The 56,853-nt window shown below is 61.1% G+C and carries 53 protein-coding genes and 1 pseudogene (1 of these 54 only partly in view); 28 read left to right on the top strand and 26 right to left on the bottom strand.

The features are described from left to right. The 5 genes from D8U61_RS12210 to D8U61_RS12190 form a co-directional block, all read right to left on the bottom strand. Positions 1-85 carry the beginning of a phosphatidylserine/phosphatidylglycerophosphate/cardiolipin synthase family protein gene (locus D8U61_RS12210; RefSeq protein ID WP_130927011.1) on the bottom strand. 1,073 nt of this gene lie to the left of the window's left edge, so 85 of the gene's 1,158 nt are visible here — the first part of the coding sequence; the start codon lies at positions 83-85; the stop codon falls past the left edge of the window. 1 nt (position 86) lies between these two features. Further along, a complete protein-coding gene (locus D8U61_RS12205) occupies positions 87-677 on the bottom strand; it encodes a YceI family protein (RefSeq protein WP_130927010.1) in 591 nt (196 codons plus the stop codon). Positions 678-847: 170 nt separating this feature from the next. Then, entirely contained in the window at positions 848-1,144 is a 297-nt protein-coding gene (locus tag D8U61_RS12200; RefSeq protein WP_130927009.1) for an amidase, read from the bottom strand. Beyond that, on the bottom strand, positions 1,141-2,220 hold the full coding sequence (locus D8U61_RS12195; RefSeq protein WP_125925271.1) for a serine hydrolase: 1,080 nt from the start codon (positions 2,218-2,220) through the stop codon (positions 1,141-1,143). The genes D8U61_RS12200 and D8U61_RS12195 overlap by 4 nt, the downstream gene beginning before the upstream one ends. 181 nt (positions 2,221-2,401) lie before the next feature. Beyond that, a complete protein-coding gene (locus D8U61_RS12190; RefSeq protein ID WP_130927008.1) occupies positions 2,402-3,280 on the bottom strand; it encodes an acyl-CoA dehydrogenase family protein in 879 nt (292 codons plus the stop codon). A gap of 153 nt (positions 3,281-3,433) precedes the next feature. Here D8U61_RS12190 and olsB point away from each other — a divergent pair, with 153 nt between their 5' ends. Both olsB and D8U61_RS12180 read left to right on the top strand, forming a co-directional pair. After that, entirely contained in the window at positions 3,434-4,189 is a 756-nt protein-coding gene (gene olsB / locus D8U61_RS12185; protein ID WP_016771324.1) for an L-ornithine N(alpha)-acyltransferase, read from the top strand. Further along, positions 4,189-4,983, top strand: coding sequence for a lysophospholipid acyltransferase family protein (locus D8U61_RS12180; RefSeq protein WP_130887064.1), 795 nt, complete (start codon positions 4,189-4,191; stop codon positions 4,981-4,983). Before olsB ends, D8U61_RS12180 begins: the two co-directional genes overlap by 1 nt. A gap of 105 nt (positions 4,984-5,088) precedes the next feature. On the opposite strand, the gene D8U61_RS12170 is transcribed toward D8U61_RS12180, so the two are convergent. Then, the gene (locus D8U61_RS12170) at positions 5,089-5,673 is read right to left on the bottom strand and encodes an ACP phosphodiesterase (protein ID WP_125925269.1); all 585 of its coding nucleotides are present in this window, start codon (positions 5,671-5,673) and stop codon (positions 5,089-5,091) included. Positions 5,674-5,841: 168 nt separating this feature from the next. On the opposite strand from D8U61_RS12170, the gene D8U61_RS12165 reads away from it, so the two are divergent. Genes D8U61_RS12165 through D8U61_RS12155 form a run of 3 tightly spaced genes read left to right on the top strand, consistent with a single transcriptional unit; the run spans position 5,842 to position 8,428 of the window. After that, entirely contained in the window at positions 5,842-6,144 is a 303-nt protein-coding gene (locus tag D8U61_RS12165) for a metalloregulator ArsR/SmtB family transcription factor (RefSeq protein ID WP_016771327.1), read from the top strand. A gap of 34 nt (positions 6,145-6,178) precedes the next feature. Continuing rightward, positions 6,179-7,345: an MFS transporter gene (locus tag D8U61_RS12160; RefSeq protein WP_130927007.1), complete on the top strand. Its 1,167-nt coding sequence runs from the start codon at positions 6,179-6,181 to the stop codon at positions 7,343-7,345. Positions 7,346-7,378: 33 nt separating this feature from the next. Further along, positions 7,379-8,428, top strand: coding sequence for an alkene reductase (locus D8U61_RS12155; protein ID WP_016771329.1), 1,050 nt, complete (start codon positions 7,379-7,381; stop codon positions 8,426-8,428). Positions 8,429-8,911: 483 nt separating this feature from the next. On the opposite strand, the gene emhR is transcribed toward D8U61_RS12155, so the two are convergent. Then, complete coding sequence (emhR, locus tag D8U61_RS12150; protein ID WP_130927006.1) at positions 8,912-9,544, bottom strand: efflux system transcriptional repressor EmhR; 633 nt, start codon at positions 9,542-9,544, stop codon at positions 8,912-8,914. 266 nt (positions 9,545-9,810) lie between these two features. On the opposite strand from emhR, the gene emhA reads away from it, so the two are divergent. The 5 genes from emhA (at position 9,811) to D8U61_RS12125 (ending at position 18,388) form a co-directional block, all read left to right on the top strand. Beyond that, positions 9,811-10,968, top strand: coding sequence for an efflux RND transporter periplasmic adaptor subunit EmhA (gene emhA / locus D8U61_RS12145; RefSeq protein WP_024011947.1), 1,158 nt, complete (start codon positions 9,811-9,813; stop codon positions 10,966-10,968). 3 nt (positions 10,969-10,971) lie between these two features. Further along, positions 10,972-14,136: an efflux RND transporter permease subunit EmhB gene (gene emhB, locus D8U61_RS12140; RefSeq protein ID WP_130927005.1), complete on the top strand. Its 3,165-nt coding sequence runs from the start codon at positions 10,972-10,974 to the stop codon at positions 14,134-14,136. Beyond that, positions 14,133-15,593, top strand: a complete 1,461-nt coding sequence (gene emhC / locus D8U61_RS12135) for an efflux RND transporter outer membrane subunit EmhC (RefSeq protein WP_016771333.1) — start codon at positions 14,133-14,135, stop codon at positions 15,591-15,593. Before emhB ends, emhC begins: the two co-directional genes overlap by 4 nt. 442 nt (positions 15,594-16,035) lie before the next feature. After that, entirely contained in the window at positions 16,036-17,295 is a 1,260-nt protein-coding gene (locus D8U61_RS12130) for an OprD family porin (protein ID WP_130927004.1), read from the top strand. A gap of 292 nt (positions 17,296-17,587) precedes the next feature. Continuing rightward, positions 17,588-18,388 (top strand): methyltransferase domain-containing protein, encoded by an 801-nt coding sequence (locus D8U61_RS12125; protein ID WP_130927003.1) that lies wholly within the window; start codon positions 17,588-17,590, stop codon positions 18,386-18,388. Positions 18,389-18,520: 132 nt separating this feature from the next. On the opposite strand, the gene pcaC is transcribed toward D8U61_RS12125, so the two are convergent. The 11 genes from pcaC to pcaR all read right to left on the bottom strand — a co-directional run bounded on the left by pcaC (position 18,521) and on the right by pcaR (position 29,599). Beyond that, positions 18,521-18,913, bottom strand: a complete 393-nt coding sequence (gene pcaC, locus D8U61_RS12120) for a 4-carboxymuconolactone decarboxylase (RefSeq protein WP_024011942.1) — start codon at positions 18,911-18,913, stop codon at positions 18,521-18,523. Positions 18,914-18,923: 10 nt separating this feature from the next. After that, the gene (gene pcaD / locus D8U61_RS12115) at positions 18,924-19,715 is read right to left on the bottom strand and encodes a 3-oxoadipate enol-lactonase (protein WP_130927002.1); all 792 of its coding nucleotides are present in this window, start codon (positions 19,713-19,715) and stop codon (positions 18,924-18,926) included. Between the two features lie 11 nt (positions 19,716-19,726). Then, entirely contained in the window at positions 19,727-21,091 is a 1,365-nt protein-coding gene (locus D8U61_RS12110) for a 3-carboxy-cis,cis-muconate cycloisomerase (protein WP_130927001.1), read from the bottom strand. Between the two features lie 45 nt (positions 21,092-21,136). Next, entirely contained in the window at positions 21,137-22,432 is a 1,296-nt protein-coding gene (locus tag D8U61_RS12105; RefSeq protein WP_110645961.1) for an MFS family transporter, read from the bottom strand. 262 nt (positions 22,433-22,694) lie between these two features. Beyond that, the gene (gene pcaG, locus D8U61_RS12100; protein ID WP_071174625.1) at positions 22,695-23,261 is read right to left on the bottom strand and encodes a protocatechuate 3,4-dioxygenase subunit alpha; all 567 of its coding nucleotides are present in this window, start codon (positions 23,259-23,261) and stop codon (positions 22,695-22,697) included. A gap of 1 nt (position 23,262) precedes the next feature. After that, positions 23,263-23,967, bottom strand: coding sequence for a protocatechuate 3,4-dioxygenase subunit beta (pcaH, locus tag D8U61_RS12095; RefSeq protein ID WP_016771339.1), 705 nt, complete (start codon positions 23,965-23,967; stop codon positions 23,263-23,265). A gap of 36 nt (positions 23,968-24,003) precedes the next feature. Further along, positions 24,004-25,209, bottom strand: a complete 1,206-nt coding sequence (gene pcaF / locus D8U61_RS12090) for a 3-oxoadipyl-CoA thiolase (RefSeq protein ID WP_177433330.1) — start codon at positions 25,207-25,209, stop codon at positions 24,004-24,006. Then, a complete protein-coding gene (locus D8U61_RS12085) occupies positions 25,206-25,985 on the bottom strand; it encodes a CoA-transferase subunit beta (RefSeq protein WP_016771341.1) in 780 nt (259 codons plus the stop codon). Before D8U61_RS12085 ends, pcaF begins: the two co-directional genes overlap by 4 nt. Next, positions 25,985-26,842, bottom strand: a complete 858-nt coding sequence (locus D8U61_RS12080) for a CoA transferase subunit A (protein ID WP_130887070.1) — start codon at positions 26,840-26,842, stop codon at positions 25,985-25,987. The genes D8U61_RS12085 and D8U61_RS12080 overlap by 1 nt, the downstream gene beginning before the upstream one ends. Before the next feature lie 274 nt (positions 26,843-27,116). Beyond that, on the bottom strand, positions 27,117-28,463 hold the full coding sequence (locus D8U61_RS12075; RefSeq protein WP_130926999.1) for an MFS transporter: 1,347 nt from the start codon (positions 28,461-28,463) through the stop codon (positions 27,117-27,119). A gap of 293 nt (positions 28,464-28,756) precedes the next feature. Beyond that, positions 28,757-29,599, bottom strand: a complete 843-nt coding sequence (gene pcaR / locus D8U61_RS12070; protein WP_016771343.1) for a pca regulon transcriptional regulator PcaR — start codon at positions 29,597-29,599, stop codon at positions 28,757-28,759. A 630-nt stretch (positions 29,600-30,229) separates the two neighbouring features. Between pcaR and D8U61_RS12065 the strand changes: the two genes are divergently transcribed. Continuing rightward, positions 30,230-30,430 carry a hypothetical protein gene (locus D8U61_RS12065; RefSeq protein WP_008080067.1) on the top strand — a complete coding sequence of 67 codons (201 nt, stop codon included), beginning with the start codon at positions 30,230-30,232 and terminating at the stop codon, positions 30,428-30,430. Between the two features lie 156 nt (positions 30,431-30,586). On the opposite strand, the gene D8U61_RS27800 is transcribed toward D8U61_RS12065, so the two are convergent. Further along, complete coding sequence (locus D8U61_RS27800) at positions 30,587-30,748, bottom strand: hypothetical protein (protein WP_177433329.1); 162 nt, start codon at positions 30,746-30,748, stop codon at positions 30,587-30,589. A 59-nt stretch (positions 30,749-30,807) separates the two neighbouring features. Between D8U61_RS27800 and D8U61_RS12060 the strand changes: the two genes are divergently transcribed. Beyond that, positions 30,808-32,283: an inorganic phosphate transporter gene (locus D8U61_RS12060; protein ID WP_016771345.1), complete on the top strand. Its 1,476-nt coding sequence runs from the start codon at positions 30,808-30,810 to the stop codon at positions 32,281-32,283. A 731-nt stretch (positions 32,284-33,014) separates the two neighbouring features. Here D8U61_RS12060 and ccoM read toward each other — a convergent pair. The 3 genes from ccoM to D8U61_RS12055 all read right to left on the bottom strand — a co-directional run bounded on the left by ccoM (position 33,015) and on the right by D8U61_RS12055 (position 33,880). Beyond that, positions 33,015-33,128, bottom strand: a complete 114-nt coding sequence (ccoM, locus tag D8U61_RS28220) for a cytochrome c oxidase subunit CcoM (protein WP_016771346.1) — start codon at positions 33,126-33,128, stop codon at positions 33,015-33,017. Between the two features lie 154 nt (positions 33,129-33,282). Next, positions 33,283-33,444 carry a hypothetical protein gene (locus D8U61_RS27795; protein WP_016771347.1) on the bottom strand — a complete coding sequence of 54 codons (162 nt, stop codon included), beginning with the start codon at positions 33,442-33,444 and terminating at the stop codon, positions 33,283-33,285. 94 nt (positions 33,445-33,538) lie between these two features. Next, complete coding sequence (locus D8U61_RS12055; protein ID WP_024011931.1) at positions 33,539-33,880, bottom strand: hypothetical protein; 342 nt, start codon at positions 33,878-33,880, stop codon at positions 33,539-33,541. A gap of 252 nt (positions 33,881-34,132) precedes the next feature. On the opposite strand from D8U61_RS12055, the gene rapA reads away from it, so the two are divergent. Continuing rightward, positions 34,133-36,979, top strand: coding sequence for an RNA polymerase-associated protein RapA (gene rapA, locus D8U61_RS12050; protein ID WP_130926998.1), 2,847 nt, complete (start codon positions 34,133-34,135; stop codon positions 36,977-36,979). A gap of 110 nt (positions 36,980-37,089) precedes the next feature. Here the strand turns inward: rapA and D8U61_RS12045 are convergent, their stop codons facing one another. After that, positions 37,090-38,439 carry an MFS transporter gene (locus tag D8U61_RS12045; RefSeq protein ID WP_073475856.1) on the bottom strand — a complete coding sequence of 450 codons (1,350 nt, stop codon included), beginning with the start codon at positions 38,437-38,439 and terminating at the stop codon, positions 37,090-37,092. Between the two features lie 301 nt (positions 38,440-38,740). Here D8U61_RS12045 and D8U61_RS12040 point away from each other — a divergent pair, with 301 nt between their 5' ends. Continuing rightward, on the top strand, positions 38,741-39,109 hold the full coding sequence (locus D8U61_RS12040) for a YkgJ family cysteine cluster protein (protein WP_130926997.1): 369 nt from the start codon (positions 38,741-38,743) through the stop codon (positions 39,107-39,109). A gap of 150 nt (positions 39,110-39,259) precedes the next feature. Continuing rightward, a pseudogene (locus D8U61_RS12035) lies at positions 39,260-41,543 on the top strand (EAL domain-containing protein). Here D8U61_RS12035 and D8U61_RS12030 read toward each other — a convergent pair. After that, the gene (locus D8U61_RS12030) at positions 41,434-42,330 is read right to left on the bottom strand and encodes an NAD(P)-dependent oxidoreductase (protein ID WP_177433328.1); all 897 of its coding nucleotides are present in this window, start codon (positions 42,328-42,330) and stop codon (positions 41,434-41,436) included. The pseudogene D8U61_RS12035 and the gene D8U61_RS12030 overlap by 110 nt on opposite strands. A gap of 196 nt (positions 42,331-42,526) precedes the next feature. On the opposite strand from D8U61_RS12030, the gene D8U61_RS12025 reads away from it, so the two are divergent. After that, a complete protein-coding gene (locus D8U61_RS12025; protein ID WP_130926995.1) occupies positions 42,527-44,725 on the top strand; it encodes a hypothetical protein in 2,199 nt (732 codons plus the stop codon). 284 nt (positions 44,726-45,009) lie between these two features. On the opposite strand, the gene D8U61_RS12015 is transcribed toward D8U61_RS12025, so the two are convergent. Further along, positions 45,010-45,315: a DUF2288 domain-containing protein gene (locus D8U61_RS12015; RefSeq protein WP_016771353.1), complete on the bottom strand. Its 306-nt coding sequence runs from the start codon at positions 45,313-45,315 to the stop codon at positions 45,010-45,012. 351 nt (positions 45,316-45,666) lie between these two features. Here D8U61_RS12015 and D8U61_RS12010 point away from each other — a divergent pair, with 351 nt between their 5' ends. From D8U61_RS12010 to D8U61_RS11965, 9 genes are all read left to right on the top strand, one after another. Further along, a complete protein-coding gene (locus D8U61_RS12010) occupies positions 45,667-46,794 on the top strand; it encodes a branched-chain amino acid ABC transporter substrate-binding protein (protein WP_016771354.1) in 1,128 nt (375 codons plus the stop codon). Positions 46,795-47,023: 229 nt separating this feature from the next. Then, positions 47,024-47,947 (top strand): high-affinity branched-chain amino acid ABC transporter permease LivH, encoded by a 924-nt coding sequence (gene livH / locus D8U61_RS12005; RefSeq protein WP_016771355.1) that lies wholly within the window; start codon positions 47,024-47,026, stop codon positions 47,945-47,947. Continuing rightward, complete coding sequence (locus D8U61_RS12000) at positions 47,944-49,200, top strand: high-affinity branched-chain amino acid ABC transporter permease LivM (RefSeq protein ID WP_130926993.1); 1,257 nt, start codon at positions 47,944-47,946, stop codon at positions 49,198-49,200. The genes livH and D8U61_RS12000 overlap by 4 nt, the downstream gene beginning before the upstream one ends. Beyond that, a complete protein-coding gene (gene livG / locus D8U61_RS11995; RefSeq protein WP_016771357.1) occupies positions 49,197-49,964 on the top strand; it encodes a high-affinity branched-chain amino acid ABC transporter ATP-binding protein LivG in 768 nt (255 codons plus the stop codon). The genes D8U61_RS12000 and livG overlap by 4 nt, the downstream gene beginning before the upstream one ends. Next, positions 49,965-50,666 carry an ABC transporter ATP-binding protein gene (locus tag D8U61_RS11990; protein ID WP_003222380.1) on the top strand — a complete coding sequence of 234 codons (702 nt, stop codon included), beginning with the start codon at positions 49,965-49,967 and terminating at the stop codon, positions 50,664-50,666. It begins immediately after the preceding gene. A 291-nt stretch (positions 50,667-50,957) separates the two neighbouring features. Further along, the gene (locus D8U61_RS11980) at positions 50,958-51,263 is read left to right on the top strand and encodes a DUF2282 domain-containing protein (RefSeq protein ID WP_016771358.1); all 306 of its coding nucleotides are present in this window, start codon (positions 50,958-50,960) and stop codon (positions 51,261-51,263) included. A 25-nt stretch (positions 51,264-51,288) separates the two neighbouring features. Further along, complete coding sequence (locus tag D8U61_RS11975; RefSeq protein WP_130926992.1) at positions 51,289-52,176, top strand: DUF692 domain-containing protein; 888 nt, start codon at positions 51,289-51,291, stop codon at positions 52,174-52,176. Continuing rightward, complete coding sequence (locus D8U61_RS11970; protein WP_130926991.1) at positions 52,173-52,931, top strand: DNA-binding domain-containing protein; 759 nt, start codon at positions 52,173-52,175, stop codon at positions 52,929-52,931. Before D8U61_RS11975 ends, D8U61_RS11970 begins: the two co-directional genes overlap by 4 nt. Continuing rightward, positions 52,928-53,404, top strand: a complete 477-nt coding sequence (locus D8U61_RS11965) for a DoxX family protein (RefSeq protein WP_130902001.1) — start codon at positions 52,928-52,930, stop codon at positions 53,402-53,404. The genes D8U61_RS11970 and D8U61_RS11965 overlap by 4 nt, the downstream gene beginning before the upstream one ends. Positions 53,405-53,421: 17 nt before the next feature. On the opposite strand, the gene D8U61_RS11960 is transcribed toward D8U61_RS11965, so the two are convergent. Further along, positions 53,422-54,336: a LysR family transcriptional regulator gene (locus D8U61_RS11960; RefSeq protein WP_130902002.1), complete on the bottom strand. Its 915-nt coding sequence runs from the start codon at positions 54,334-54,336 to the stop codon at positions 53,422-53,424. Positions 54,337-54,440: 104 nt separating this feature from the next. On the opposite strand from D8U61_RS11960, the gene D8U61_RS11955 reads away from it, so the two are divergent. From D8U61_RS11955 to D8U61_RS11945, 3 genes are all read left to right on the top strand, one after another. Next, positions 54,441-55,040 carry a short chain dehydrogenase gene (locus D8U61_RS11955; RefSeq protein WP_130902003.1) on the top strand — a complete coding sequence of 200 codons (600 nt, stop codon included), beginning with the start codon at positions 54,441-54,443 and terminating at the stop codon, positions 55,038-55,040. Positions 55,041-55,100: 60 nt separating this feature from the next. Further along, a complete protein-coding gene (locus D8U61_RS11950; protein ID WP_130926990.1) occupies positions 55,101-55,754 on the top strand; it encodes a hypothetical protein in 654 nt (217 codons plus the stop codon). 96 nt (positions 55,755-55,850) lie between these two features. Then, positions 55,851-56,853 (top strand): FAD-dependent protein (locus tag D8U61_RS11945; protein ID WP_347237679.1); only part of this gene is annotated, 1,003 nt, incomplete at its 3' end.

Below are 56,853 nucleotides of genomic sequence, written 5' to 3'. Positions count from 1 at the left end.
CGAGCATGCGCGGAAAGAACTGCGGGCCGTCGATCAACAGTTCGAAACGGTTGCCGTCACGCCAAGGGAACACCGCACCGCGCATGTCAGCGCGCCGTGAAAATCAGCACCGCACCCACCGGCACCGACAGACTGATCGCCGACAGATCGGCGAGTTTGCGCAGGTTTTCCAGGCCCGGCGCCAGATCGAAATCCTCGGCGTTGATCACCAGCGGCTCCAGCGTCACCACCTGAAAGCGCCGATCATCCAGACGCGTGGCGAGCAACTCGGCCGGGTATTCGTGCTGCTTGCCGTGCAGGCTGACGGTCAGCGGCAGGCGCAATTCCAGCTGCGCGCCGGGGGCTAGATCGTTGATCGGGCGCAAGTCGATCTGCGTGGTGATGGTGGCAGCGGGAAACCGCTCGATCTGGAACAGCTCCTTGCGCATGCGCTCATCGCGCAGGGGAATGCCGCTGTTGATCGATTCGAGCTCGACTTCGACCTCGGCGCGACCGTTGGGGTCGACCTTGCCGTGCAGCACCAGAAAGCGCTGCACTTCCGATACGCTGGCATTTTTGGTGCTGACGAACGACAGCCGCGACGACTCGCCGTCCAGGTACCAATTGGCCTGGGCCGGCAGTGCAGCGGCGGTCAACAGCAGACTGGCGAAGGTTGTATAGAGGGAGCGGTTGAACATTGAACACTCGTGGGGGCGATAAACCTGCACGAACCTTAACCGCCCGCCAAGTTATTGCAAGCCCTGTGGGAGCGAGCCTGCTCGCGAATGCAATGCTCCCCGCACAGCATGTATTGCGGCTTGCGACGATTTCGCGAGCAGGCTCGCTCCCACAGGGGAGACCAGATAATTCAGGGATTCAGGCGACAGCCCTGGCGTTCGCTCAGCCACTGCGCGCTGTGGCTGCGGCCCATGCCGCTGACGGTGATGGTTTTGCTCGAAGCGTCATCGGTAAAACCGCTGGTTGGCAGCCATTGCTTCACATAGCTACGGCAATACCCAGCATCGTTGTTCATCACATAACGACACGAGCAATATTCCTTGGCGGTGTAGGCGCTGATGATGTCCGGGAAAGCCCAGAGGTTTTCCCGTTCATACCAACCCCAACCGAGCAGCACGACCAACAGCAACAATAGAAACCGCCTCATGGCCGCACCGCCTGCAACACGCGTTTGAGCAATTCGTTGTGCTGGTAGCTGCCATCGCGGTCATCGCCGTAACGCACGATGACCAGTTTCTCGCTGGGCATCACATACAGCGCCTGGCCCCAGTGGCCGAGGGCGGCGAAGGTGTCGGGGGGGGCGTCGGGCCATGCTGATGGTGCGCCATCGGCGGGACGATTGAGCCACCAATGGCCGCCGGGCACGGCTTCGTCGTGTTGCGCCTTGTAACCGGCAAAAGGTTTCAGGTTGAACGCAAGCCAATCCTCGGGCAGCAACTGCCGATCGTTCCAGCGCCCGCCCCGCGCCATCAACAGACCGACCCGCGCCAGATCCCGCGCGGTGAGATAGGCATAGGACGAGGCGACAAAGGTACCGCTGGCATCGCTTTCCCACACGGCGTGGCGAATGCCCAACGGTTCGAACAATGCTGTCCACGGATAATCGGCGTAACGCTCTGGGCCGACCATGGTTTTCAGGGCGGCGGCGAGCAGATTGCTGTCACCGCTGGAATAACGGAAAGCCTGACCCGCTGCGGCGTAGGCGTCGTGGCCCGCAGTGAACGCGGCCATGTCGCGATGGCCGCGGGTGTAGAGCATCGCCACCACCGAAGATTTCAGCGGGGCGTATTCGTAGTCTTCCTGCCAATCCAGACCGGAGGCCCAGTTCAGCAGATGGCCGAGGGTGATCGCCGGGTGTTTGTCCAGCGCCCGGTAGAACTTCAGCGCAGGATCGTCGAGCTTGAACCGGCCTTCGCCGTAAGCCACACCGAGGACCGTTGCCAGCAGGCTTTTGCTGATCGACCATGTCAGGTGCGGAGTCTGTGCAGTGGTCGGAGCGGCGTAGCGTTCGTAGATGATCTGGCCGTCGTGGATGATCAGCAAGGCGTCGGTGCGGATGCCCTGGCGGGTGACGTCGTTGCGGGGCGCGAAGGCGTAGTTTTCCAGTGCCAGGGCAGCCGGGCCGGTGATCTGTGGGGCGATAGGCCATTGCTCGCCGGGCCATTGTTCGGCGCGGACGGTGAGGCTGATCAGCAGCAGGAACAGCGACAGGCCTTTGAACATGGTGGGGGCTCTGGGAATGAACCTGCTGAGCCTAGTCAGGGTTTATGACAAATTTTAGATGTTGGTCGTCCATGAAATTGCCATCGCTGGCAAGCCAGCTCCCACAGGGGTCCCAAGTGAACACACATTTCATGAACACCTTTGAAACCTGTGGGAGCGGGCTTGCCCGCGATGAGGCCAGTCAGGCCAACGCAAGAGCCTTGGCCAAGCGCTTGGCCCGGGCCCCTGCAGCCAATTGCATCACGCCTTGATCACGCTGCCACATCGCTGCCCACGCAGGATCACCCTGCACCAACGCCTGATCTACCTCGGTCTTGAGTGATTCAAACTGCGCAAACAACCCGCCCAGCACGACATGCCCGGCCGGATTGTTCGGCGCTTGCCGGCTGGCCTCGGCGCACCCGGCCAGAAGCGCCAGCAAACGCAATTGCAGGGCCTGCGGCCAGTCGTTGTCCTGGCCGACGCCGTACAGCCACGCGGTCATGGCGCTGAGCACGTAGACATCTTCAAGGCTGCGAAACGGTTTGACGTAGGCGTCCCAGCCGTCGCCGGCGAGCAGTTCGCACAGGGCGCCGTCCAGATGCAGGCGACCGTGGCTGATGTCCGGCATCAACGGCAACGCCGGCAGTTTTTCCACCTTCACGCCGGGCTCGCCGGGATAAACCACCGCCAGACTCAGGCGCGGTGCTTCGCCAAGCTCCTCACTGCGCGCAGCCACCAGTAACCAATCGGCGGCGTCGCCTGCGGTGACGAAATCCTTGCGCCCGCTCAAGCGCAAATCGCGCAGCCGCGTTTGCATATCGGCCGGGCGCAGGCTGCGTTGTTCGGTCGCGCACAAGGCCCCGAGGCTCAGCGGCGCGCTCGGCCACAACATGCGCAGCGCCGCCTGATAACCGACCAGAAACGCCAGCCCCGGCGTGGCCATTCGCCGCCCGCCGGCCACCGCCAATTCGAACGGCGTGACGTTGCCCAGCGCCTGCAACAACGTTGCAAAACCCTCGGCCAGATCAGCAGCGGCGGGCAAGCGTTCACGGCGGTGCAGCAGATCTGTCCAGGGCATGGGCGCCTCCTCGCGGGCTGTCATATAAGCATCACCGAACGTTCATGGCGATGACACCGGGGCTACATAGCCTGACTTTGCACAACACGGCTGCATAAAGAAAGTCGATCGGCTGCAACCCACGACGGGTTAAAGGCCCGTACGGAGATTCACATGACGCAAATCGCCCGCATCAGCGACACCGGCAATGAACGCCGCCTGCAAGCCGAACGCCTGATCGGCGCCGAAGCCTTGCAGCAAGCCCAGGCCCTGCGCTTCGCCGTCTTCAGCGGCGAGTTCAACGCCAAACTCAAAGGCGCCGAACTGGGTCTGGACATGGATGATTATGATGTTCACTGCAGCCACATCGGCGTGCGTGATCTGAACACCGGGCGCCTGGTGGCGACCACGCGTCTGCTCGATCACACCGCCGCCAGCAGCCTCGGCAAGTTCTACAGCGAAGAAGAATTCAGCCTGCACGGCCTCGCCCATCTGCAAGGCCCGATCCTGGAAATCGGCCGCACCTGCGTCGATCCGGCGTACCGCAACGGCGGCACCATCGCCGTGCTCTGGGGCGAATTGGCCGAAGTGCTCAATCAGGGCGGCTACAGCTATCTGATGGGTTGCGCGAGCATCCCGATGCAGGACGGCGGCATTCAGGCCCACGCGATCATGCAGCGTCTGCGCGAGCGTTATCTGTGCACCGAACACCTGCGCGCCGAGCCGAAAAATCCGCTGCCGACGCTGGATATTCCATCCAACGTCATCGCCGAAATGCCACCGCTGCTCAAGGCCTACATGCGCCTCGGGGCGAAGATCTGCGGCGAGCCGTGCTGGGACGAAGACTTCCAGGTCGCCGACGTGTTCATCCTGCTCAAGCGCGACGAACTCTGCCCGCGCTACGCCAAACACTTCAAGGCGGCGGTGTGATGAGCCGGTTGCGGGTGTACGCGCGAATCGCGCGAGTGCTGCTGGTGGTGACGCTGGGCCTGACCATGGCCAGCGTCTTCGGCGTGTTCGAACGCATCGGTCTGGCCCACTCGATGGAGCGGCGCCAGCGCTGGTCGCGCTTCTTCATGGCGCGGCTGAGCAATGCCCTGCCGTTTCGCGTGAGGGTCCATGGCGAGCTGCCAAAACAGCCAATGCTGTGGGTCAGCAATCACGTGTCGTGGACCGACATTCCGCTGCTGGGCATGCTCACGCCGCTGTCGTTTCTGTCCAAGGCCGAAGTGCGCACCTGGCCGGTGGCCGGCTGGCTCGCAGCCAAGGCCGGCAGCCTGTTCATCCGCCGCGGATCGGGCGACAGCCAGTTGATCCGCAAGCAGATGACCCGCCATCTGCAAACCGAACATGCGCTGCTGATGTTCCCTGAAGGCACCACCACCGATGGCCGTTCGCTGCGCACTTTTCATGGTCGCCTGCTGTCGGCGGCGATCGATTCCGAAGTGATGCTGCAACCGGTGGCGATTCGTTATCTGCGTGACGGCGAAATCGATACGCTGGCGCCGTTCATTGGTGACGATGACCTGCTCTCGCACCTGATGCGCCTGTTCAGCCATGACTGCGGCGACGTCGAAGTGCATCTGCTCAAGCCAATAGAATGTCAGGGCCGCGAGCGTGCGGCGCTGGCGTTCGAAGCGCAGCAGGCGGTGCAGAAGGTGTTGTTTGGCGAGGTGGCGAAACCTGCCGAACCGCGTCGCGCAGGCGATTTGATAGCCGCCTGAAAATACAAATCCCCTGTGGGAGCGAGCCTGCTCGCGAAGGCGTCGTGCCATTCAGCATCTATATTGGCTGAGACACCGCATTCGCGAGCAGGCTCGCTCCCACATTCAGATCTTCAGTGGATCAGAGTTTTGCGCAAAATCCTGAAGTTGCGGATAAAACAGGCTGAAGTCTTCACTCAGCGGCTCATACAACCGCCGCAACTCCGCCATTGCCCCCGCCAATTCCTCCGGCCTGGTCAGCCGTCGCGAGATACCGCGCAGCACCTGTTCCAGCACCTCAAACTCGCGATACGAGCCCAGCCAGTCGTTGGCGACCATGTGCGGGGCGATCTTCGCCAGCCGTTCCGGCAACTGTCGTTCGCGGGACAGCACGTGATAGACGTCTGCGGTGAACTGCTCCAGCGGTCGGTCGGCATACAGCGTCCAGTCCCGCGCCAGGCAATGATCGAAAAACACATCGAGGACGATTCCGGCATAGCGCCGCCGCGTTTCGCTGAAGCGGCCCAAAGCAATGTCGACCAGTGGATGGCGATCGGTGAAGACGTCGATGCGCCGATGCAGGGCGATCGCCGCCTCCACTTCCGGGTCGAACTGGCCTTGCAGCCGACCTTTGACGAAGTCGCCATACAGGCTGCCGAGTAACTGACCGGGGCGCTGGCCGCCGAGATGCAAATGCGCGAGATAGTTCATGGGCGCAGCTTAGCACTGCGCTCGCTCCTCCAGCACCCTCGTATCGTTATAACCCGATATAGCGATTTATGCGTTCGTCAGACCGAATTCATATTGGTATATCGCGATCCAACGATTTAAAGTTCGCTCCATCGCGATATATCGCTACTGCCACCACGAGCCCAAGCCATGAACCTCGACCTCGACGAAATAATAAAAGCCCTGGCGCACCCAGTACGGCGAGACATCCTCAACTGGCTGAAAGACCCGAAAGGCGAATTCCCCGAGCAGTTGCACAACCACGAGTACGGCATCTGTGCCGGGCAGATCGATCAGCGTTGCGGCCTGTCGCAATCGACCGTTTCCGCGCATCTGGCGACGTTGCAACGGGCCGGGCTGATCAGCAGCCAGAAGGCCGGGCAGTGGCATTTTTTCAAACGCAACGAGGACGTCATACAGGCGTTTCTCAGCACCCTCAGTAAAGAGCTCTGACCCTTAACGTCAGCCAGCCGACAAGGAAACCTGCATGCCCCTTTCGCTTCTCATCCTCGCCCTGAGCGCCTTCGCCATCGGCACCACCGAGTTCGTCATCATGGGCCTGCTGCCCGACGTGGCGGCGGACCTCGGCGTGTCGATTCCCGGCGCCGGCTGGCTGGTCACCGGTTACGCCCTGGGCGTGGCCATCGGTGCTCCGTTCATGGCGCTGGCCACCGCGAAGCTGCCGCGCAAGGCCGCGCTGGTGGCGTTGATGGGCATCTTTATTGTCGGCAACCTGCTCTGCGCCATCGCCAGCGACTACAACGTGCTGATGTTTGCCCGGGTCGTCACCGCTTTGTGCCACGGTGCGTTCTTCGGCATCGGCTCGGTGGTGGCGGCCAATCTGGTCGCGCCCAACAAACGTGCCTCGGCGGTCGCCCTGATGTTCACCGGTCTGACCCTGGCCAACGTGCTCGGCGTACCGCTGGGCACCGCATTGGGTCAGGAAGCCGGCTGGCGTTCGACCTTCTGGGCGGTGACCGTCATCGGTGTGATCGCGCTGATCGGCCTGATCCGCTTCCTGCCGGCCAAGCGTGACGAAGAGAAACTCGACATGCGCGCCGAACTGGCCGCCCTCAAAGGCGCCGGCATCTGGCTGTCGCTGAGCATGACCGCGCTGTTCGCCGCTTCGGTGTTCACCCTGTTCACCTACGTCGCCCCACTGCTCGGTGAAGTCACCGGTGTGTCGCCGCGTGGCGTGACCTGGACGCTGATGCTCATCGGCCTCGGTCTGACGGTCGGCAACATCATCGGCGGAAAACTCGCCGACAAAGGCATGGCCGCCACGCTGATCGGCGTGTTCATCGCCATGGCCGTGGTTTCCACGGTGCTGAGCTGGACCAGCGTCGCGCTGATCCCGACCGAGATCACCCTGTTCCTCTGGGCCACCGCGTGTTTCGCCGCTGTGCCGGCGCTGCAGGTCAACGTGGTGACCTTTGGCAAGGCTGCGCCGAACCTGGTTTCGACCCTGAACATCGGCGCTTTCAACGTCGGCAACGCGCTTGGCGCCTGGGTCGGCGGCAGCGTCATCGCCCACGGCCACGGCCTGACCAGCGTGCCGCTGGCCGCCGCCGCGCTGGCCGTACTTGCCCTGCTGGTGACCCTGATTACCTTCCGCCAGAACGGCAATGCCGAGCTGGCGCCTGCTTCCAACTGATCAACTTCCTTAATTAAAGAGAGGCTTTTAGACATGGCGACTATTTTCGACCCGATCAAACTCGGCGACATCGAGCTGAACAACCGCATCATCATGGCCCCGCTGACCCGCTGCCGCGCCGACGAAGGTCGTGTGCCGAACGCGCTGATGGCCGAATACTACGTACAACGCGCCTCGGCCGGCCTGATCCTCAGCGAAGCCACTTCGGTAACACCGATGGGCGTCGGCTACCCGGACACCCCGGGCATCTGGTCCAACGATCAAGTGCGTGGCTGGGCCAACGTGACCAAGGCGATTCACGGCGCCGGCGGCAAGATCTTCCTGCAACTGTGGCACGTTGGCCGCATTTCTCACCCTTCGTACCTGAACGGTGAAGCACCGGTTGCGCCAAGCGCCATCCAGCCAAAGGGCCACGTCAGCCTGGTCCGCCCACTGGCCGATTACCCAACCCCGCGCGCCCTGGAAACTGCTGAAATCGCCGACATCGTCGACGCCTACCGCACCGGCGCCGAGAACGCCAAGGCCGCCGGTTTCGACGGCGTGGAAATCCACGGCGCCAACGGTTACCTGCTCGACCAGTTCCTGCAAAGCAGCACCAACCAGCGCACTGACCAGTACGGCGGCTCGCTGGAAAACCGTGCACGCCTGCTGCTGGAAGTGACCGACGCCGCGATTGAAGTCTGGGGCGCTGGTCGCGTTGGTGTGCACCTGGCACCGCGCGCCGATTCCCACGACATGGGCGATGACAACCTCGCCGAAACCTTCACCTACGTCGCCCGTGAACTGGGCAAGCGTGGCATCGCGTTCATTTGCTCGCGCGAAAAAGAAGGCGCCGACAGCCTCGGTCCGCAACTGAAAGAAGCGTTCGGTGGCCCATACATTGCCAACGAGAAGTTCACCAAGGAAAGCGCCAACGAGTGGCTGGCCAGCGGCAAGGCAGACGCGGTCGCGTTCGGCGTGCCGTTCATTGCCAACCCGGACCTGCCGGCACGTTTGCAGGCCGATGCGCCGTTGAACGAGCCGCATCCGGAGACTTTCTACGGTAAAGGTCCGGTCGGTTATATCGACTATCCGACCTTGTAATCAGGCTGTAGCGCAGAAATGAAAAAGCCCCGGACTTGTGAGAGTCCGGGGCTTTTTGTTGTTCGGCTTGGGGCTTGTAGCGTGGCACCCGGCGTAGCCCCTCACCCCAGCCCTCTCCCGAGGGAGAGGGAGCCGATTGGTGTGTTTTTCAAACTTTGAGTTCGGCGGGATATTTCAGGTCGGCACGGCTTGAGCAAACAACCCGGTCGGTCCCGCCATTGGGGAGAGGGAGCCGATTTGCAGATCCTTCAGAACCCGAGTTCGGCGGGATATTTCAGGTCAGCGTCACTCGAAAGATCAGCTTGGTCGGTCCCCTCTCCCTCTGGGAGAGGGCTAGGGTGAGGGAAACGCGGCAAAACACGGATTCACAAGAGCTACACAATTTCCCTACAAAATCCACGGCCGGCTACGTTTAAACTCCCCGCCGCAATAATCGGCCATAGCGGCTGATTGACATCCTGCCGGGCAATTGCGCATTTTGTTTCATTTGCGCAGGCTTGGGCTCAGGCGCAGCATGTCCAGCCCGGTGTCGACCCAGCGTTCAGCCTCGGCGTGCAGTTCGAAGCTGTCCGGGGCCAGCAGCCAGCCATACAGCAGGCCGTCGATGTAGGCATGAATGCTGATCGCCGCGCGAGCAGTGTCGAGATTTTCCGGCAACTGGCCGCGATTCACCGCATTACGCAAGGTCAGGCCGATGCGCAGATTGCAATCGAGACTGGCCGTCCGGCGCTGCTGGCGCAGATCGCACATTTCATCGGTGAATTCGCACTTATGAAACAGAATTTCGTTGATGCGCCGGGTTTTCGGGTCCAGTGCAACTTGATGAAACAAATGAATCAGCAACTGCCGCATGCAGCCCAGCGGGTCCGGTTCGTCTTCGCTTTCGCTGGCCTTGGCCAGTTCATCCAGCGGTTCGTGCAGGCTGTCGAGCATGGCCTGGACCAGATCGGCCTTGTTGCTGAAATGCCAGTAGATGGCGCCACGCGTCACGCCGGCGAGGGTCGCGATGTCCGCCAGGGTGGTGCGGGCAACCCCCCTTTCATAAAAGGCTTTCTCGGCCGCTTCCAGAATCTGGCTGCGGGTTTCCTGAGCTTCCTCTTTGGTACGACGGACCATGGCAGTAAAACCTCAAACAGGATGTTTCAGGGATGGCTGAATATCCGCTGAATAAAGAGGGGGCGATCTCTCGTGAATCGACTCCCCGGCCTACAATTTCAAACCTTGCGACGACTTTTGTATCAGGGTGGGTACGCGGCGCAGGTGTTTACAAACAACCATGAACGTAAGTATATTACTTAGCAAGCTACTTATCCACCCGGTGCCCGATTTTTACTCTTTCACACTTCTTGTGCGCTTCTTGCGCGCCTGACCCGAGGATCTTCATGCAATTCAAGCCAGCTGTTACCGCTCTGGTCACTGCCGTCGCCCTGGCATCGCTGCTCAGCGGATGTAAAAAGGAAGAAGCGGCCCCAGCCGCTCCGCCTCCTCAGGTCGGCGTCGTCACCCTGCAACCACAAGCCTTTACCCTGACCTCGGAACTTCCGGGCCGCACCAGTGCGTTCCGCATCGCGGAAGTTCGCCCGCAGGTCAACGGCATCATTCTCAAGCGCCTGTTCAAGGAAGGTGCCGACGTCAAAGCCGGCCAGCAGCTGTATCAGATCGATCCGTCGGTCTATGAAGCTACGCTGAAAAGCGCCGAAGCCGAGCTGCGTTCGACCAAGTCGATTTCCGACCGCTACAAGCAACTGGTCGACGAACAAGCCGTGAGCCGTCAGGAATACGACACCGCACTGGCCAACCGCCTGCAATCGGAAGCGTCGCTTCAGACTGCGCAGATCAACGTGCGTTACACCAAGGTCTATGCGCCGATTTCCGGCCGTATCGGCCGCTCTTCGGTCACCGAAGGCGCACTGGTCAGCAATGGCCAGGCCGATGCAATGGCAGTGATTCAGCAGCTCGACCCGATCTACGTCGACGTGACCCAGTCGTCGGTGGAACTGCTGGAGCTGCGCCGCGAGCTGGAAAGCGGCCGTCTGCAGAAGGCCGGCGACAACGCCGCTGCGGTCAAGCTGACCCTGGAAGACGGCAGCCAGTACAAGCTCGACGGCAAGCTGGAATTCTCCGAAGTCTCGGTTGACCAGACCACCGGCTCGGTGACCCTGCGCGCAGTGTTCCCGAACCCCGATCACACCCTGCTGCCAGGCATGTTCGTTCACGCCCAGTTGCAGGCCGGCGTCAACAGCGCAGCGATCCTCGCGCCGCAACAAGGCGTGACCCGCGACCTCAAAGGCACCCCGACCGCACTGGTCGTCGGCGCCGATAACAAGGTCGAGCTGCGTCAGCTCAAGGCCAGCCGCACTGTCGGCAGCCAGTGGCTGATCGAAGACGGCCTGAAAGCCGGCGATCGTCTGATCACCGAAGGGCTGCAGTACGTCAAACCGGGCGTCGAGGTCAAAGCGACCGAGGCGACTAACGTCGGCACCAAGAACCCGGCCCCCGCACAGGCAGCTGACAAAGCCGCCGGCGGCAAAGGGGAGTAACCCATGTCAAAATTCTTCATCGACCGTCCGATTTTCGCCTGGGTAATCGCCCTGGTGATCATGCTGGTCGGGGCACTTTCGATCCTGAAATTGCCGATCAACCAATACCCGAGCATTGCGCCACCGGCCATTGCGATTCAGGTGACCTACCCGGGCGCGTCCGCACAAACCGTGCAGGACACCGTGGTGCAGGTCATCGAGCAACAGCTCAACGGTATCGACAACCTGCGTTATGTGTCGTCGGAAAGTAACTCCGACGGCAGCATGACCATCACCGCGACCTTCGAGCAAGGCACCAACTCCGACACCGCGCAGGTCCAGGTCCAGAACAAGCTGAACCTGGCCACCCCGCTGCTGCCGCAGGAAGTGCAGCAACAGGGTATCCGCGTGACCAAGGCAGTGAAGAACTTCCTGCTGGTGATCGGCGTGGTGTCGCGTGACGGCAGCATGACCAAGGACGACCTGTCCAACTACATCGTGTCGAACATGCAGGACCCGATCTCGCGGACCGCCGGTGTCGGTGACTTCCAGGTCTTCGGTGCGCAGTACGCGATGCGTATCTGGCTCGACCCGGCCAAGTTGAACAACTTCAACCTGACCCCGGTCGACGTGAAGAACGCCATTGCTGCGCAGAACGTCCAGGTGTCGTCCGGTCAGCTCGGTGGCTTGCCTGCCGTGCAGGGCCAGCAACTGAACGCGACGATCATCGGCAAGACCCGTCTGCAGACCGCCGAGCAGTTCAATGAAATCCTGCTCAAGGTCAACAAGGACGGTTCGCAGGTTCGCCTCAAAGACGTGGCTGAAGTCGGCCTCGGCGGTGAGAACTACGCGATCAGTGCCCAGTTCAACGGCAGCCCGGCTTCCGGTCTGGCGGTGAAACTGGCCAACGGCGCCAACGCCCTCGATACCGCCAAAGCGCTGCGCAACACCATCGACAGCCTCAAGCCGTTCTTCCCGCAAGGCATGGAAGTGGTGTTCCCGTATGACACCACCCCGGTGGTGACCGAGTCGATCAAAGGCGTGGTGCACACCCTGGTCGAAGCGATCGCGCTGGTGTTCCTGGTGATGTTCCTGTTCCTGCAGAACTTCCGCGCCACCGTCATCACCACGATGACCGTGCCCGTGGTACTGCTCGGTACGTTCGGCATCCTCGCCGCCGCCGGTTTCAGCATCAACACCCTGACCATGTTCGGCATGGTGCTGGCCATCGGTCTGCTGGTGGATGACGCCATCGTCGTGGTGGAAAACGTCGAGCGGGTGATGAGCGAAGAAGGCTTGTCACCGAAGGAAGCGACGAAGAAGTCCATGGGCCAGATCCAGGGCGCACTGGTCGGTATCGCCCTCGTGCTCTCGGCGGTACTGCTGCCGATGGCATTCTTCAGCGGCTCCACCGGTGTGATCTACAAGCAGTTCTCGATCACCATCGTGTCGGCCATGGCCCTGTCGGTACTGGTTGCCCTGATCTTCACCCCGGCGCTGTGCGCAACCATGCTCAAGCCGATTCCGAAAGGCGAGCACGGTACTCCGAAGAAAGGTTTCTTCGGCTGGTTCAACCGCAACTTCGACCGTGGCGTACGCAGCTACGAGCGTGGCGTCGGCAACATGCTGACCCGCAAGGCGCCGTATCTGCTGGCGTACCTGTTGATCGTCGTGGGCATGATCTGGCTGTTCACCCGCATTCCGACCGCGTTCCTCCCGGAAGAAGACCAGGGCGTTCTGTTCGCTCAGGTGCAGACCCCGGCCGGTTCCAGTGCCCAGCGCACGCAGGTGGTGGTGGATGAAATGCGTGAGTACCTGCTGCGTCCGAACAAGGACGGCGGTGAGGCGGACGCGGTCGCTTCGGTGTTTACCGTGACCGGCTTCAACTTCGCCGGCCGTGGCCAGAGCTCGGGTATGGCGTTCATCATGCTCAAGCCGTGGGGCGAACGTAACGCCGACAACAGCGTGTTCAACCTCGCTGCGCGTGCCCAGCAACACTTCTTCAGCTTCCGCGACGCGATGGTGTTTGCCTTCGCCCCGCCAGCGGTTCTGGAATTGGGTAACGCCACCGGTTTCGACGTGTTCCTGCAGGACCGCGCCGGTATTGGTCACGAAAAACTGATGGAAGCGCGCAACCAGTTCCTCGGCATGGCGGCGCAAAGCAAGGTGCTGACCCAGGTGCGTCCGAACGGCCTGAACGATGAGCCGCAGTTCCAGCTGGAAATCGACGACGAGAAGGCCAGTGCCCTCGGCATCACCATCAGCGACATCAACAACACCCTGTCGATCGCGCTGGGCAGTAGCTACGTCAACGACTTCATCGACCGTGGTCGGGTGAAGAAAGTCTACGTGCAGGGCCAGCCGGACTCGCGCATGAGCCCCGAAGACCTGAAGAAGTGGTACGTGCGCAACGCCGAAGGCACCATGGTTCCGTTCTCGGCGTTCGCCAAGGGCGAGTGGGTCTACGGTTCGCCGAAACTGGCGCGTTACAACGGTGTGGAAGCGGTCGAAGTCCTCGGGGCTCCGGCGCCAGGCTACTCCACCGGTGAAGCGATGGCTGAAGTCGAAGCGATTGCCAAGAAGCTGCCGGCCGGTGTCGGTATCTCCTGGACCGGTCTGTCATACGAGGAGCGTCTGTCCGGCTCGCAAGCGCCAGCGCTGTACGCCCTGTCGCTGCTGATGGTGTTCCTGTGTCTGGCGGCGCTGTATGAGAGCTGGTCGATTCCGATCGCGGTCATGCTCGTGGTACCGCTGGGGATCATCGGCGCACTGATGGCCACCAGCCTGCGCGGTCTGTCCAACGACGTGTACTTCCAGGTGGGGTTGTTGACGACCATCGGTCTGGCGGCTAAAAACGCCATTCTGATCGTCGAATTCGCTAAGGAACTGCATGAACAGGGACGCAGCCTGCGTGAAGCGGCAATCGAAGCCTGCCGCATGCGTCTGCGCCCGATCATCATGACCTCGCTGGCCTTCGTTCTCGGTGTTGTGCCGCTGGCGATTTCCACCGGCGCCGGTTCAGGCAGTCAGCACGCGATCGGTACCGGCGTGATTGGCGGTATGCTCACGGCCACGATCCTGGCGATCTTCTGGGTCCCACTGTTCTTCGTTACTGTGTCGTCCATCGGTCAGCGCAAAAAGACCGACGCGGATGAGACTACTGAAACTCCTAAAGAGGCTGGCCAATGAGCAAGTCGCTACTCTCCATCGCAGTCGCCGCCTTCGTGCTGAGCGGTTGCTCGCTGATACCTGACTATCAGCAGCCTGAGGCTCCGGTCGCAGGCCAGTACCCGCAGGGGCCGGCGTACTCGCCGGCCCAGGCTCCGGCGCAAGCCGCTGCCGAACAGGGCTGGAAGCAGTTTTTCCATGACCCGGCCCTGCAACAGCTGATCCAGGTCGCCCTGGAAAACAACCGCGACCTGCGTGTCGCGGCGCTGAACATCGACGCTTACGCGGCGCAGTACCGCATCCAGCGCGCCGACCTGTTCCCGGCAGTGTCGGCCAATGCCGCCGGCAGCCGCCAGCGTCTGCCGGCCCGTGCCTCGCAGACCGGCGAGTCGATGATCAGCAGTTCGTATTCCGCCACCGTGGGCGTCAGCGCCTACGAACTCGACCTGTTCGGTCGGGTGCGCAGCCTGAGCGAGCAAGCGCTGCAACAGTACTTCGCTACCGAAGAAGCACGCCGCAGCACACAGATCAGTCTGGTCGCCAACGTCGCCAATGCCTACCTGACCTGGCAGGCGGACAAGGAACTGCTCAAGCTGACGCAGGACACCCTCGGTGCCTTCGAAGAAAGCTACAAATTGACCAGCCGCAGCAACGAAGTCGGTGTGGCTTCGGCGCTGGATCTGGCGCAGTCGCGCACTTCCGTGGAAAACGCCCGGGCGCAACTGGCGCGTTATACCCGCCAGGTCGCGCAGGACGAAAACAGCCTGACCCTGCTGCTCGGCACCGGCATTCCGGCCAACCTGCAAACGGCCAAACCGCTGTCCGATGATCTGCTCAGCGATGTGCCGGCCGGTCTGCCTTCGGACCTGCTGCAACGTCGTCCGGACATTCTGCAGGCCGAGTACAACCTGAAAGCCGCCAACGCCAACATCGGCGCGGCACGTGCAGCGTTCTTCCCGAGCATCAGCCTGACCGCCAACGCGGGCAGCCTGAGCCCGGATCTGTCCGGTCTGTTCAAGGGTGGCTCGGGGACGTGGCTGTTCCAGCCGCAGATCAATCTGCCGATCTTCAACGCCGGCAGCCTGCGCGCCAGCCTCGACTACGCCAAGATCCAGAAGGACATTGGCGTGGCGAACTACGAGAAGTCCATCCAGACCGCCTTCCAGGAAGTCGCCGACGGCCTCGCCGCTCGCCAGACCTACACCGAGCAGCTGCAAGCGCAGCGTGACTTCGTTCAGGCCAACCAGGATTACTACCGCCTGGCCGAACGTCGCTACCGCATCGGCGTCGACAGCAACCTGACCTTCCTCGATGCCCAGCGTCAGTTGTTCAGCGCACAACAAGCGCTGATCACCGACCGCCTCGCGCAGTTGACCAGTGCGGTCAACCTGTACAAGGCACTGGGTGGTGGCTGGAATGCGCAGACCGCGCAGAACGAAGCGCTGAAAGAAGAAGCGCCGAAGATGAAGCTGTTCTGATCATCATCGAGTGAAACGAGAAGCCCACCGACTGGTGGGCTTTTTCTTGCCTGCCATAAAACTGCGTTGTCTTGTCTGGCCTCATCGCTGGCAAGCCAGCTCCCACAATGTTCTGTGGTGTACCCAAATTTGTGAGCGATGCAAAAATCTGTGGGAGCTGGCTTGCCAGCGATGAGGCCCTCACATTCACCCAATAACCGGCTGAATCTTGCGTTCGATAACCGCCCAAAACCCGCTTTCAGCAATTGAACCCGAACACACAGGCCCTTCACCATTCGAACCAGAAAACCAATAACAACAAGGTTCGACACCATGCTCCAGCGCCCTGCCCCGCCCGGCTGACCGCCACCGCTGCATCTCAGACCTGCATCACGTTGCCTGCGCCGCACCCGCCTCGACAGCGCACCCGTTCGCCCTAAAAAAACAAGAGAGACCCAAGTCCATGACAGTTTTCCCTGTGCCCTACGCATTGCCCGCTGTGATCGCCCTGGCCATCGCCGGTCTGGCACTGCCAGCCAGCGCCGAAGAAGGCGGCTTCGTTGAAGGCGCCAAGGTCAACCTCAACCTGCGCAACTTCTACATCAACCGCAACTTCACCAACCCGACCAAGGCCCAAGGCAAAGCTGAAGAGTGGACGCAGAGTTTCATCCTCGACGCCAAATCCGGCTTCACCCAAGGCACCGTCGGTTTCGGCATGGACGTACTCGGGCTGTATTCGATCAAGCTCGATGGCGGTAAGGGCACGGGCGGCACGCAGTTGTTGCCGCTGGACCATGACGGGCGCCCGGCGGACAACTTCGGCCGCACCAACGTCGCGTTCAAGGCCAGACTTTCGCAGACCGAGGTCAAGGTCGGCGAGTGGATGCCGGTGCTGCCGATTCTGCGTTCGGACGACGGTCGCTCGCTGCCGCAAACCTTCCGTGGCGGCCAGATCACCTCGAAGGAAATCGCCGGCCTGACCCTCTATGGCGGCCAGTTCCGCGCCAACAGCCCGCGCGACGACAGCAGCATGAGCGACATGTCGATGACCGGCAAAGCCGCGTTCACCTCTGATCGTTTCAACTTCCAGGGCGGCGAATACCTGTTCAACGACAAGCGCACACAGATCGGCCTGTGGAACGCGCAACTCAAGGACATCTACAGCCAGCAGTACCTCAATGTGCTGCACAGTCAGCCGCTCGGCGACTGGACGCTGGGCGCCAACCTCGGTTTTTTCTACGGCAAGGAAGATGGCAGCGCGCGTGCCGGCGATCTGGACAACAAGACCTGGTACGGCATGTTTTCGGCCAAGTACGGCGGCAACACGTTCTACCTCGGCTTGCAGAAATTGACCGGCGACAGCGCGTGGATGCGGGTCAACGGCACCAGTGGCGGCACGCTGGCCAACGACAGCTACAACGCCAGTTATGACAACGCTCAGGAACGCTCCTGGCAGCTGCGCCACGACTACAACTTCGCCGCCATGGGCATCCCCGGCCTGACCCTGATGAACCGCTACATCAGCGGCGACAACGTGCACACCGGGACGATCACCGACGGCAAGGAATGGGGTCGCGAATCGGAACTCGGTTACACGGTGCAGAGCGGCACGTTGAAGGATCTGAACGTCAGATGGCGCAACTCGACCATGCGCCGCGACTTCAGCAACAACGAGTTCGATGAAAATCGCCTGATCGTCAGCTACCCGATCAGCCTTCTCTAACCACACATGCCCCACTGTGGGAGCGAGCCTGCTCGCGAAAGCGCAGCTTCAGTCGACATCTCTGTCGAATATGAAATGGCCTTCGCGAGCAGGCTCGCTCCCACATTTGATTCCCATCACAGATGCATGCCATTGGTCAGGCCATGTAGCGCTTTTGCGGGCGACAGTTACAGTGAGCAAACCTGAAGGACTCAGGTGCTCCAACCCTTCACGCTTCCGTTTCGTAGTCGGTCTCCAGCTGTGCACCAGGTTGTCATCGGAAGACACCATTTGATCACCGGAGGATCACCTCATGATCACGCGCCGCACCACCGATTGGGACGCCAAGGCGTACCAACAGTTTTCCCGTCTCAGACAACGTCCGGTCAACGAATTGCTCGACCGTATCGAACTGCAACCCCCCCAACGCATTTACGATCTGGGCTGCGGCACCGGCATCGCTACGCAGTTGCTGGCCAAGCGTTGGCCGCGTGCGCGATTGCAGGGCATCGACAGCTCGGCGCAGATGCTCGACGAGGCCCGAGGCCTGCCGATCAAGGCCTTGTGGAAACAATCTGATCTGCTGGACTGGCAGCCTGAGCAACCGGCGGATCTGTTGTTCGCCGCCGCTGTGCTGCATTTTCTCGATGACCACGAAACCTTGCTGCCGCGCCTGCTCGGCTATTTGAATCCTGGCGGCTGCCTCGCAGCGCACATGCCGGATTGGCGCGATGCGTTGTGGTATCGGTTGATGCTGCAAACGTTGGAAGACGCCGGCCCCGGGGGCGCACCATTGGGCACGCCGGAACTGCGCCGGCGCATGGCCGTGCGGCCGCTACTGACGCTGGAGGACTACTACCGTCTGCTCGCGCCAATGACCGCGTCGCTGGACATTTGGGAGACCGAACAACTGCAAGTGGTCGACGGCAAATCGCCGGTGTATGACTGGATCAAGGTCTCGGCGTTAAGACCAGTAATGCAGGCGCTGGATTCAGCGCAGCAGGCGCGATTCATCTATCACTACCTGATGCGGGTGCATGAGCATTATCCGCAAGAGGAGGATGGGCGTACGTTGTTTGCGTTCAAGCGGATATTCATTGTCGCCAGGGTTTGAGTGCATGTGCTGATTAACACATCACGGCGTCTGCCGCTTTCGCGAGCAAGCTCGCTCCCACATTTGTTTTGTGATCGACACAACTCCAATGTGGGAGCGAGCTTGCTCGCGAAGGCGTAATTTCGGGCGCCATCAATCCCGGGATTCGACTCCTAGCTCGTCCCACACCGACTCCGCCAAATGAAACGTCGCATTTGCCGCCGGAATCCCGCAGTAGATTGCGCTCTGCATGATCACTTCCTTGATCTCGCCACGGCTGACGCCGTTGTTGGCTGCCGCGCGCAAGTGCAGTTTCAGTTCGCCCTCGCGGTTCATGCCGATCAGCATGGCGATGGTGATCAGGCTGCGGGTGTGCCGGGGCAGGCCCGGGCGGGTCCAGATGTCGCCCCAGGCGTGGCGGGTGATCATCTCCTGGAATTCCGAGTTGAACTCGGTCAGCGTGGTCAGGCTGCGATCGACGTGGGCATCGCCCAGCACCGCGCGGCGGACTTGCATGCCTTCGTCGTAACGTTGTTTCTCGTCCACAAATTCTTCCTCACTGAGCCTGCAGAAACGCCAGCACACGGTCGCTGAAATCGGCGCCGGCCTGCACGTTGGACAAATGCGCCGCATGAAACTCGGCGTACTCGGCGCCGCGCACTTGGTCGCGAATGAAATGCCCGCCGGACGGCGGCGTCACCGCATCTTCGCTGCCGGCAATCACCAGCAACGGCACGTTGATCGAAGCCAGTTGTTCACGAAAATCAGCATCGCGCACGGCCGCGCAGTTGGCCGCATAGCCTTGTGGATTGGTCGCGGCGAGCATGTCGGTAATCTTCTTCGCCGCCTCCGGATGCGCTGCGGAAAAGTCCGGGGTGAACCAGCGCGCAATCGAGGCATCACGCAGTGCGACCATCGCCGCCGGGCCGTCGCGCAATACGGTTTCGATGCGTGGATTCCATACCGACGGATCGCCAATTTTCGCCGCCGTGTTGCACACGATCAGTTTGTGCAGACGATGCCCGGCATTGATCCCCAGCCACTGACCGATCAGCCCGCCCATCGACAGTCCGCAAAAATGCGCGCGCTCGATATGCAGCGCATCGAGCAGACCGAGCACGTCGCGACCGAGTTGTTCGATGCTGTACGGCCCCTCGGTGACCAGCGATTGCCCATGGCCGCGCGTGTCGAAACGCAGCACGCGCAAATGCTCGGTGAACGCCGGCATTTGCGCGTCCCACATGTGCAGGTCGGTGCCCAGCGAGTTGGACAGCACCAGCACCGGCGCCTCCGCCGGGCCCTCAATTTCATAGTGCAGTTCGCCATCGGCGAGTTGAACGAAAGCCACAGCCCTCTCCTTCAGACAGTCAAAGCGTTGTGTTCAGCCACCGCGCGCTCGACCCAGACTTGCGCCTGGCCGAGGTAATGCGCGGGGTTCAGAAGATCATCGAGTTCAGCGCCACTGAGTTCGGCGGTGACTTGCGGCTCGTCAGCCAGCACCGCACGCAGATGGCGTTGCTCGGCCACGGCGCGTTTGCAGCATTGTTCGAGCAGGTGATGCGCGGTGTCGCGGCCGACGCGTTGGGCAAGGACGATGCTCACCGCTTCGGCCAGCACCAGGCCTTGGGTCAGTTCGAGGTTGCGGGCCATGCGCGCCGCGTCGACTTCCAGACCGTCGGCCAGCAAGCGCGCCTGTTGCAGCGAACCGGACACCAGGCAGCAGATCTCCGGCAGGGTTTCCCATTCGGCATGCCACAAACCGAGGCTGCGTTCATGTTCCTGCGGCATCGCGCTGAACAGCGTCGACACCAGCCCCGGCACCCGCGTGGCCGCGCCGATCAGCACCGCCGCGCCAACCGGGTTGCGCTTGTGCGGCATGGTCGACGACCCGCCTTTGCCCGGTGCCGCAGGCTCGAATACTTCCGCTGCTTCGGTCTGCATCAACAGGCTGATGTCGCGGCCGAATTTGCCGAGGCTCCCGGCGATCAGGCCAAGCACGGCGCCGAATTCAACGATGCGGTCACGCTGGGTGTGCCACGGTTGCTCGGGCAGGGTCAGTTGCAGCTCTTCGGCCAATGCTTTGGCGATCGGCAACGCCTGTTCACCCAGCGCCGCGAGGGTGCCGGAGGCGCCACCGAATTGCAGCACCAGCAGACGCGGTTTCAGTTGTTGCAGACGCTGACGGCTGCGCGTGACGGCGCCCAGCCATCCGGCGATTTTCATACCGAGGGTCACGGGCGTGGCGTGTTGCAGCCAGGTGCGCCCGGCCAGTGGCGTGGTGGCGAAACGTTGTGCCTGAGTGGCGAGCGAGTCGGCCAGTTGCGCCAGTTGGTCTTCGATCAGCGCCAGCGCCTGGCGCAATTGCAGGACCAGCCCGGAATCCATCACGTCCTGACTGGTCGCGCCCAGATGCACATAGCGCTCGGCTTCGGCATCGCTCGAAGCGATCTGCTTGCCCAAAGCCTTGACCAGTGGAATCGCCGAATTGCCGGCCGTGGCAATCGCCTCGCCCAGCGCTGCGAAGTCATACAGACTGGCGTCGCATGCTGCGGCAATCGGTGCCACGGCCGATGAAGGAATCAGCCCGACCCGCGCCTCGGCCCGGGCCAGCGCCGCTTCGAAATCGAGCATCGCCTGCATCCGGCCCTGATCGCAGAACACTTCGCGCATATCGCGGGCGGTGAAGTAGGCATCGAACAATTGATTGCCCGGTCGCTGAGTCATAAACAGTCCTTGCCGGCGCGGGCCTCGCAGCCCGCGCACATGGGTTTACAGATCGTGGTGCAGATACTTCGCCTGCTTCGGCAAACGCAGGCTGAACAGGAAAGCCACCGCCATCATCGCCGTGACGTACCAGTAGAAGGCGTTTTCCATGCCGCCGGCTTTGAGACTCAGGGCAACGAATTCTGCCGAGCCGCCGAAGATTGCATTGGCCACCGCGTAAGCCAGGCCGACACCGAGGGCGCGCACTTCCGGCGGGAACATCTCGGCTTTTACCAGACCGCTGATCGAGGTGTAGAAGCTGACGATCGCCAGCGCCAGGGTGATCAGCACGAAGGCGAGGAACGGGCTGCTGATGCTTTTCAGGCTGAGCAGAATCGGCACGGTGAACAGCGTGCCGAGGGCGCCGAACCAGAGCATCGAATTACGCCGGCCGATCTTGTCGGCGAGCATGCCGAACAACGGCTGCATGCACATATACAGGAACAGCGCGCCGGTCATGATGTAGCTGGCGGTCTTGGCGTGCATCCCGGCGGTGTTTACCAGGTATTTCTGCATGTAGGTGGTGAAGGTATAGAAAATCAGCGAGCCGCCAGCGGTGTAGCCGAGCACGGTGATGAACGCCGCTTTGTGATCGCGAAACAGTGCAGTGATGCTGCCGGCGTCTTTGTGCGCGCGGGTTTCCTTGTTGGTGGTTTCCTTCAGCGAGCGACGCAGGAACAGCGAAATCAGCGCCGCCACCGCACCGACCACGAATGGAATCCGCCAGCCGTAGGCACGCAGGTCTTCTTCAGTGAGGAACTGTTGCAGCACCACCACCAACGACACCGCCAGCAGTTGTCCGCCAATCAGCGTCACGTACTGGAACGAGGCGAAGAAACCGCGCTGGCCCTTGAGCGCAACTTCGCTCATGTAGGTCGCGGTGGTGCCGTACTCGCCGCCCACCGACAGACCTTGCAGCAAACGCGCGAACAGCAACAGCAGCGGCGCCCAGACGCCGATGTCCTTGTAGGTCGGCAGGCAGGCAATCAGCAGCGAGCCGAAGCACATCATCAAAATCGAGATGAGCATCGAGTTCTTGCGCCCGTGCTTGTCAGCGACCCGGCCGAAGATCCAGCCACCAATCGGCCGCATCAGGAACCCGGCGGCGAACACGCCAGCGGTGTTGACCAGTTGCACGGTGGGGTTATCGGAAGGGAAAAACGCCGGGGCGAAATAGATCGCGCAGAAGGCGTAGACGTAGAAGTCGAACCACTCGACTAGATTGCCGGAGGAAGCGCCGACGATGGCAAAGATGCGCTTGCTGCGCTCTTCGCCGGTGTAGTGGGAGGTGGTGGTTGTCATTGTTTTTTCACTCGATAGGGACAGTCACAGTCTAGACATACTTTGCAACAGTCCCGTTCCACATTGGATCATCACCCGCGTCTGGATCAGCCTTTGTGGCGAGGGGATTTATCCCCGCTCGAGTGCGAAGCACTCGCAAATCAGATACACGCGGTTCATCTGAATACCGCGCCGACTGGTTTTTGGGGCTGCTTCACAGCCCAGCGGGGATAAATCCCCTCACCACAGGGACTCTGTCCTACAGGGGATTTGGGGTGTTCTCTCAATAATCGAAGAACACCGTCTCGGCATCGGTGCCCTGCAGAACCACATTCCACTGGTACACACCCGACGCATCCGCCTTGGCCAGCAACGTCTGGCGACGCTCCGCCGGCACGCACTCGAGCAACGGGTCAGCAACGTTCGCCGGTTCGCCCTCGAAATAAATCCGCGTCAGCAAATGCTTGACCAGACCACGAGCAAACACCAGCACCACCAGATGCGGCGCCTGAGTCGAGCCTTTCAACCCCGGCACGGTGCCCGGTTTGATCGTGGTGAAACGGAAGCGCCCTTCGGCGTCCACCGGCACCCGGCCGAAGCCTTCGAAATTCGGGTCGAGCGGTTTGTCCTGATGATCTTCCGGGTGGTCGTACTTGCCGGCGGCATTGGCCTGCCAGACTTCGAGCATGGCGTCGTTGACGACATCGCCATTGCCGTCCACCACCTGGCCGGTGATCGCCACGCGCTCGCCGAGGGTCAGCTCGTTGGCCAGGGTTTCGCGGTTCAGCCAGGTCAGGCCAATGTGGTAATACGGCCCGACGGTGTGGGACGTGGTCGCATAGAGCGTCATCTTATTTCTCCATCGGCGTGGCTTCACGGCCGCGCAGCACGATGTCCCAGCGGTAACCGAGGGCGTAGGACGGAATGGTTTTTTCCAGATCGAAAGCAGCGATCAGGCGTTCCTTGGCCGAAGTGTCCGGCACGCAGTTGTAGATCGGGTCATACGCCAGCAGCGGATCACCAGGGAAGTACATCTGCGTGACCAGACGCGTAAGAATGCTCGGCCCGAACAGGGAAAAGTGGATGTGCGCCGGGCGCCAGGCGTTGTGGTGGTTGCCCCACGGATAGGCGCCGGGCTTGATGGTCTGGAACTGATACCAGCCGTCGGCATCGGTGACGGTGCGGCCGGTGCCGGTGAAGTTCGGGTCCAGCGGCGCGTCGTGCAGGTCGCGGGCATGGTTGTAGCGGCCGGCGGCATTGGCCTGCCAGATCTCCACCAGAATCCCCGGCACCGGCAGGCCGTCTTCGTCGAGCACGCGGCCGTGAATGATGATGCGCTCGCCCAACGGCTCGCCGTCGTGCTGTGCGGTCAGGTCATTGTCCTTCTCGGCAACGTGTTCGGCGCCGATGGTCGGCCCGGTGATTTCCGAGAGTGAATGGGGCAGGTACACCAAAGGCTTGGACGGCGAGCGCAGGTTGGTGGATTGATACGTCGGGTGCAGGTAGTCAGGCTGAGTGCCTGCCTGTGGGCGACGGTAACCAGGCTTGTCAGTCATTTCGCTTTCCTCAGTTCTTGTAAGTGCCGCAGTGCGTCAGACACGTTCGATGGCCAGGGCCAGACCCTGGCCGACACCGACGCACATGGTCGCCAGACCTTTCTTGCCGCCAGTCTTTTCCAGATGATGCAGGGCGGTCAGCACCAGCCGCGCACCGCTCATACCCAACGGATGACCGAGGGCAATCGCCCCGCCATTCGGGTTGACCTGCGGCGCATCGTCGGCAAGGCCCAACTCGCGCAATACCGCGAGACCCTGGCTGGCAAACGCTTCGTTGAGTTCGATCACGTCGAAATCGCTGACCGCGACGCCAAGGCGCTCGGTCAGTTTACGCACCGCCGGCACCGGGCCGATGCCCATCACCCGTGGTGCGACGCCGGCGCTGGCCATGCCGAGCACTTTTGCGCGGGCGGTCAGGCCGTGTTTTTTCACCGCTTCGGCTGACGCCAGAATCAGCGCAGCAGCACCATCGTTGACCCCGGAGGCATTGCCGGCGGTGACGGTTTTGTCCGCGCCGTTGACCGGTTTCAGCTTGGCCAGTGCTTCGATCGTGGTGTCGGCGCGCGGATGTTCGTCTTGGCTGACCACGGTTTCGCCCTTTTTGTGGGCGATGCGCACTTCGACGATTTCTTCAGCGAAGTAACCGGCGGCTTGAGCGGCGGCGGTACGTTGCTGACTGCGCAAGGCAAAGGCGTCCTGATCTTCGCGCGAAACCTTGTAGTCGTCGGCAACGTTGTCAGCGGTCTGCGGCATGGCATCGACACCGTACTGCGCCTTCATCAGCGGGTTGATGAAACGCCAGCCGATGGTGGTGTCTTCCAGTTTCATGTTGCGCGAGAACGCCGCGTCGGCCTTGCCCATCACGAACGGTGCGCGGGACATCGACTCGACGCCGCCGGCAATCGCCAGCTCCATCTCGCCGCTGGCGATCGCACGGAACGCAGTACCGATCGCGTCCATGCCCGAAGCGCAGAGGCGATTGAGCGTAACGCCGGGCACGCTGTCCGGCAGACCGGCGAGCAGCAATGCCATGCGCGCAACGTTGCGGTTGTCTTCGCCGGCTTGGTTGGCGCAGCCGAGAAACACCTCATCGACGGCGTTCCAGTCCACCGATGGATTGCGCTCCATCAGGGCCTTGATCGGCACGGCGGCGAGGTCATCGGCGCGCACGGCAGACAGTGCGCCGCCGAAACGGCCGATGGGGGTGCGAATTGCGTCGCAGATATACACGTCACGCATCATGCTTCTCCCGGTGCCTGACCGTGGGCGGCAGCGGTGCGCGCTTCAAGATCACGCAGCGCCGTCAGCTCGACTTCGGTCGGCTCAGCGGTGGTTTCAACGGAGTCGGCAAAACGGATCGCCCAACCGGTGGCGGCGACCACTTGCTCGCGGGTCACGCCCGGATGCAGCGCAGTGACCACGAATTCGTGGGTACCCTCCTCCGGTTCCATGATGCACAGGTCGGTGATGATGCCCACCGGCCCGGCGCCCGGCAGGCCGAGACGTTTACGCGAATCGCCACCTTCGCCGTGACCGACCGAGGTGATGAAATCGAGCTTGTCGACAAACGAACGCGCCGACTGTTTAAGGATGATCAGCACGCTTTTCGCCGAACCGGCAATCTCCGGCGCGCCACCGGCACCCGGCAGACGCACTTTCGGCGCGTGGTAGTCGCCGACCACGGTGGTGTTGATGTTGCCGAAACGGTCGACCTGCGCGGCGCCGAGGAAACCGACGTCGATGCGCCCGCCCTGCAGCCAGTAGCGAAAAATTTCACCGGTCGGCACCACCGTGTCGGCGGTCTCGGCCAGCTCACCGTCACCGATGGACAGCGGCAGTACGCTCGGCTTGGCGCCAATCGGGCCGGATTCGTAGATCAGCACCACGTCCGGCGATGAAGTCAGGCGCGCGAGGTTGGCGGCTTTCGATGGCAGGCCGATGCCGACGAAACATACCGAGCCGTTCTTCAGGCGCCGGGCCGCCGCGACGGTCATCATTTCATTGGTGGTGTAAGTCATTACTTGGCCTCCGAAGCAGCGGCCAATTTGGCCTGGAATTCGCTGAAGTCAGCGCAGCCATGGATGTATTCGTTGATCCACGCGGTAAACGTCTCACGGTCGCGAGCGATCGGGTCCCACGCCTGATAGAAACGATTGTCACGCTCGGTGTAACCGTGGGCGTAGGACGGATGCGCGCCACCCGGCACGTGGCAGACCGCGCTCAAGGCCCAGGTCGGCAGCACGCAAGCGTTCATCGGTGCGTTGAGGTCGTCGACGATTTCTTCCACGGTGACGATGCAGCGCTTGGCCGCCAGCGCGGCTTCTTTCTGCACACCGAGAATGCCCCAGAGCAACACGTTGCCTTTGCGGTCGGCTTTCTGCGCGTGAATCACGGTGACGTCCGGGCGTACCGATGGCACTGCCGCCAGCACTTCGCCGGTGAACGGGCAGGTCACGGTTTTGATCAGCGGATTGACCTTCGGCAGGTCGGAGCCGGCGTAGGCACGCAGCACCGCGAACGGCAGGCCGGACGCGCCGGCAACGTAGGCGTTGGCGAGGTCGGCGTGGCTGTGTTCTTCAATTTCCAGCGCGTGCGGCCATTTTTTCTCGACCGCGTCACGCAGGCGGTGCAGCGAGCCCACACCCGGGTTGCCGCCCCAGGAGAAAATCAGTTTGCGCGCGCAACCGGCGCCGATCAGTTGGTCGTAGATCAGGTCAGGCGTCATCCGCACCAGCGTCAGATCTTTCTTGCCTTGACGAATGATTTCATGACCCGCTGCCGTAGGGATCAGGTGAGTGAAGCCTTCGAGGGCGACGGTATCGCCATCGTTGACGAATTGCTTCACCGCGTCGTGCAGCGAAAGGATCTCAGCCATGGAGCGGGCTCCTGTTCTTGTAAGGAATCGCCAGTGATAAAAAGGCGCGAGGTTCAGCGCCGGAGTCACTGAAGATTAAGCTCGGGAAATTCGCCAAACAATCCGATAATCGACTGAGTGTTCGTTTATCGAACGGATTGTTGCTTCCCTAATGATCGTTCCCACGCTCCGCGTGGGAATGCTGCCGGGGACGCTCCGCGTCCCTGTACAGCCGAACGCAGAGCCTCCGTTGAGGCATTCCCACGCGGAGCGTGGGAACGATCATGGGTCTGCCTCAGGTCGCATCCGCATGACTGACCATGTCCTTGATCAGCACCGCCGCCGTCGCCAAACCGGCCGGAATCACCAGTGCGGTCAGCACTTGCTCGAAATTCCAGCCCAGGCCAAGCAAGGTTGCGCCCATCCACGCGCCGAGGATCGCGCCGAAGCGGCCGATGCCCAGCATCCACGACACCCCGGTCGCACGGCCCTGAGTCGGGTAGAAGCGTGCCGCCAATGACGGCATCGCCGATTGCGCGCCGTTGACGCACATGCCCGCCACCAGTACCAGCGTCGCCAGCAAGGTGATGTTGCCCAGGCTTTGTCCCACGGCGTAGGCAAACACCCCGGCCAGCAGGTAGAAAACGCCGATGACCTTGTGCGGATTGAAGCGATCCATCGCCCAGCCCACGCCGACCGCGCTCAACACGCCGCCAAACTGGAACAACGCACCGATGAACGCGGCCTGCTCCATGCTCGCGCCGCTGTCGCGCATCAGCGTCGGCAGCCAACTGGTCAGCAGGTACACAATCACCAGGCCCATGAAATAGGTCAGCCATAACAGCAGCGTGCCGGTGCTGTAAGTGCCGGAGAAGATCACCGCAAAGACATTGCGCGCCTTCACGGTCTTCTGTTCCGGCACGCTGAAGCTCGCAGCCTGGGCAACGGTAACCGGGTCGATCGGCGCGAGGGTCTTGCGTACTTTGTCGGTGCCACGGTTGCGCACCACCAGGTAGCGCGCCGATTCCGGCAGCCAGAACACCAATACCACGGCGAGGATCAGCGGCAGGATCCCGCCGATCATCAGCAGAGCATGCCAGCCGAACGCCGGGATCAGCTTCGCGGAGATGAAACCGCCGCCGGCCATGCCGAGGTTGAAGCCGCAGAACATGCTGGTCACCAGCAGCGACTTCTTGCGCTCGGGTGTGTATTCCGAGAGCAGCGTCGTCGCGTTGGGCATGCCCGCGCCGAGACCGAGACCGGTCAGAAAGCGCAACACCAGCAGTTGTTCGACGTTGGTGCTGTACGCCGAGGCCAGGCTGAAGCCGCCGAACAGAATCACCGCACCGACGAGGACAACCTTGCGCCCGAAGCGGTCAGCCAACGGGCCGGAGCCGAGCGCGCCGAAGACCATACCAATCAGCGCGGCACTCATTACCGGGCCGAGGCTGGCGCGGTCGATGCCCCAGTCTTGCGACAGCGCCGGGGCGATGAAGCCCATGGCGGCGGTGTCGAGGCCGTCGAGAAATACGATCAGGAAACACAGGATCACCACCCGCCACTGATAGCGCGAGATCGGTTGGGCGTTGATGAAGGTCTGCACATCGAGGCAGTTACCCACAGCGGACTGAGGCTGGTTCATTATTTTTATTCCACGCAAAAAACGCAGTCGAACGGCGGCCGGCCAAAGGAAGGCACGGTCACAAGAATAGAAGGTTGTAATCAGGCGTTGCGGTGAACCCGGCAACAACGGGTGGGATACAGACAGTCGGGGAGCGAGCGCATGGTGAGTTGCCTCTTGTCATTATTATGGGGTCGACAGTCCGGCGAGCTCATTCACATCAGCGCCGGATGACGCTGCCGCGACATTAATGATCCGAGGGTTTTAGCGTCAATTCGATAAACGCAACACTGTGCGTTTATCGAACAGCTTCCTCAGGCGAACAACTGCGCACTGAGGTCGCGACTGGCGCTGAGCAGGCCCGGCAAGAAGCGCTGCTCCAGCTCGGCGCGACTGACCCGCCCGGCGTGGGTGCTGACATTCAGCGCGGCGACCACTTGCCCGGAGGCGTCGTACACCGGCACAGCGATCGAGCGCAGGCCCTGTTCCAGTTCCTGATCGACAATGCACCAGCCCTGCTGCCGCACCTGCTGCAAACATTCGAGCAACGCGTCGGGGGTATGAATGGTGCGGCTGGTCTTGGCCACCAGTTCGGCGTGGTCGAGGTATTCGCCCAGGGAGGTGTCGTCCAGCGCGGCCAACAGAATGCGCCCCATCGACGTGCAATAGGCAGGGAGACGCCCGCCGACGGAAAGGTCGACCGAGATCAATCGCTGAGTGGTCGCCGAACGCGCGATATAGAGAATGTCATCGCCCTCCAGCGTCGCCATGTTGCAGGCCTCGTGCAGTTGCTCGCTCATGCGATCCAGATACGGTTGGGCGGAGACGGCCAGCGGTGTCGAGGACAGATAGGCGTGGCCGAGGGTCAGCACTTTCGGCAGCAGCGAATAGGTGCGGCCGTCGGTGGTGGCGTAGCCGAGCTTGATCAGCGTGTGCAGGCAACGGCGCACGGCGGCGCGAGGGATTTCAGTGCGATGACTTATCTGCGCGATGGTCAGGTGGCGTTTGCGTTCCTGAAACGCCTGCACCACGGCCAGACCACGGGCCAGGGACGTCATGAAATCCGGATCACCGGTCAGCGCCTGAATGCGCTTGGCCGGCGAGGCGACAATGGGCGGCGCCACCGAGGTGAAGGAGTTGCGCATTTGATCGTTCATTTCTTGTCCTTGTCCGGCACGCATCGATGCCTAGTCAAACGGCTCGCCGCGCGATGCACAAGCACCGGGGCGCCAACATTGGGCGATTATCGAACCGCCGACCGATAATCGCAATCCAGCCCCCGCTCTCCTCTTCATCCTTGAGGCAGCTTTAGCGATTCTGCTCGCAACTTAGTTGTTCCAGTTAATGGCGCCAAAAACAGAACGCCGGTTCTATAACGCTGTCTTTACACTTAACTAGCGGCAAAAGTTGCCAGCAACAAAACCATCACACATTCAGAACCGTTTTTAACTTGGCAAAGATAGTCATTCCCGAATCGGCCGCTATAATGCACCCTAGTCGCGGCGCTTTAATCAAAAGCCCGCGACTTGCTGAAACGAGGTCCTTCGTCTCAGCTCCGGCCAGCGCCCGGCGCCCATCACACATGCAACGCCAGCGCTCGCTGAAACAGGAAACTGATGCTGCGTCAGTTTTTATCTGGTGCCGTAGCCGCCTGTAACACGGAAGTCTTGATCGCCTCTGCAATGTCTCCGCGCCCGATCGGGCTGTGGATGACTGTCGGGCTCGCTCTATTGACTCGTTGCAGTGTGTTTCACCGGATATTCAATTCAACTCATACAGGTAGCACCGTGACAAAAGACGAACTGCGCGCGGAACTAGAGCGCCAGGAACAACGTTACAAGGAAGTTTACGGCGGGGAAGTCACCACCTACGCCGCTCAGCCGGAACCGGAACGCAAGGCATGGCGCAAGCGCCCTACCGTTCAGGATCAGGTGTTCAAGCAGGAAATCGAAAAGATCGAAAAGGAACTCAAAGCCGAAGAGCCATGAGCCATGAGCCACGGCGGTTGAGCATTCGAAAGTCGGCGTCCGCCTGAGCCACAGCGCGGTGGAAGACGACACCTCGCGCGCCCGCTATCCGCGGGCAGCGGCTGCATCGCTGTTCTGCGGCTTATGAACGAGCGTCCCACAGGTTTCAGAGATATTTCAGACAAGCGTTTGAGCCTTTGCGATGTCTGAAAAAACGGCTCGAAAATCTAGTTTATTCAATAAAATCAAGTAGTTGAAAAACCCTGCGTGCTGCTTGGTTTTCACGCCCTGCAACAAATTAAATCGAAGAAGGGTGTGACCAGTGAGCAGACGGGGCATCGATTTCCTGTCTTTTCTGGCATAATCGCGCCCCCTTACGACCGGGTCAGAAAACCTTCATGATCGATTTATTCAGCGGACTGGATGCTTGGGTGCTTGTGAGCCTCTTGCTCGCCCTGACGTTTGTCCTCGCCTTCGAGTTCATCAATGGATTTCATGACACCGCTAACGCGGTAGCCACTGTTATCTACACCAAAGCCATGCCGCCACACCTGGCGGTGTTCTTTTCCGGTGTGTTCAATTTCCTCGGCGTGCTGCTGGGCGGCGTTGGCGTGGCGTATGCCATCGTCCACTTGCTGCCGGTTGAGCTGCTGATCAATGTGAACACCGGCCATGGCCTGGCGATGGTGTTCTCGTTGCTCGCCGCGGCAATCGCCTGGAACCTGGGTACCTGGTACTTCGGTATCCCGGCTTCCAGCTCGCACACCCTGATCGGCTCGATCCTCGGTGTCGGCCTGGCCAACGCGCTGATCAACGACATTCCGTTGAGAGATGGCGTGAACTGGCAGAAAGCGATCGACATCGGCGCCTCGCTGGTGTTCTCGCCGATGGCCGGCTTCCTCATCGCCGCGCTGGTGCTGATCGGCCTGAAATGGTGGCGCCCGCTGTCGAAGATGCACAAGACGCCGGAACAGCGCCGCAAGATCGACGACAAAAAGCACCCACCGTTCTGGAACCGTCTGGTCCTGGTGATCTCGGCCATGGCCGTGAGCTTCGTGCACGGTTCCAACGACGGCCAGAAAGGCATTGGCCTGATCATGCTGGTGCTGATCGGTATCGTCCCGGCACAGTTCGTACTCGACCTGAACAGCACCACCTACCAGATCGAACGCACCCGCGACGCGACCCTGCACCTGAGCCAGTTCTACCAGCGCAACGCCGATTCGCTGGGTGAGTTCCTGGCCCTGGGCAAGAGCGTGGAAGGCGACCTGCCGGAGAAATTCCGCTGCAACCCGCAGCAGACCGAACCGACCATCACCGCCCTGCTGCACACTCTCAAAGGTGTAGCGGACTATCATTCGCTGTCGTCGGACAGCCGCATCGAAGTGCGTCGCTACCTGCTCTGCCTGGACGACACGGCGAAGAAAGTCGGCAAGCTGCCTGGCCTGGAAGCCCGTGAAAAGGCTGACCTCGACAAGCTGCGCAAAGACCTGACCACCACCACTGAATACGCCCCGTTCTGGGTGATTCTGGCGGTCGCCCTGGCACTGGGCCTGGGCACCATGGTCGGCTGGAAGCGCGTAGTGCTGACCATTGGCGAGAAGATCGGCAAGCAGGGCATGACCTATTCCCAGGGCATGTCGGCGCAGATCACCACCGCCAGTTTGATCGGCATGGCCAACATTTTCAGCCTGCCGGTGTCGACCACTCACGTGTTGTCTTCGGGTGTGGCCGGGACCATGGTTGCCAATAAAAGCGGCCTGCAGGGTGGCACGGTCAAGACCATTTTGCTGGCCTGGGTGTTGACCTTGCCAGCGACCGTGGCGCTGTCGGCCGGATTGTTCTGGTTGGCTTCGAAGGCTTTGGGTAGTTGATCGTTAGCTGTTGATTGGAAAAGGCGTGATTCGTGAGGATCACGCCTTTTTTGTTATTGGGGCTAAGAAGTCTGCCGAAGGGGCAAAAGATCAAAAGCCAAAGCAAAAGCCAGATCAAGAGCCCCTCACCCTAGCCCTCTCCCGGAGGGAGAGGGAACTGACCGAGGTGTTTGAGCGAGTTACGTCGATGTGAAAGTCCGAGTTGAACTCAGGATTTGAAAAGCACACAAATCAGCTCCCTCTCCTCGGGGAGAGGGCTGGGGTGAGGGGCAGCAACAATGCAAATCAAAAGCCGAACACCCACGCTTTTCACCACTCAATAGGCCGAGTGTCAGCTCGCCTGCTCTTGATCTTGATCCACCGGCGACGTCGGAAGGCTGAGTGGAGGGATTGATCCGGGCGTGGGAGCGCAGCGACCGTCTGGCGCAGCCAGACACAGCGGAAGGAGGTGCAGCGAAGCAAACCGGAGCCGCTGCGCCCGGATCAGTCCCGGAGCGAAGGGACCCGAGCCTGCGAGGGCCGAACGCAGGAGCTAGCGTTTTGGTTACTTTTTGGCGTCTGAAAAAGTGACTCGCCGTAAGGGCGAAACCGCCAGCCGCCACACCCGAAGCAACGGATATTCACCCAAAACCCCAACAGCCTGGTCGGCCAAAAGGCCGCCAAGGCACAAAAAAAAGGGGCAACCGAAGTCGCCCCAAAATGCCTTGCGTGCCCATCAAATCCAGAAGAACTCACTTGCGCCGCTTATGCGCATCCTTCCAGATAAAAAATCCAAACCCTGCAAAAAACAGCACCATGAGCCCCACCGTGAGAACCCCGGCAAACACCACGTTATCGAAAAACATGACTGACCTCCCGGCCCTGCTTTGCTTTGCTTTGTTGCGATGGACTCAAATTAACAAACACACAGGCGCACATATTGACCAGGATCAATATCCGCAACGTTGGGAAATAAAGGAGGGGAAATAACTGATCTGCATCAACCAATGCAGCGGGAGATCAACGCTTTTTCGGCTTGTTCTTCGACTTTTTCTTGGCTTTTCCCAACGGCATCGCCTGCTCGAAAGCCTGGCGCACTTCGTTCAGGCGCTTTTCGTTGAGGTCATGCACACGCTTGGCGCGTTCAGTGCTGAGGTCGATCAGTTTGTCGTCTTGGCTCATGGCGTCCGGCACATCGCAGAAGAGATCACAGCTGCCGTCACCGGCAGGATTGCGCCAATCATGCCGCTTGGCGCAGGCGCTGACCAGTCACTGCTCAAATCTCGATATCGACCCACAGCCCCTGACGCGGCTGATCGTCTATCAACGGCACCACCGGCACGGTGTTGTCGGCGTTCAACTCGGTACCCGGCACGGCCAGATGCTCTTCAGGATCCTCATCCGCCTCACGGCGTCGGCGGTCACGTTCCTGCTGACGACGCTGTTCTTCGCGCGCCAGCAGACGATCCTCTTCCGGATCACGCTTCTGCAGATCGATCGTGCTTTCGTTGGAGCTTTCCTGCACCGGCACCACTGGCGGGATGTCCGGCCGCTGGCGGATCGGATCCTGCTGGGAAGTGATCGGCACGGCGCTCAAGGGGAGCATCGGTGGCAACATATAAAGGTCTCCTGTCTGCAGGCTATCGGCTGGGGTGCAGGCGCCTTGAGCCGCCTGTCGCAAACTTGTGATGCGCTTGGCACCTGTTGGAGCTGCCGAAGGCTGCGATCTCTTATGGGACAACGCAAAATCGAAGTGTTCCCACAGATCAAAAGATCGCAGCCTGCGGCAGCTCCTACCCCAGTATTTCTTTGGCCTCAGGGTCGCATTCCGTTAAGATAGCCCGCTTTTTCAAGGTGGGAGTCAGGCAGCATGGCGCAGCAGTATCAACCGGGGCAACGCTGGATCAGTGACAGCGAAGCAGAGCTTGGTTTAGGCACCGTTCTGGCACAGGACGGCCGCTTGCTGACCGTGCTTTACCCGGCCACTGGCGAAACCCGCCAGTACGCGCTACGGAATGCGCCCCTGACCCGCGTGCGGTTCTCGCCGGGCGACTCCATCACCCATTTCGAAGGCTGGAAGATGACCGTGCAGCAGGTCGACGACGTCGACGGGCTGATGGTCTATCACGGCCTCAACGGGCAGAACGAAGTCGTCACGCTGCCGGAAACCCAGCTGTCGAACTTCATTCAGTTCCGTCTGGCCAGCGACCGCCTGTTCGCCGGGCAGATCGACCCGCTGCCGTGGTTCTCCCTGCGCTACAACACTCTTGAACACACCAGCCGCCAGTTGCAGTCCTCGCTGTGGGGCCTGGGTGGCGTGCGTGCGCAACCGATCGCGCACCAGTTGCACATCGCCCGCGAAGTCGCCGACCGTATCGCCCCGCGCGTATTGCTGGCGGACGAAGTGGGTCTGGGTAAAACCATCGAAGCCGGTCTGGTGATCCATCGCCAACTGCTCTCGGGCCGCGCCAACCGCGTGCTGATCCTGGTCCCGGAAAACCTCCAGCATCAGTGGCTGGTGGAGATGCGCCGCCGTTTCAATCTGCAGGTCGCGCTGTTCGACGAAGAACGCTTTATCGAAAGCGATGCCACCAACCCGTTCGAAGACACGCAACTGGCGCTGGTCGCGCTGGAGTGGCTGGTCGATGACGAGAAGGCACAGGACGCCTTGTTCGCTGCCGGTTGGGACCTGATGGTGGTCGACGAAGCGCACCACCTGGTCTGGCATGAAGACAAGGCCAGCGCGGAATATTCGCTGGTCGAGCAACTGGCCGAAGTCATCCCCGGCGTGCTGCTGCTCACCGCCACCCCGGAACAACTCGGTCAGGACAGCCACTTCGCCCGTCTGCGCCTGCTCGACCCGAACCGTTTCCACGACCTGGCCGCGTTCCGCGCCGAGAGCGACAACTATCGCCCGGTCGCCGAAGCGGTGCAGGAACTGCTCGACAAGGGCCGTCTCTCCGCCGAAGCGCACAAGACCATTCACGGTTTCCTCGGCAACGAAGGCGAAGCCCTGCTCACCGCCGTCAACGATGGCGATACTGAAGCCAGCGCCCGCCTCGTGCGTGAACTGCTCGATCGCCACGGCACCGGCCGCGTGCTGTTCCGCAACACCCGCGCCGCCGTGCAGGGTTTCCCGGAGCGCAAACTACACCCGTACCCGCTGCCGTGCCCCGACGAATACCTCGAACTGCCGCTGGGCGAACACGCCGAGCTGTACCCGGAAGTCAGCTTCCAGGCGCAGCCGGAAGCCAGTGAAGAAGAGCGCTGGTGGAAATTCGATCCGCGCGTCGAGTGGCTGATCGATCAGCTGAAAATGCTCAAGCGCACCAAAGTGCTGGTGATCTGCGCCCACGCCGAAACCGCGATGGACCTGGAAGACGCGTTGCGCGTGCGTTCCGGCATCCCGGCCACGGTGTTCCACGAAGGCATGAACATCCTCGAGCGTGATCGCGCCGCCGCCTACTTCGCTGATGAAGAGTTCGGCGCGCAAGTGCTGATCTGCTCGGAAATCGGCAGTGAAGGTCGCAACTTCCAGTTCGCTCACCACCTGGTGCTGTTCGATCTGCCGTCGCACCCGGACCTGCTCGAGCAGCGCATCGGCCGTCTCGACCGGATCGGCCAGAAGCACATCATCGAACTGCACGTGCCGTACCTGGAAACCAGCCCGCAAGAGCGCCTGTTCCAGTGGTACCACGAAGCGCTCAACGCCTTCCTCAATACCTGCCCGACCGGCAACGCCTTGCAGCATCAGTTCGGCCCGCGCCTACTGCCGCTGCTCGAAGAAGCCGATGACGGCGAGTGGCAAACGCTGATCGACGAAGCACGGGCCGAGCGTGAGCGTCTCGAAGCCGAGCTGCACACCGGCCGCGACCGTTTGCTGGAATTGAATTCCGGCGGCGCTGGCGAAGGTGAAGCGCTGGTAGAAGCGATCCTCGAGCAGGACGACCAGTTCGCCCTGCCGATCTACATGGAAACCCTGTTCGACGCCTTCGGCATCGACAGCGAAGACCATTCGGAAAACGCTCTGATCCTCAAGCCGAGCGAGAAGATGCTCGACGCCAGTTTCCCGCTGGGCGACGACGAAGGCGTGACCATCACCTACGACCGCAATCAGGCGCTGTCGCGCGAAGACATGCAGTTCATCACTTGGGAACACCCGATGGTGCAGGGCGGCATGGATCTGGTGCTGTCCGGCTCGATGGGCAACACCGCCGTCGCGCTGATCAAGAACAAGGCGTTGAAGCCGGGCACCGTGTTGCTCGAATTGCTGTACGTCAGCGAAGTGGTCGCACCGCGCTCGCTGCAACTGGGTCGCTACCTGCCACCGGCGGCGCTGCGTTGCCTGCTCGATGCCAATGGTAATGACCTGTCGCCACGGGTGTCGTTCGAAACCCTCAACGATCAGCTGGAAAGCGTGCCGCGTGCCAGCGCCAACAAGTTCATCCAGGCCCAGCGCGATCAGTTGACGCCACGGATCAACGCTGGCGAAGAAAAGATCGCCCCGCGTCACGCCGAGCGTGTGGCCGAAGCGCGCCGTCGTCTGGCCGCCGACACCGACGAAGAACTGGCGCGCCTGACCGCGTTGCAAGCGGTCAACCCGACCGTGCGCGACAGCGAACTGCAGGCATTGCGCACTCAGCGTGAGCAGGGTCTGGCGATGCTCGACAAAGCGGCGCTGCGTCTGGAAGCGATTCGGGTGCTGGTGGCGGGCTAACCGCCCCGCTTCACCGCTGAAAACCAAGAGGCCCGCAGTGATGCGGGCCGATCGTTCCCACGCTCTGCGTGGGAACGATCATGTGGGAGCGAGCCTGCTCGCGAAAACGGTCAGGCAGTCGCCGCAGAAATTTCTGGCTCAACCACCGCCACCAATCCCTCCTTCATCCGCTGCGCATCGCGAACAAAACACCGCGATGCCAGAAACAGAAAGACCATCGTCAGGAACAGCGCCACCGGGATCAGGTACATCGCGTCATGCAGGCCGACAGCCTTGAACGCTTCGGTCATCTGCTCAGCCCCCGCCGCCAGCATCGCCGTATGCGCGAAATGATCCGACAGACCACCCACGACCACTGGCCCCAACCCGCCGCCGAGCAGATACAGACCGGCGAAAAACAACGCCATCGCCGTGGCCCGCAGGCGTGGTTCGACGACATCCTGAATCGCCGTGTACACGCAGGTATAGAAGTTGTAGGCGAATAGCCAGCCGACGCTGAACACCGCGACGAACACACCGATCTCGATGCGCCCGGCATGCAGCGCCCAGGCTGTGCACAACGTCGAAATGATCAGACTGAACGCGGCAAACAGCAGCCGCCCACTGGCGAAACGCTGATGAATCTTGTCGGCAATCCAGCCGCCGAGGGTCAGCCCGACCAATCCCGTCACGCCAACGATGACACCGGTGGCCACCGCCGCCTCCTGCAACGGCATGAGGAAATAGCGTTGCAGCATCGGCACCAGAAACGAGTTACAGGCATAGGTCGCGAAGTTGAAGCACAGTCCGGCCATGACCAGCCACAGGAAGGTCGGCACGGCGAGGACGCGGCGGATCGGTTTGTCGACTTTCTCTTGGGAGACCTGCACGGTTTCCGCTGCGCCGCGTTTCGGCTCTTTGATGAAGAACATGAACACCGCGAGGATCAGCCCCGGCACGGCGGCGATGAAGAACGGCGCACGCCAGCTGTCGAACGCCTTGACCATCGCGCCGATGGTGAAGAACGCCAGCAGCAGCCCCAGCGGCAGGCCAAGCATGAAAATACCCATCGCCCGCGCCCGACGGTGCGCCGGAAACAGATCGCCGATCAGCGAGTTGGCCGCTGGTGCGTAACTGGCTTCGCCGATGCCGATGCCCATGCGCACGATGAGGAAACTCCAGAAACTGCCGACCATGCCGTTGACCGCAGTCAGCGCACTCCAGGTCGCCAGGCCCCAGCCCATCAGTTTGCTGCGTGAACCGGTGTCGGCCATGCGCCCCAGTGGCAGGCCGGCAATCGCGTAAACGATGGTGAACGCGGTGCCGATGATGCCCAGCTGGAAGTCGCTGAGGTGCCATTCCATGCGGATCGGTTCGATGATGATCGCCGGGATGGTGCGGTCGAAGAAATTGAACAGGTTGGCGAGGAACAGCAGGAACAGAATGCGCCAGGCATTCGCCGCTTGGGTCGAGTTCTGCATGGGTCCGTCTCTTTATTGTTATGAGGGCTTCACTGCCAGCGCGTCGAGCCCGGAACCTGCAATCTAGTCAGCCGCGCGGGGACTGTCTGTCATCATTCGTCAGCCTGATATCGACCCATCGCACTGTAACGAAACGTAAGCGCTTGATAAGTCTGGAATCCCCCGCCATACGGGGCTTTCGTGGCAAAATCCAGCGACAAAAAAATAGTTTCGCGCCCCCCTTCCCAACGCCATGGCAAAGCCTAGAATGGCCGCCGGATCCGTCCGGATCTTCCGATCAACCCCTTTGATACCCCCGCCCATGTCCGAAGCCAGTCCGTGTCTGAATTGCGGTGCCTGCTGTTCCCACTTTCGCGTGTCTTTTTTCTGGGGTGAGTGCTCATCCGCTGGCGGGACGGTGCCCGATGAACTGGTCGCGCAGATCACTCCGAGCCGGGTGGCAATGATCGGCACCGATCGCAAACCGGCGCGTTGCATGTCGCTGGCGGGTGAGGTCGGCAGCGCTGTGGCCTGCACGATCTATGACAAGCGCTCGAGCACCTGCCGCGAGTTCGAGGCGTCGTGGGAGAACGGCGAGCACAACCCGGACTGCGACAAGGCCCGCGCCGCCCACGGCCTGCCACCGTTGTCGCCACACTGGAACGATCTGCCGCTGGAGCGCATTGCCTGAGCCTTAGCGCGAATCGCTATGAGGCTAATGGCAAAATCATTACCACCAATATGCCACTACGGCTTGCAGCCGGAAAACCGCCTCTATACTGCTTTCATTCGCCTGCGTTGATTGACGCACGGGCCAGATGAATCCGAGACGGGGCATGCTATGGAGTGGCTTGGTTTGCAGTTTGTTGCCGAGCTGCCGGCGAGCGGGCAGATTCTCCTCGATTGCAGCCACAACCCTTTGTTGGTGATGGTGGCCTATCTGGTCGCCTGCGCGGCGAGCTTCGCCACCCTGGACATGGCAGAGCGCCTGGTGCATGCCGAAGATCCGGGGTCGCGGCGAATCTGGCGCTGGATCGGCGCGACCTGCCTGGCCGGCGGCATCTGGGCCATGCACTTCATCGGCATGCTGGCCTTCCAGACCCCCATCGATATTCAGTACGACCTCGGCATTACCCTCTTGTCGTTGCTGATCGCCCTGCTCGCCTCTTGGCTGGCCATGCACACTCTCAGTGAGGTGCAGCCGAGCGCGTTGCATTGCCTCAAGACCGCATGTGTCATCGGTTTGGGCATCGCTGGCATGCATTACGTCGGCATGGCCGCGATGAGGTCGAGCGCCACCGCCTACTACCAGCCGGGGCTGTTCGCGCTGTCGGTGCTGATTGCCATCGGCGCCAGTTTCGCCGCGCTGTGGGTGGCGCGCTATCTCAGCGAAGGCAGCGGCGTCGCGCATCAATTGCTCAAGTACAGCGCGGCGCTGATTCTCGGCGCTGGCATCATCAGCATGCACTTCACCGGCATGGCTGCGCTGGATCTGGTGCTTCCCGAAGGTGCCCTGGCAGCGAGCGGCAGTGAAACCGGGCATTTGCAACTGGGCCTGACCGTGGCGCTGATCATCCTGTTGATCCTCGGCAGTGCGATCAGCGCCGCCCTCGCCGACAAAAAGCTGCAGAACAAGGAAAAACGACCTGCGCCGGGTCAACGCCCTGCTCAGCCAACTCGATCAGGCGCGCATGTCTTTGCAGCAAGCGGCCAATTACGACGCGCTGACCAACCTGATCAACCGCCGTGGTTTCAACCAGATGTTCGCCGAGAAACTCAGCCAGAAAACCAGCGAGGGCGGCATGCTCGCGGTGATGTTTCTCGACATCGACCACTTCAAGCGCATCAACGACAGCCTCGGCCATGACGCCGGTGACGCGCTGCTCAAAGTCATCGCCCAGCACATCAAGAGCTCGGTACGCAGCCATGAAGACGTGGTCGCGCGGTTCGGCGGCGACGAGTTCTGCATCCTCATCAGCCTGCGTGACCGCGAAGAGGCGCGCGGCATGGCGCAGCGCATCATGCACAAGATGAAAGAGCCGATCGAACTGGCCGGCCGGCGCATGGTGATGACCACCAGCATCGGCATCAGCCTGTTTCCCGAAGACGGCACCACTTGCGAAGAGCTGCTCAAGCACGCCGACCTGGCCTTGTACCAATCCAAAGGCGCCGGGCGCAACGGTCTGCACTTCTTCAATTCCAGCCTGAAGACCCGCGCCAGTTTCGAGCTGCAACTGGAAGAAGAACTGCGCAGTGCGCTACGGCAAGACAACGCGCTGATGCTCTACTACCAGCCGATCTTCGAAGTGAAAACCGGACGCGTGACCAAGCTCGAGGCGCTGATTCGCTGGCAGCATCCGGTTCACGGTTTGCTCACACCGGATCGCTTCATCGGTATCGCCGAGAACAACGGTCTGATCGCCGAACTGGACAACTGGGTGCTGCGCCGCGCCTGCAAGGATCTTGGCGAGCTGTCGCGGCATGGTTGTGCCGAATTGAAAATCGCCTGGAACTGCTCGCCGCTGAATCTGGCGCGCGAAGAGCTGGCCGAGGAGATTGAGCACGCCTTGCACACGGCGGGCGTTGCCCCGGAACGCCTGGAACTGGAGGTCACCGAAAACGCCTTGATGGGCAATATCGCCGACACTTTGGTGCTGCTGCGGCAGATCCGCGCCCTCGGTGTGTCGCTGTCGATCGATGATTTCGGCACCGGCTATTCGTCGCTGGCCTACCTCAAGCGTCTGCCGCTGAACACCCTGAAAATCGACCGCTCGTTCATCCTCGACATCCCCACCGCCACGGCGGACATGGAGATCGTCCAGGCGATCATCGTCATGGCTCACACCCTGCATCTGCAGGTGGTCACCGAGGGCGTCGAGAGCCTGGAGCAATACGAGTTTCTCGAGCGTTCGGGCTGCGACTTCATTCAGGGTTATCTGCTCAGCCGCCCGGTGCCGCTGGACGAATTGCGCGCGGTGCTCGATGAAATCAACCAGCGCAAACCCGTCCTGGGGGTCAATCCGTTGAGTCTGGCGCGCGATACATTTGCACCAGAGTCGCTGGATCCTTCGCTAAAAAGCCTTGCGCCCCATGCAGGCGCATCAATTGTGCGGCCAATCCGCTGATTGGCGTCGCCGAGCCCTGCTCGCGGGAAAATTTCACCGCCGTGTCGAGATCCTTGAGCAGCGTGCGCACGTGCCACTTGATCGGTTCGAAACGGCTCTCGGCCATTTGCGGGGCAAGGATTTGCAAGGGCTTGGAATCGGCAAAGCCACCGGCCAGCGCCTCGGCGATCAGACTGGCATCGACCCCCGCCTGCTCGGCCAGCGCCACCACTTCGGCAATCACCAGTGCATTGCACGCGACGATCATCTGGTTACAGGCCTTGGTCACCTGGCCGGCACCGACGCCGCCCATATGCGTGACGCGCTGACCGAGGCTGAGCAGCACCGGGCGCACGCGCTCAAGATCTGCCGCTGCACCACCGACCATGATCGCCAGACTGCCAGCCTCGGCGCCGGCCACACCGCCGGACACCGGGGAGTCAAGCCAGCCCATGCCGCTTTTCTCGGCCAGCGCTGCGGCCATTTCGCGAGTGGCGGTCGGTTCAAGACTTGAGAAATCCACCAATAGCTGACCGTTTTTCGCACCTTCGGCAATGCCGCCAGCGCCAAACACCACCTCTCGGACCACCGCCGTGTCTGCCAGACACAGCATCACCACGTCGGCGTGTATGCACAGGTCAGCCGGGCTCGATACCTGGCGGGCGCCGGCCGCAACCAGCGGTGCACACTTGTCCGGGTTGCGGTTCCACACTGTCAGCGGGTAACCCGCCGCCAGCAGACGCCGGCACATCGGCAGGCCCATCAGGCCGATTCCGGCAAACCCCAACGAAGGTAGCGTTGACATCATTTCGCCTCTTTTCGATTAAAGATCACCGAATCATGGCCGATTCATCAACGATCAGGAAAGGATTCCGCCCGGCGATCAGACCAGCCAGCACTACGACGCCCGGGCCGTATTCGCGCACACAAGACGCGAGATCTTATTCCGTGAGGTTCGCCGGCACCGTCCGGCGGGCCAACCCAGTCCAGGTAAATGGCGCACCATGACCTCTAAAAACAACCCCGCCAGTGCAACAGCCGATCTGACCCTGAGCCCCGCCGCGAACAGCGCGTCATTATCCAGACCGACGCCGCCTTCGCGTCCGCTGTCGACCCAGCAATACATGTACTTCACCGAAACCAACACTGACCGCATCCTCGATAACCTCGACGGCCTGCGCGATTCGGTGTTCCCGCGCCCGGCGCATCAGGAAGGCGACAACGAGCAGCACAACGACCAGGAATTCCCCTCGGTGTGCCTGATCGGCCTCGGTCGCTGCGGCTCCAACATCGCCCTCGACGTGGCGGAGCTGGTGTACAACGCGCGCAAGTTCTACCTCAACGAATTCAACAACGAAGACCGCCCGACCGACCGGCGTCTGGCCGACAAGGGCTACAGCCCGGCGCAGTGGATCAAGAACAATCTGCGCATCGGCACCAGCAAATCGACCAAACCGGTGTTTCTGGTCGAACCGCTGGTGATGCTGGGCGACCTCGACAAGGACATCGCCGGGCGCATCCGTTTCTCGCGCAAGGGCGAGAAAAGCGGCTTCCTGCGCGACTACAGCAAAATGAAGATCATGGACTTGTCCGAAGTCCACGCCGGTGGCGCCGGTAACGCGCCGATCCTCGGCCAGTACCTGGCGAAGATCATCCTCAACAAGGACACCCAGCGCTTCTCCAGCCCCGACTGGAAAATGATCCACTCGTACCTGATTGACAGCTGCGGGATCAAGGCCAACCAGTCGCGCCTGTATTTCTCGATCTTCAGTGCCGGCGGCGGTACCGGTTCGGGCATGGCCTCGGAGTTCGGTCTGGCCCAGCAGCACTCGTACATGAACAAGACCTTCGACACCAAGCCGATGGACGAGCATGACGGCAAGAGCGGTCATTCGTTCGTGTTCGAGCCGATCTTTACCAGCGGCATCTGCGTGCTGCCGAACATTTCCGACCACCGCAGCGAAATGTCCGAAGCGCTGCACATCAACGCCGGGCGCCTGCTGTGCAAATACCTGTCGGAGGAATGGGATTTCTCCTACAACTTCGCCAATGAAGACAGCAGCGAAGCCAGCGTGATGGGGCGTATCCGCCCGTGGAACGCGATGATGCTGATCTCCAACGACATCATGCGTTACGCCGAAGAAAGCGATGACGGCAATATCCAGAACATTGATGTCAATGCCATGGAGAAGCACGCCAACCAGTACATCTCGCAGCAGATCTTCAATATTCTGACGGCGCAGGCAGTCACCACCGACTACGACCAGAACTACTTCCGCCGTGCCGGCATCGACATCGGCGAAACCATCCGCCTGGACGCCAACGACCTGTTCATGAGTCTGGCCGGGCCGGTGGCGATTGCCTACGCCGAATCGGTAGTCCCGGAAACCCCGCCGCCGAGCAGCGACAAGTTCAAGGTCTTCGACAAAGAGCCGCAGCGCCTGAACATCGACGACCTGTTCTTCCGTTCGATCGACCTGCCGCACTTCAACAAGGTCACTCAGGCCATCGAAGGCATCAGCCTGCTGCCGATCGAATCCAAGCGTTATCGCGCTTCGCTGGAGCAGTACAAGAATTCCGGCTACGACGCCGCCGCGCTGCACGACCTGCACTTCTTCAAGAATTGCTCGTCGGTGGTCTCGATCGTCTCGCTGCCGAAAGACTACAAACTGTCGTACATGGACCTGAACCGGTTGAAGACCCACCTCAACAGCCTGTTCCCCAACACCACGCTCAAGCGCTACGCGCTGGTTATCGGCGCTTCGGCCAACCTGTCGCTGACCACCCTGATAGCCAAGAGCCCGTGCCTGTCGGACGACTTCCTCACGCTGATCGTGGCGTTCATCAAGCGCTGCTTCGCGAAGAATCCGTACCGTTTCGACGAGACGCTGGATAACTCGATTCTCGACTTCATCATTCAGGAAGACTTCGACGAAGAGCGGATCGACGACCTGCTCAATGAGTTCGAAAACCCGGCGAAGATTCTCGATACCAACTGGTACGCGATCAAACCGATGTACGAAAAGAAATACCGTGAGTTGATCAACGACAAGGACAAGTTCGTCTCGATCAATGACATTCGCCTGTCGCGTGATTGCGTGAAGAAGTCGATCAAGTACCTGCGCGAGATCTACCGCCACCGGATTGGCAAGACCAAGGTGATTTCGCTGAATAACCATACCGGGAAGACGTTCTCGGTCTGATCCAGCACCGAGTAGCCCCCTTCGCGAGCAAGCTCGCTCCCACATTTGGAATACATTGCCCTGTGGGAGCGAGCTTGCTCGCGAAGGGGCCGGCTAATTCGCCGAAAATCTCAGGCCTCCCAACATCCAGAAACAATTAAGCGACCCTCAGGCCGCTCCATAAACTGTTCCCGTTACGTTTACGTCACCGTGAGGCGTGGCATTTCTCCACGGCAAGGTGCCATCACGCTACTCCGCTACACACTTGCGGTGCGGCAATCGAGGCACCAAAAGAGTGCGGGCAATTACACGGCCGCCCTTTCCTGGATCAGAATCCACGGCGAAACCACCACGGCCCACAGCTGCGGATCACGTTCGAAAATATCCAGTGCCCGCGTTTCAGACAGCTTGGCGACCTTGTCGTCGGCCAGCCAGGCCGCGACTTTCTCGCCTTCATCCGAGGCCACGGCCTCGGCGGCGGCGATCAAATCCAGGTCAGGGTCGACCCACAATAGGGCACCCTTGGCGAAGAACGGCTCCAGCTCTTTCCAGGTAATAGATGCCGTTTCACCAAGCAGCTTGGCATAGAGGGTGCTAGGTTCTTGATTCATGGGAGCTGTCCGGAAAAGAAATCGACGCGAATGATAACGTCGGTGGTCCGGCAGAAAAACCCGGTTGCAAATCGCTGCACCGAACGAAAAGAGCAGGAACGCCAGGGAATGCTGCCTTTTGGGATATATGCCCCCGATTGCCCCGCCGCAATTCTGTCTCTTTCATTCAAAAATGCGACACCCCCAAGTTTTGCCCCGTGGCGCCCGCTTCCCAGTTGATCAAGCGGCGCTCTACACTGTACCGGTACAGTTGCCGGGGCATTTTCCGGAGGGTATCGCAAAGATATCTGACCCGGTTCTGCTGCTACGGCGCCAGAACTCTAAAAAATACAACAGTAAGAGTGGAGCACTATGACTAAGGCTACTAAGCAGATTTCCAAACTGTTTGCCGCTATGGTTCTGGCCGGGGTTGCCAGCCATTCGTTCGCAGCTGACACCATCAAAATCGGTATCGCCGGTCCTAAAACCGGTCCAGTAGCCCAGTACGGCGACATGCAGTTCAGTGGCGCGAAAATGGCCATCGAGCAGATCAACGCCAAGGGCGGCGTCGACGGCAAGAAACTCGAAGCCGTTGAATACGACGATGCCTGCGATCCAAAACAAGCGGTAGCGGTAGCGAACAAGGTCGTCAACGACGGCGTCAAGTTCGTGGTCGGTCACCTGTGCTCCAGCTCCACTCAACCGGCTTCGGACATCTACGAAGACGAAGGCGTGATCATGATCACCCCGGCTGCCACCAGCCCGGACATCACCGCCCGTGGCTACAAAATGATCTTCCGCACCATCGGTCTCGACAGCGCCCAAGGCCCTGCCGCCGGCAACTACATCGCCGATCACGTGAAACCGAAAGTGGTTGGCGTGCTGCACGACAAACAGCAGTACGGTGAAGGCATCGCTACCGCCGTGAAATCGACCCTCGAGAAGAAAGGCACCAAGGTTGCCGTCTTCGAAGGCGTCAACGCCGGCGATAAAGACTTCTCCGCCATCATCGCCAAGCTCAAGCAAGCCGGCGTCGACTTCGTCTACTACGGCGGCTACCACCCGGAGCTGGGTCTGATTCTGCGTCAGGCTCAGGAAAAAGGCCTGAAAGCCCGCTTCATGGGTCCGGAAGGCGTGGGTAACGACTCGATCACCCAGATCGCCAAGGATGCGTCCGAAGGCCTGCTGGTGACCCTGCCGAAATCGTTCGACCAGGATCCGGCCAACGTTGCCCTGGCTGACGCGTTCAAAGCCAAGAAGGAAGATCCGAGCGGTCCGTTCGTGTTCCCGTCCTACTCGGCAGTGACCGTGATTGCCGAAGGCATCAAGGCGGCCAAGTCCGAAGACGCTACCAAAGTGGCTGAAGCCATCCACGCCGGTTCGTTCAAGACCCCGACCGGCGACCTGAGCTTCGACGACAAGGGCGACCTGAAGGACTTCAAGTTTGTCGTGTACGAGTGGCACAACGGCAAACCTAAAACCGAAGTTTCGCCTCAGTAAGGCCTTGCCCGACTGACTGCCAATAAAGCCCACGGCGTGCCGTGGGCTTTGTTTTGCGAATGTATGGGCCGCGCTGGCGTGATCCGCCAGTCGACCCACCTGAAAATCTCAAAACCGTCATCAGCGGTTCGCTGGCAAAACCCGGATTCGAAGTGGATAGAGATCCACGGGGCCGGGCGGGAAAATGACTCCACCAGTGAAATGCGTACAGGTTTTTAGGAGCGCTGTAATGCCTGACCTCTATCACTTCTTCCAACAGCTGGTTAACGGCCTCAACGTTGGCAGCATGTATGCCCTGATCGCCATCGGCTACACGATGGTCTACGGCATCATTGGAATGATCAACTTCGCCCACGGCGAGGTGTACATGATCGGTTCCTACGTGGCCTTCATCGCCATCGCCGGGCTGACCATGATGGGACTCGACAGTGTCCCGCTGTTGATGACTGCGGCGTTCATCGCCAGCATCGTCGTCACCAGTTCCTACGGTTACAGCATCGAACGGATCGCCTACCGCCCCCTGCGCGGCAGCAACCGTCTGATCCCGCTGATTTCTGCCATCGGTATGTCGATCTTCCTGCAGAACACCGTTCTGCTGGCGCAAGACTCCAAGGACAAAGCTATCCCCAACCTGATCCCGGGCAACTTCGCCTTCGGTCCGGGTGGCGCACAAGAAGTGCTGATTTCCTACATGCAGATCGTGGTGTTCGTGGTGACCCTGATCGCCATGCTCGGCCTGACCCTGTTCATCTCCCGTTCCCGTCTGGGCCGCGCCTGCCGCGCCTGTGCCGAGGACATCAAGATGGCCAACCTGCTCGGCATCAATACCAACAACATCATCGCCCTGACCTTCGTCATCGGTGCTGCGCTGGCCGCCGTTGCCGCAGTGCTGCTGAGCATGCAATACGGCGTGATCAACCCCAACGCCGGTTTCCTCGTCGGCCTCAAGGCCTTCACCGCTGCGGTACTGGGCGGCATCGGCAGCATCCCCGGGGCCATGCTCGGCGGCCTGGTGCTCGGTGTAGCGGAAGCGTTCGGTGCCGATATCTTCGGCGACCAGTACAAGGACGTCGTTGCGTTCGGCCTGCTGGTTCTGGTGCTGTTGTTCCGTCCGACCGGCATTCTGGGCCGTCCGGAGGTTGAGAAAGTATGACTAGGAATCTTAAACAGGCACTGTTCAGTGCCTTGCTGGTGTGGGCGGTGGCCTACCCGGTACTGGGTCTGAAACTGACCATCGTCGGCATCAATCTGGAAGTGCACAACACCAGCCCTGCGGTACTCGCGACCATCGCGATCTGCTCGGTGCTGATGTTCCTGCGCGTGCTGTTCAACCAGCAGATCAGCAACGCCTGGCGCTCCTCGCCGGGCATGCCGCTGATCCCGGCCAAGGCCAGCAACTTCCTGACCCTGCCAACCACCCAGCGCTATTTCATCATTGCGCTGATTCTGATCGCCCTGGTCTGGCCGTTCTTCGGCTCCCGTGGCGCGGTGGATATCGCAACGCTGATCCTGATCTACGTGATGCTCGGCCTGGGCCTGAACATCGTCGTCGGTCTGGCCGGTCTGCTCGACCTGGGTTACGTCGGTTTCTACGCCGTCGGCGCCTACAGCTACGCGCTGCTGTCGCATTACTACGGCTTGAGCTTCTGGATCTGCCTGCCGATTGCCGGCCTGATGGCGGCGACGTTCGGCTTCCTGCTGGGCTTCCCGGTGTTGCGTCTGCGTGGCGACTATCTGGCGATCGTGACCTTGGGTTTCGGCGAAATCATCCGTCTGTTCCTGCGTAACCTGACCGACATCACCGGTGGCCCGAACGGCATCAGCAACATCGAAAAACCGACGTTCTTCGGCCTGACCTTCGAGCGCAAAGCCGCCGAAGGCCTGCAGACGTTCCACGAGTATTTCGGCCTGCAATACAACTCGATCAACAAGGTGATCTTCCTTTACCTGGTTGCGCTGTTGCTCGCACTGGCCGCGCTGTTCGTGATCAACCGTCTGCTGCGTATGCCGATCGGCCGTGCGTGGGAAGCACTGCGTGAAGACGAAATCGCCTGCCGCGCGTTGGGCCTGAACCCGACCGTGATCAAGCTCTCCGCCTTCACCCTGGGTGCTGCGTTCGCCGGTTTCGCCGGCAGCTTCTTCGCTGCACGTCAGGGGCTGGTAACGCCCGAGTCGTTCACCTTCATCGAGTCGGCGATCATCCTCGCCATCGTCGTATTGGGTGGCATGGGCTCGCAACTGGGCGTGATTCTGGCGGCGATCGTGATGATCCTGTTGCCGGAAATGATGCGCGAGTTCAGCGAGTACCGCATGTTGATGTTCGGTGCGCTGATGGTGCTGATGATGATCTGGCGTCCACAAGGTCTGCTGCCGATGCAACGCCCACACATGGAGTTGCGCAAATGAGCCGCGAGATCCTTAAAGTCGAAAATCTGAGCATGCGCTTCGGCGGCTTGCTCGCGGTCAACGGCGTGGCGCTGACCGTCAAGGAAAAGCAGGTGGTTGCACTGATCGGCCCGAACGGCGCCGGCAAGACCACCGTGTTCAACTGCCTGACCGGCTTCTATCAGCCTACCGGCGGCAGCATCCTGCTCGACGGCGAGCCGATCCAGGGCCTGCCGGGCCACAAGATCGCCCTCAAAGGCGTGGTGCGCACCTTCCAGAACGTGCGTTTGTTCAAGGACATGACCGCGGTCGAGAACCTGTTGATCGCCCAGCACCGTCACTTGAACACCAACTTCCTGTCCGGCCTGTTCAAGACCCCGGCGTTCCGCAAAAGCGAGCGCGAAGCCATGGAATTTGCCGAGTACTGGCTGGAAAAGGTCAACCTTAAAGAGTTCGCCAACCGCACCGCCGGCACCCTCGCCTACGGCCAGCAACGGCGTCTGGAAATCGCCCGCTGCATGATGACCCGCCCACGGATCCTCATGCTCGACGAACCGGCCGCCGGCCTGAACCCGAAGGAAACCGAAGACCTCAAGGCGCTGATCGGTGTGTTGCGCGAAGAGCACAACGTCACCGTGCTGCTGATCGAACACGACATGAAACTGGTCATGAGCATTTCCGACCACATCGTCGTGATCAATCAGGGCACGCCGCTGGCCGACGGCACGCCGGAACAGATCCGCGACAATCCTGAAGTGATCAAAGCCTACCTGGGGGAAGCGTAAATGCTGCAGTTCGAAAACGTTTCCACCTTCTACGGCAAGATCCAGGCCCTGCACAGCGTCAACGTCGAAGTCCGTCAGGGCGAAATCGTGACGCTGATCGGCGCCAACGGTGCCGGCAAATCCACGCTGCTGATGACGCTGTGCGGTTCGCCGCAGGCGCACAGCGGCAGCATCCGCTACATGGGTGAGGAGCTGGTCGGCCAGGACTCGTCGCAGATCATGCGCAAGAGCATCGCCGTGGTCCCGGAAGGGCGTCGGGTGTTTGCCCGTCTGACCGTGGAAGAAAACCTGTCCATGGGCGGATTTTTCACCGACAAGGGCGACTATCAGGAACAGATGGACAAGGTTCTCGGACTTTTCCCACGCCTGAAAGAACGCTTCAACCAGCGCGGCGGCACCATGTCCGGCGGCGAACAGCAAATGCTCGCCATCGGTCGCGCGTTGATGAGCAAGCCCAAGCTGCTGCTGCTCGACGAGCCATCGCTGGGTCTGGCGCCGATCATCATCCAGCAGATCTTCGACATCATCGAACAGCTGCGCAAGGACGGTGTGACGGTGTTCCTGGTCGAGCAGAACGCCAACCAGGCGCTGAAAATCGCTGACCGCGCCTACGTTTTGGAGAACGGCCGCGTGGTCATGCAAGGCACCGGTGAAGCGCTGCTGACCGATCCGAAAGTACGCGAGGCGTACCTCGGCGGTTGAGTGTTATCGCTGCACAAAAAAACGGCCTTCGGGCCGTTTTTTGTTTCCTGAGCACCACCAAGGTAACCCTGTGGGAGCGAGCCTGCTCGCGAAAGCGCTCTGTCATTCAACATTATGGGTGCCTGACACACCGCCTTCGCGAGCAGGCTCGCTCCCACAGGGATACCGCTGAATCCGAAATTTTTCATAAATTTCTCGCCCCGCCTGTAACGCATCCCCCCACCCGTTCTCTAGAGGGACAAGCAAGCGCAAACCGCTTGCAGAAACCCTGATAAAAACTGGAGAAACATCATGACTGCGACTACCCGTACCCTGTCCGCTACCGCCCTGGTTCTGGCCCTCGGTTCCGCTCTGAGCATCGCCACTGTCTCCACCGCCCAAGCCGCCGATGCCAACATGGAAAAATGCTTCGGCGTGGCCATGAAGGGCAAAAACGATTGCGCCGCAGGTGCCGGGACTACCTGTGCCGGCACGGCGAAAATGGACTATCAGGCCAACGCCTGGAAGCTCGTTCCGAAAGGCACCTGCGCCACCACCGAAAGCAAAACCTCGCCGACCGGCTTCGGTCAGCTCGAAGCCTTCAAAGCCAAGTCCTGATCCACGGCCTGCCTGAGTGACGCCCATGTTCAGTCATCACGAACCGTCCCTGCCGCGCACTCAGGCAGCTCGCACCGAGCTCCCTGCCCGCGCCGGGCTGGGGCTCAAGACCGGGCACTTCCTCGAAGTGCTCGGCTCCGTACCGGACCTCGGTTTCTTCGAGGTCCACGCCGAAAACTACATGGTGGCCGGCGGCCCTTTTCATCATTTTCTCGGTCTGATTCGCCAACAGTACCCGCTGTCATTGCACGGCGTGGGCCTGTCGATCGGTGGCGAAGGCCCGCTGGACGGCCAGCACCTCAAACGCCTCGCCGAGCTGATCGAGCGCTATCAACCGCAAGCCTTTTCCGAACATCTGGCGTGGTCGAGCCACGGCCCGGTGTTCCTCAATGACCTGCTGCCACTGGCTTACGACACGCCGACGCTGAACCGCGTCTGTGCGCACATCGACCAGGTGCAGAACACGCTGAAACGACCGATGCTGCTGGAGAACCCGGCGACGTATCTTGCGTTTGAGCATTCGACGATCGACGAGGCCGAGTTCATCGCCGAAGTGATCCGCCGCAGCGGCTGCGGCTTGTTGCTCGACGTCAATAATGTCTACGTGTCGTGCATCAACCATCAGCGCGATCCTCTGGCCTACCTCGATGCGTTACCGCTGCAAGCGGTCGGCGAGATTCATCTGGCCGGCTTCGCTGAAGATTGCGACAACCTCGGCGACCGCTTGCTGATTGACGATCACGGCGCGCCTATTGATCAGGCCGTCTGGGATCTGTACCGGCAAGTGCTGCAACGTATCGGCCCGGTGGCGACGCTGATCGAACGCGATAACCAGGTGCCGGCCTTCGACGTTTTGCTCGCCGAAGCGCAGCAAGCCGAGACGCTGTTGCGGCGCGCGGAGTGTGCGGCATGAGCACGCAAGCGGACTTCGCCGCCGCCCTGCTCAATGCGCAACTGCCGTATCCCAAGGGCCTGTGCAGCCGCAACGGCGCCGATCCGTCGCGACGTTTTGCGGTCTATCGCAACAACGTGCAGAGCTCGTTGATCAATGCCCTGGCCGACAGCTATCCGGTGGTGCTGCAATTGGTCGGCGAGGAGTTCTTCCGCGCCATGGCAGCGATTTTCGTCCAGAGTCAGCCGCCACACAGTCCGTTGATGAGCCGCTATGGCGAGCACTTCGCCGACTTCATCGCACAATTCGAACCCATTGCCGGCGTGCCTTATGTGGCTGATGTCGCGCGACTCGAGCATTTGCGTACTGTCGCCTACCACGCCGCCGATGCGCAGCCGATCCGGCCTGACCAAGTCAGTGCCGCGCTGGCCGATCCGCAGTCGCTGAGTGAACTGTGTTTCGAACTGCATCCCTCGCTGCACCTGCTCGACTCTGCTTTCGCGGTGGTGGCGATCTGGGCCGCGCATCAGCAGGAGCCAAGTCTGGCGGGCATTGGCCTCAATCAAGGCCAGCATGCCCTGGTGCTGCGCAATGGTCTCGACGTTGAGGTGTTCGCTCTTGAACCGGGTGCGAGCGTGTTCATTGGTCATCTGCTCCAGGGCTCGCCACTGCTCGCGGCGGCAGAAAACAGCCCGCCGTTCGATCTCGCCCAAACCCTCGCCTTACTGATTGCGCATAACGCGATCACCCAGCTGAATTACAAGGAGTTGCCATGAACGCTTTGGTCTTGCGCGTCATCGCGCTGTTGGAAAAAATCCCGCACAGCCTGATTGCCCTCATCGGGCGTTTTTCCATCGCTGCGGTGTTCTGGAAATCCGGGCAAACCAAGGTCGAAGGACTGGCCGTCGATTTGATTGACGGCACTTTTGAACTGGGCTGGCCACGTTTGGCCGATTCGACGATTCCGTTGTTTCAGAGCGAGTACAACCTGCCGCTGCTGTCGCCGGAAATTGCCGCGCATCTGGCGGCTTTTGCCGAGCATGTGTTTCCGCTGTTGATTCTGCTCGGCTTCGCCACACGGTTTTCGGCGCTGGCGCTGCTCGGCATGACCCTGACCATTCAACTGTTCGTCTACCCGGATGCCTACCCGACCCATGGCACTTGGGCGGCGGTGTTGCTGTATCTGATGGCGACCGGGCCGGGCAAATTGTCGATCGACCAACTGATTGCCCGCCGTTTCCAAGGCTGACCTGAAACTGTTCGATGTCAGGACTGGAGTCGATCCAGCGCCTCGCCACTGCGCTTGAACCAGCCCATCAGATAATCCGCGAGCACCTGCGTGCGTTTCGGCAATCCACCCTGATACGGGTGCACCAGATACATCGGCATGCGTCGGGTCTGGTAATCGCGCAGCAGCCAGCGCAAGCGGCCGTCCGCCAGTTCCGCTTGCAGCAGATACGACGGCAAACGGGCGATGCCGGCGCCGGACAGCGCTGCTTTCTTCAACAGGCTGTAGTGATTGCTGGCAAACGGACCCGAAACCCGCACCCGCAACAACTCGTGCTGCTGGTGATACAGCCATTCTTCGCGGCCGCTGTAATGGCTGTTGAGCAGGCAACGATGCTCGACCAAGGCATGCGGCGTCGCCGGCTCGCCGAAGCGCTCAAGGTAGGCCGGGCTGGCGCAGGTCATTTCGTGCCACGCCAACAGCGGCTTGGCCACCAGCCGATCGTCATTGGCCACTTCGGCGCGAATCGCCAGATCAAAGCCATCGCGGGCCAGATCGCGATAGCTGTTGTCCAGCTCCAGCTCAATCTGCACCTCGGGGTATTGCCCGGAAAACTCCAGCAACAAGCCATCGAAGAAGGTCTCGCCGAGCGACACCGGAACCGTCATGCGCACGGGACCGGCCATGTCGTCCTTCAAACGCGCCAACGCCTGCCGTGCGCGTTCGACCTGAACCACCAGCGCCTGAGCCTGCGGCAGCAGCGCCGCCCCCGCCGCCGTCAGGCTCAAGCGTCGGGTCGTGCGTTGCAGCAGCACCACACTGAATTGCGCTTCGAGCTGGCTGATGCGCTTGGAGAGTTGGCCCTTGCTGCAGCCCAACTGCTGCGCGGCCAGGGTAAAACTGCCGGCCTCGATCAGCACAGCGAACGCGGCGAGATCATCCATTTCGCTCATGGATTGTTTCCAATTGAAAACCAAAGGTTGCCTATTAGTGCGCTTATCCGCTGAAAAAACCACCCTAGACTGAAACCTCATTCACACACATGGGGTACAGCACGATGAAAATTCTGTTGATAGGCGCCGGCGGCACCATCGGCTCAGCGGTGGACAAAGAATTGTCGCAACGCCACGAGGTCATTCGTATCGGCCGCAACAGCGGTGACTTGCAAGTGGATATCAGCGACAGCGCCTCGATCCGCAAGCTGTTCGAACAGACCGGCAAGTTCGATGCGCTGATCTGCGCGGCGGGCAACGTGACTTTTGCAGCGCTGGACGAGATGACTGAGGACAGCTTCGCCCTCGGCCTGAAAGACAAGCTGATGGGCCAGGTCAACCTGCTGCTGATCGGCCGCGAGTACGCCAATGACGGCGCCTCGTTCACCTTCACCACCGGCGTGCTCAGCCACGACCCGATTCGCAGCGGCGCCTCGGCAGCGCTGGTCAACGGCGCCCTCGACAGCTTCGTCCGCGCCGCCGCCATCGAACTGCCGCGTGGCCTGCGGGTGAACTCGGTGAGCCCGACCGTGCTGACCGAAGCCCTGGGCAAATACGCGCCCTACTTTCGCGGCTTCAAGCCGGTTCCTGCAGCGGAAGTGGCATTGGCCTACGCGAAAAGTGTCGAAGGCCTGCAAACCGGTCAGACGTTTCACGTGGGTTAAGGCCCTTGTGATGAACGGTCAGGCTGCGTAACGTGGCGACACTTGTCTGGAGAGCCAAAGATGCGTGTTGCCCGTTCGTTCGTCCTCGTTGCCCTGCTGCCGATGTTTGCCGCCTGCCAGTTGTTCGACGGCCAGCGTGAAATTGTGTCCCATGCCGGGCAGACGCGGATGCAGGGGCAACTGACCGCCGCCAACGGCAAACTGGTGTTCCAGCCGTGCCAGGAGCAGCGGCAACTGGTGGTCAACGACATCGGCGGCACCAGCGTCCTGCAAGAAGCCGCCACCCTCGCTGACGAGCAGGGCAAGCTGTTTGCCGATGTGCGCGGCAAGGTTTCCGGCGATCGTCTCGACCTCGGCCAGTTATATCGCGTCGAGCGCTCGGGCACGGCCTGCGACGACCCGAATTTCAAACTGCTGATCCTGCGCGCCGCCGGCGATGGCCCGGAGTGGAATGTGAAGGTCAGCGGCAAAGGCATGGTCATCGAGCGCGACGGCCAGGCTCCACTGGCCGTGCCGTATGTGGAAGAGCAACTGGGCGACGGCCGCTTCAATCTCAGCAGCGAAGCCAACAACCAGCGCATCGAATTGTGGGTCGCGCCACAGCGCTGCGTCGACAGCAGCACCGGCAGCGTGCAGCACATGAGCGCCGAGTTGCGCATCGACGGTCAGGTGCAGCGCGGCTGCGGCTATTTCGGCGGCGCGCGTAACGACTGATCGTTTTTCCCCCACGGATCCGCTCGCGGCGGCTTATAATCGCCGCCTTTAAACGCCCTGGCGCAGTTGTGCGCCCCGCGAATCCGGATCCCCGCCATGTTACGAATCACTGAACTCAAGCTGCCAATCGACCATCCCGAAGAAGACCTGCGCACCGCCATCGTGCAACGCCTGGGCATCGCCAGTGATGATCTGCTCGATTTCACCTTGTTCAAGCGCAGCTATGACGCGCGCAAAAAGTCCTCCGAACTGTGCTTCATCTACACCATCGACCTCAACGTACGCGACGAGGCCAGAGTGTTGAGCAAGTTCGCCGACGACCGTAACGTCAACGTGGCGCCGGATGTCAGCTACAAATTCGTCGGCCAGGCACCGAGCGATCTCGGCCAGCGGCCGATCGTCGTCGGTTTCGGCCCGTGCGGCATCTTCGCCGGCCTGCTGCTGGCGCAGATGGGCTTCAAACCGATCATTCTCGAACGCGGCACCGAAGTCCGCCAGCGCACCAAGGACACCTGGGGCCTGTGGCGCAAAAGCGTGCTCAATCCCGAGTCCAACGTACAGTTTGGCGAAGGCGGCGCGGGCACGTTCTCCGACGGCAAGCTGTACAGCCAGATCAAGGACCCGAAATTCCTCGGCCGCAAAGTCCTGCACGAGTTCGTCAAGGCCGGTGCGCCGGAAGAAATCCTCTACGTCAGCAAGCCGCACATCGGTACGTTCCGCCTGACCGGTATGGTCGAAAACATGCGCGAGCAGATCCGCGAACTGGGCGGTGAAGTGCGCTTCCAGGAGCGCGTCAGCGACGTGCTGATCGAAGATGGCCAACTGGTCGGCGTGCAACTGGCCAGCGGCGAAACCCTGCATTCGAAGCATGTGGTTCTGGCCCTCGGCCACAGTGCCCGCGACACCTTCCGCATGCTCCACAGCCGTGGCGTGTTCATGGAAGCCAAGCCATTCTCGGTGGGTTTCCGCATCGAACATCCGCAGTCGCTGATCGACCGCGCGCGCCTGGGCAAATACGCTGGCCACCCGAAACTTGGCGCCGCCGACTACAAACTGGTCCACCACGCCAGGAACGGCCGTTCCGTCTATAGCTTCTGCA

This window comes from Pseudomonas sp. Sample_14, from assembly GCF_004307515.1.
Lineage (GTDB): Bacteria > Pseudomonadota > Gammaproteobacteria > Pseudomonadales > Pseudomonadaceae > Aquipseudomonas > Aquipseudomonas atacamensis.
This window is presented reverse-complemented; position numbering and strand designations above follow the sequence as displayed.

Excerpts from the sequence above, each read along its gene's own strand:
- pcaF (WP_177433330.1), bottom strand. The coding sequence starts at position 25,209 with ATGATGCGTGACGTGTATATCTGCGACGCAATTCGCACCCCCATCGGC.
- D8U61_RS11950 (WP_130926990.1), top strand. The coding sequence starts at position 55,101 with ATGCGTGTTGCCCGTTCGTTCGTCCTCGTTGCCCTGCTGCCGATGTTT.
- D8U61_RS12155 (WP_016771329.1), top strand. The coding sequence starts at position 7,379 with ATGGCGACTATTTTCGACCCGATCAAACTCGGCGACATCGAGCTGAAC.
- D8U61_RS11960 (WP_130902002.1), bottom strand. The coding sequence starts at position 54,336 with ATGAGCGAAATGGATGATCTCGCCGCGTTCGCTGTGCTGATCGAGGCC.
- emhB (WP_130927005.1), top strand. The coding sequence starts at position 10,972 with ATGTCAAAATTCTTCATCGACCGTCCGATTTTCGCCTGGGTAATCGCC.
- D8U61_RS11970 (WP_130926991.1), top strand. The coding sequence starts at position 52,173 with ATGAGCACGCAAGCGGACTTCGCCGCCGCCCTGCTCAATGCGCAACTG.
- D8U61_RS12075 (WP_130926999.1), bottom strand. The coding sequence starts at position 28,463 with ATGAACCAGCCTCAGTCCGCTGTGGGTAACTGCCTCGATGTGCAGACC.
- D8U61_RS12040 (WP_130926997.1), top strand. The coding sequence starts at position 38,741 with ATGTCCGAAGCCAGTCCGTGTCTGAATTGCGGTGCCTGCTGTTCCCAC.
- D8U61_RS12190 (WP_130927008.1), bottom strand. The coding sequence starts at position 3,280 with ATGCCCTGGACAGATCTGCTGCACCGCCGTGAACGCTTGCCCGCCGCT.
- D8U61_RS12205 (WP_130927010.1), bottom strand. The coding sequence starts at position 677 with ATGTTCAACCGCTCCCTCTATACAACCTTCGCCAGTCTGCTGTTGACC.
- D8U61_RS27800 (WP_177433329.1), bottom strand. The coding sequence starts at position 30,748 with ATGCCCCGTCTGCTCACTGGTCACACCCTTCTTCGATTTAATTTGTTG.
- emhA (WP_024011947.1), top strand. The coding sequence starts at position 9,811 with ATGCAATTCAAGCCAGCTGTTACCGCTCTGGTCACTGCCGTCGCCCTG.
- D8U61_RS12160 (WP_130927007.1), top strand. The coding sequence starts at position 6,179 with ATGCCCCTTTCGCTTCTCATCCTCGCCCTGAGCGCCTTCGCCATCGGC.
- D8U61_RS11980 (WP_016771358.1), top strand. The coding sequence starts at position 50,958 with ATGACTGCGACTACCCGTACCCTGTCCGCTACCGCCCTGGTTCTGGCC.
- D8U61_RS11975 (WP_130926992.1), top strand. The coding sequence starts at position 51,289 with ATGTTCAGTCATCACGAACCGTCCCTGCCGCGCACTCAGGCAGCTCGC.
- D8U61_RS12125 (WP_130927003.1), top strand. The coding sequence starts at position 17,588 with ATGATCACGCGCCGCACCACCGATTGGGACGCCAAGGCGTACCAACAG.
- pcaR (WP_016771343.1), bottom strand. The coding sequence starts at position 29,599 with ATGAACGATCAAATGCGCAACTCCTTCACCTCGGTGGCGCCGCCCATT.
- D8U61_RS12010 (WP_016771354.1), top strand. The coding sequence starts at position 45,667 with ATGACTAAGGCTACTAAGCAGATTTCCAAACTGTTTGCCGCTATGGTT.
- emhR (WP_130927006.1), bottom strand. The coding sequence starts at position 9,544 with ATGGTCCGTCGTACCAAAGAGGAAGCTCAGGAAACCCGCAGCCAGATT.
- D8U61_RS12085 (WP_016771341.1), bottom strand. The coding sequence starts at position 25,985 with ATGACTTACACCACCAATGAAATGATGACCGTCGCGGCGGCCCGGCGC.
- D8U61_RS11965 (WP_130902001.1), top strand. The coding sequence starts at position 52,928 with ATGAACGCTTTGGTCTTGCGCGTCATCGCGCTGTTGGAAAAAATCCCG.
- D8U61_RS12200 (WP_130927009.1), bottom strand. The coding sequence starts at position 1,144 with ATGAGGCGGTTTCTATTGTTGCTGTTGGTCGTGCTGCTCGGTTGGGGT.
- livH (WP_016771355.1), top strand. The coding sequence starts at position 47,024 with ATGCCTGACCTCTATCACTTCTTCCAACAGCTGGTTAACGGCCTCAAC.
- D8U61_RS11955 (WP_130902003.1), top strand. The coding sequence starts at position 54,441 with ATGAAAATTCTGTTGATAGGCGCCGGCGGCACCATCGGCTCAGCGGTG.
- D8U61_RS12045 (WP_073475856.1), bottom strand. The coding sequence starts at position 38,439 with ATGCAGAACTCGACCCAAGCGGCGAATGCCTGGCGCATTCTGTTCCTG.
- D8U61_RS12165 (WP_016771327.1), top strand. The coding sequence starts at position 5,842 with ATGAACCTCGACCTCGACGAAATAATAAAAGCCCTGGCGCACCCAGTA.
- D8U61_RS12030 (WP_177433328.1), bottom strand. The coding sequence starts at position 42,330 with ATGATGTCAACGCTACCTTCGTTGGGGTTTGCCGGAATCGGCCTGATG.
- pcaH (WP_016771339.1), bottom strand. The coding sequence starts at position 23,967 with ATGACTGACAAGCCTGGTTACCGTCGCCCACAGGCAGGCACTCAGCCT.
- D8U61_RS12105 (WP_110645961.1), bottom strand. The coding sequence starts at position 22,432 with ATGACAACCACCACCTCCCACTACACCGGCGAAGAGCGCAGCAAGCGC.
- D8U61_RS12110 (WP_130927001.1), bottom strand. The coding sequence starts at position 21,091 with ATGACTCAGCGACCGGGCAATCAATTGTTCGATGCCTACTTCACCGCC.
- D8U61_RS12130 (WP_130927004.1), top strand. The coding sequence starts at position 16,036 with ATGACAGTTTTCCCTGTGCCCTACGCATTGCCCGCTGTGATCGCCCTG.
- rapA (WP_130926998.1), top strand. The coding sequence starts at position 34,133 with ATGGCGCAGCAGTATCAACCGGGGCAACGCTGGATCAGTGACAGCGAA.
- emhC (WP_016771333.1), top strand. The coding sequence starts at position 14,133 with ATGAGCAAGTCGCTACTCTCCATCGCAGTCGCCGCCTTCGTGCTGAGC.
- D8U61_RS12000 (WP_130926993.1), top strand. The coding sequence starts at position 47,944 with ATGACTAGGAATCTTAAACAGGCACTGTTCAGTGCCTTGCTGGTGTGG.
- D8U61_RS12055 (WP_024011931.1), bottom strand. The coding sequence starts at position 33,880 with ATGTTGCCACCGATGCTCCCCTTGAGCGCCGTGCCGATCACTTCCCAG.
- D8U61_RS12195 (WP_125925271.1), bottom strand. The coding sequence starts at position 2,220 with ATGTTCAAAGGCCTGTCGCTGTTCCTGCTGCTGATCAGCCTCACCGTC.
- D8U61_RS27795 (WP_016771347.1), bottom strand. The coding sequence starts at position 33,444 with ATGAGCCAAGACGACAAACTGATCGACCTCAGCACTGAACGCGCCAAG.
- D8U61_RS12170 (WP_125925269.1), bottom strand. The coding sequence starts at position 5,673 with ATGAACTATCTCGCGCATTTGCATCTCGGCGGCCAGCGCCCCGGTCAG.
- olsB (WP_016771324.1), top strand. The coding sequence starts at position 3,434 with ATGACGCAAATCGCCCGCATCAGCGACACCGGCAATGAACGCCGCCTG.
- pcaG (WP_071174625.1), bottom strand. The coding sequence starts at position 23,261 with ATGACGCTCTATGCGACCACGTCCCACACCGTCGGGCCGTATTACCAC.
- D8U61_RS12060 (WP_016771345.1), top strand. The coding sequence starts at position 30,808 with ATGATCGATTTATTCAGCGGACTGGATGCTTGGGTGCTTGTGAGCCTC.
- D8U61_RS12180 (WP_130887064.1), top strand. The coding sequence starts at position 4,189 with ATGAGCCGGTTGCGGGTGTACGCGCGAATCGCGCGAGTGCTGCTGGTG.
- D8U61_RS11990 (WP_003222380.1), top strand. The coding sequence starts at position 49,965 with ATGCTGCAGTTCGAAAACGTTTCCACCTTCTACGGCAAGATCCAGGCC.
- ccoM (WP_016771346.1), bottom strand. The coding sequence starts at position 33,128 with ATGTTTTTCGATAACGTGGTGTTTGCCGGGGTTCTCACGGTGGGGCTC.
- livG (WP_016771357.1), top strand. The coding sequence starts at position 49,197 with ATGAGCCGCGAGATCCTTAAAGTCGAAAATCTGAGCATGCGCTTCGGC.
- D8U61_RS12025 (WP_130926995.1), top strand. The coding sequence starts at position 42,527 with ATGACCTCTAAAAACAACCCCGCCAGTGCAACAGCCGATCTGACCCTG.
- D8U61_RS12015 (WP_016771353.1), bottom strand. The coding sequence starts at position 45,315 with ATGAATCAAGAACCTAGCACCCTCTATGCCAAGCTGCTTGGTGAAACG.
- D8U61_RS12080 (WP_130887070.1), bottom strand. The coding sequence starts at position 26,842 with ATGGCTGAGATCCTTTCGCTGCACGACGCGGTGAAGCAATTCGTCAAC.